The sequence below is a fragment of the Pantoea sp. SoEX genome (assembly GCF_009829945.1).
Taxonomy (GTDB): Bacteria; Pseudomonadota; Gammaproteobacteria; order Enterobacterales; family Enterobacteriaceae; genus Pantoea_C.
In genome coordinates, this window is sequence record NZ_SZZT01000005.1 from 1 (window position 1) to 57,671 (window position 57,671).

49 protein-coding genes, 1 tRNA gene, 1 other RNA gene and 1 pseudogene (1 of these 52 running past the window's edge) are annotated in these 57,671 nt (G+C 27.1%); 19 read left to right on the forward strand and 33 right to left on the reverse strand.

The window, feature by feature from the left end:
- Window positions 1-39: 39 nt before the first annotated feature.
- Window positions 40-501, reverse strand: a complete 462-nt coding sequence (gene rnhA, locus FD726_RS02935; RefSeq protein ID WP_159990104.1) for a ribonuclease HI — start codon at window positions 499-501, stop codon at window positions 40-42.
- A gap of 46 nt (window positions 502-547) precedes the next feature.
- Between rnhA and dnaQ the strand changes: the two genes are divergently transcribed.
- The 3 genes from dnaQ (at window position 548) to puuE (ending at window position 3,311) form a co-directional block, all read left to right on the forward strand.
- Entirely contained in the window at window positions 548-1,300 is a 753-nt protein-coding gene (gene dnaQ, locus FD726_RS02940) for a DNA polymerase III subunit epsilon (protein WP_159990105.1), read from the forward strand.
- A 321-nt stretch (window positions 1,301-1,621) separates the two neighbouring features.
- Window positions 1,622-2,356 carry an aspartate/glutamate racemase family protein gene (locus tag FD726_RS02945; protein ID WP_159990106.1) on the forward strand — a complete coding sequence of 245 codons (735 nt, stop codon included), beginning with the start codon at window positions 1,622-1,624 and terminating at the stop codon, window positions 2,354-2,356.
- A 31-nt stretch (window positions 2,357-2,387) separates the two neighbouring features.
- The gene (puuE, locus tag FD726_RS02950; protein WP_159990107.1) at window positions 2,388-3,311 is read left to right on the forward strand and encodes an allantoinase PuuE; all 924 of its coding nucleotides are present in this window, start codon (window positions 2,388-2,390) and stop codon (window positions 3,309-3,311) included.
- A 73-nt stretch (window positions 3,312-3,384) separates the two neighbouring features.
- On the opposite strand, the gene FD726_RS02955 is transcribed toward puuE, so the two are convergent.
- Genes FD726_RS02955 through FD726_RS02965 form a run of 3 tightly spaced genes read right to left on the reverse strand, consistent with a single transcriptional unit; the run spans window position 3,385 to window position 6,583 of the window.
- Window positions 3,385-4,782: an AtzE family amidohydrolase gene (locus tag FD726_RS02955; RefSeq protein ID WP_159990108.1), complete on the reverse strand. Its 1,398-nt coding sequence runs from the start codon at window positions 4,780-4,782 to the stop codon at window positions 3,385-3,387.
- On the reverse strand, window positions 4,779-4,964 hold the full coding sequence (hpxX, locus tag FD726_RS02960; RefSeq protein ID WP_159990109.1) for an oxalurate catabolism protein HpxX: 186 nt from the start codon (window positions 4,962-4,964) through the stop codon (window positions 4,779-4,781). Before hpxX ends, FD726_RS02955 begins: the two co-directional genes overlap by 4 nt.
- 14 nt (window positions 4,965-4,978) lie before the next feature.
- Complete coding sequence (locus FD726_RS02965; RefSeq protein WP_159990110.1) at window positions 4,979-6,583, reverse strand: gamma-glutamyltransferase family protein; 1,605 nt, start codon at window positions 6,581-6,583, stop codon at window positions 4,979-4,981.
- 255 nt (window positions 6,584-6,838) lie between these two features.
- On the opposite strand from FD726_RS02965, the gene FD726_RS02970 reads away from it, so the two are divergent.
- The 3 genes from FD726_RS02970 to ybaL all read left to right on the forward strand — a co-directional run bounded on the left by FD726_RS02970 (window position 6,839) and on the right by ybaL (window position 11,562).
- Window positions 6,839-8,083 carry a pyridoxal-phosphate-dependent aminotransferase family protein gene (locus FD726_RS02970; RefSeq protein ID WP_159990111.1) on the forward strand — a complete coding sequence of 415 codons (1,245 nt, stop codon included), beginning with the start codon at window positions 6,839-6,841 and terminating at the stop codon, window positions 8,081-8,083.
- Entirely contained in the window at window positions 8,070-9,344 is a 1,275-nt protein-coding gene (gene hpxK / locus FD726_RS02975; protein WP_159990160.1) for an allantoate amidohydrolase, read from the forward strand. The genes FD726_RS02970 and hpxK overlap by 14 nt, the downstream gene beginning before the upstream one ends.
- 550 nt (window positions 9,345-9,894) lie before the next feature.
- Window positions 9,895-11,562 carry a YbaL family putative K(+) efflux transporter gene (ybaL, locus tag FD726_RS02980; protein WP_159990112.1) on the forward strand — a complete coding sequence of 556 codons (1,668 nt, stop codon included), beginning with the start codon at window positions 9,895-9,897 and terminating at the stop codon, window positions 11,560-11,562.
- A gap of 37 nt (window positions 11,563-11,599) precedes the next feature.
- Here ybaL and hemH read toward each other — a convergent pair whose 3' ends face one another.
- From hemH to dnaX, 5 genes and pseudogenes are all read right to left on the reverse strand, one after another.
- The gene (gene hemH / locus FD726_RS02985; protein ID WP_159990113.1) at window positions 11,600-12,559 is read right to left on the reverse strand and encodes a ferrochelatase; all 960 of its coding nucleotides are present in this window, start codon (window positions 12,557-12,559) and stop codon (window positions 11,600-11,602) included.
- A gap of 67 nt (window positions 12,560-12,626) precedes the next feature.
- The gene (adk, locus tag FD726_RS02990; protein ID WP_159990161.1) at window positions 12,627-13,274 is read right to left on the reverse strand and encodes an adenylate kinase; all 648 of its coding nucleotides are present in this window, start codon (window positions 13,272-13,274) and stop codon (window positions 12,627-12,629) included.
- 60 nt (window positions 13,275-13,334) lie between these two features.
- Window positions 13,335-15,203: a molecular chaperone HtpG gene (gene htpG, locus FD726_RS02995; RefSeq protein ID WP_159990114.1), complete on the reverse strand. Its 1,869-nt coding sequence runs from the start codon at window positions 15,201-15,203 to the stop codon at window positions 13,335-13,337.
- A 274-nt stretch (window positions 15,204-15,477) separates the two neighbouring features.
- Window positions 15,478-15,807, reverse strand: coding sequence for a YbaB/EbfC family nucleoid-associated protein (locus FD726_RS03000; RefSeq protein ID WP_159990115.1), 330 nt, complete (start codon window positions 15,805-15,807; stop codon window positions 15,478-15,480).
- A gap of 193 nt (window positions 15,808-16,000) precedes the next feature.
- A pseudogene (gene dnaX, locus FD726_RS03005) lies at window positions 16,001-17,083 on the reverse strand (DNA polymerase III subunit gamma/tau); the annotation flags it as partial.
- A 424-nt stretch (window positions 17,084-17,507) separates the two neighbouring features.
- Between dnaX and FD726_RS03010 the strand changes: the two are divergent.
- Window positions 17,508-17,723 carry an HHA domain-containing protein gene (locus tag FD726_RS03010; protein ID WP_159990117.1) on the forward strand — a complete coding sequence of 72 codons (216 nt, stop codon included), beginning with the start codon at window positions 17,508-17,510 and terminating at the stop codon, window positions 17,721-17,723.
- Window positions 17,724-17,830: 107 nt separating this feature from the next.
- Here FD726_RS03010 and ffs read toward each other — a convergent pair.
- From ffs to FD726_RS03025, 3 genes are all read right to left on the reverse strand, one after another.
- An RNA gene (gene ffs, locus FD726_RS03015) (signal recognition particle sRNA small type) lies at window positions 17,831-17,927 on the reverse strand.
- 118 nt (window positions 17,928-18,045) lie between these two features.
- Window positions 18,046-19,803 (reverse strand): SmdB family multidrug efflux ABC transporter permease/ATP-binding protein, encoded by a 1,758-nt coding sequence (locus FD726_RS03020; RefSeq protein ID WP_159990118.1) that lies wholly within the window; start codon window positions 19,801-19,803, stop codon window positions 18,046-18,048.
- Window positions 19,804-19,814: 11 nt separating this feature from the next.
- On the reverse strand, window positions 19,815-21,572 hold the full coding sequence (locus tag FD726_RS03025) for a SmdA family multidrug ABC transporter permease/ATP-binding protein (RefSeq protein ID WP_159990119.1): 1,758 nt from the start codon (window positions 21,570-21,572) through the stop codon (window positions 19,815-19,817).
- A 315-nt stretch (window positions 21,573-21,887) separates the two neighbouring features.
- Between FD726_RS03025 and queC the strand changes: the two genes are divergently transcribed.
- Window positions 21,888-22,583, forward strand: coding sequence for a 7-cyano-7-deazaguanine synthase QueC (gene queC / locus FD726_RS03030; RefSeq protein ID WP_159990120.1), 696 nt, complete (start codon window positions 21,888-21,890; stop codon window positions 22,581-22,583).
- 46 nt (window positions 22,584-22,629) lie between these two features.
- On the opposite strand, the gene ppiD is transcribed toward queC, so the two are convergent.
- From ppiD to bolA, 7 genes are all read right to left on the reverse strand, one after another.
- Complete coding sequence (ppiD, locus tag FD726_RS03035) at window positions 22,630-24,483, reverse strand: peptidylprolyl isomerase (protein ID WP_159990121.1); 1,854 nt, start codon at window positions 24,481-24,483, stop codon at window positions 22,630-22,632.
- A gap of 113 nt (window positions 24,484-24,596) precedes the next feature.
- Window positions 24,597-24,869, reverse strand: a complete 273-nt coding sequence (locus FD726_RS03040) for an HU family DNA-binding protein (protein ID WP_159990122.1) — start codon at window positions 24,867-24,869, stop codon at window positions 24,597-24,599.
- A gap of 122 nt (window positions 24,870-24,991) precedes the next feature.
- A complete protein-coding gene (gene lon, locus FD726_RS03045; protein WP_159990123.1) occupies window positions 24,992-27,328 on the reverse strand; it encodes an endopeptidase La in 2,337 nt (778 codons plus the stop codon).
- A gap of 166 nt (window positions 27,329-27,494) precedes the next feature.
- Window positions 27,495-28,793 carry an ATP-dependent Clp protease ATP-binding subunit ClpX gene (gene clpX, locus FD726_RS03050; protein WP_159990124.1) on the reverse strand — a complete coding sequence of 433 codons (1,299 nt, stop codon included), beginning with the start codon at window positions 28,791-28,793 and terminating at the stop codon, window positions 27,495-27,497.
- A 150-nt stretch (window positions 28,794-28,943) separates the two neighbouring features.
- Window positions 28,944-29,540, reverse strand: a complete 597-nt coding sequence (clpP, locus tag FD726_RS03055; RefSeq protein ID WP_255454564.1) for an ATP-dependent Clp endopeptidase proteolytic subunit ClpP — start codon at window positions 29,538-29,540, stop codon at window positions 28,944-28,946.
- Between the two features lie 112 nt (window positions 29,541-29,652).
- Window positions 29,653-30,963, reverse strand: a complete 1,311-nt coding sequence (gene tig, locus FD726_RS03060; RefSeq protein ID WP_159990125.1) for a trigger factor — start codon at window positions 30,961-30,963, stop codon at window positions 29,653-29,655.
- Window positions 30,964-31,217: 254 nt separating this feature from the next.
- The gene (gene bolA / locus FD726_RS03065) at window positions 31,218-31,535 is read right to left on the reverse strand and encodes a transcriptional regulator BolA (RefSeq protein ID WP_204162676.1); all 318 of its coding nucleotides are present in this window, start codon (window positions 31,533-31,535) and stop codon (window positions 31,218-31,220) included.
- A 1,005-nt stretch (window positions 31,536-32,540) separates the two neighbouring features.
- On the opposite strand from bolA, the gene cyoA reads away from it, so the two are divergent.
- The 6 genes from cyoA to FD726_RS03095 all read left to right on the forward strand — a co-directional run bounded on the left by cyoA (window position 32,541) and on the right by FD726_RS03095 (window position 38,766).
- Complete coding sequence (cyoA, locus tag FD726_RS03070) at window positions 32,541-33,434, forward strand: ubiquinol oxidase subunit II (RefSeq protein ID WP_159990127.1); 894 nt, start codon at window positions 32,541-32,543, stop codon at window positions 33,432-33,434.
- A gap of 100 nt (window positions 33,435-33,534) precedes the next feature.
- Complete coding sequence (cyoB, locus tag FD726_RS03075; protein ID WP_159990163.1) at window positions 33,535-35,535, forward strand: cytochrome o ubiquinol oxidase subunit I; 2,001 nt, start codon at window positions 33,535-33,537, stop codon at window positions 35,533-35,535.
- Window positions 35,516-36,100, forward strand: coding sequence for a cytochrome o ubiquinol oxidase subunit III (gene cyoC, locus FD726_RS03080; RefSeq protein ID WP_159990128.1), 585 nt, complete (start codon window positions 35,516-35,518; stop codon window positions 36,098-36,100). Before cyoB ends, cyoC begins: the two co-directional genes overlap by 20 nt.
- Window positions 36,100-36,435, forward strand: coding sequence for a cytochrome o ubiquinol oxidase subunit IV (gene cyoD / locus FD726_RS03085; RefSeq protein ID WP_159990129.1), 336 nt, complete (start codon window positions 36,100-36,102; stop codon window positions 36,433-36,435). The genes cyoC and cyoD overlap by 1 nt, the downstream gene beginning before the upstream one ends.
- Before the next feature lie 40 nt (window positions 36,436-36,475).
- The gene (gene cyoE, locus FD726_RS03090) at window positions 36,476-37,321 is read left to right on the forward strand and encodes a heme o synthase (RefSeq protein WP_159990130.1); all 846 of its coding nucleotides are present in this window, start codon (window positions 36,476-36,478) and stop codon (window positions 37,319-37,321) included.
- 80 nt (window positions 37,322-37,401) lie between these two features.
- Entirely contained in the window at window positions 37,402-38,766 is a 1,365-nt protein-coding gene (locus FD726_RS03095) for an MFS transporter (protein WP_159990131.1), read from the forward strand.
- A gap of 38 nt (window positions 38,767-38,804) precedes the next feature.
- On the opposite strand, the gene thiI is transcribed toward FD726_RS03095, so the two are convergent.
- On the reverse strand, window positions 38,805-39,095 hold the full coding sequence (gene thiI, locus FD726_RS03100) for a thiazole biosynthesis protein (RefSeq protein ID WP_159990132.1): 291 nt from the start codon (window positions 39,093-39,095) through the stop codon (window positions 38,805-38,807).
- 180 nt (window positions 39,096-39,275) lie between these two features.
- On the opposite strand from thiI, the gene dxs reads away from it, so the two are divergent.
- A complete protein-coding gene (gene dxs, locus FD726_RS03105) occupies window positions 39,276-41,141 on the forward strand; it encodes a 1-deoxy-D-xylulose-5-phosphate synthase (RefSeq protein ID WP_159990133.1) in 1,866 nt (621 codons plus the stop codon).
- A 585-nt stretch (window positions 41,142-41,726) separates the two neighbouring features.
- On the opposite strand, the gene nusB is transcribed toward dxs, so the two are convergent.
- From nusB to brnQ, 9 genes are all read right to left on the reverse strand, one after another.
- Complete coding sequence (gene nusB, locus FD726_RS03110) at window positions 41,727-42,146, reverse strand: transcription antitermination factor NusB (protein ID WP_159990134.1); 420 nt, start codon at window positions 42,144-42,146, stop codon at window positions 41,727-41,729.
- A gap of 17 nt (window positions 42,147-42,163) precedes the next feature.
- Entirely contained in the window at window positions 42,164-42,637 is a 474-nt protein-coding gene (gene ribH, locus FD726_RS03115) for a 6,7-dimethyl-8-ribityllumazine synthase (protein ID WP_159990135.1), read from the reverse strand.
- 61 nt (window positions 42,638-42,698) lie between these two features.
- Window positions 42,699-43,805: a bifunctional diaminohydroxyphosphoribosylaminopyrimidine deaminase/5-amino-6-(5-phosphoribosylamino)uracil reductase RibD gene (ribD, locus tag FD726_RS03120; protein ID WP_159990136.1), complete on the reverse strand. Its 1,107-nt coding sequence runs from the start codon at window positions 43,803-43,805 to the stop codon at window positions 42,699-42,701.
- Window positions 43,806-44,113: 308 nt separating this feature from the next.
- The gene (gene secF / locus FD726_RS03125; RefSeq protein ID WP_159990137.1) at window positions 44,114-45,034 is read right to left on the reverse strand and encodes a protein translocase subunit SecF; all 921 of its coding nucleotides are present in this window, start codon (window positions 45,032-45,034) and stop codon (window positions 44,114-44,116) included.
- 11 nt (window positions 45,035-45,045) lie between these two features.
- On the reverse strand, window positions 45,046-46,899 hold the full coding sequence (gene secD / locus FD726_RS03130) for a protein translocase subunit SecD (RefSeq protein WP_159990138.1): 1,854 nt from the start codon (window positions 46,897-46,899) through the stop codon (window positions 45,046-45,048).
- A gap of 22 nt (window positions 46,900-46,921) precedes the next feature.
- Window positions 46,922-47,254 carry a preprotein translocase subunit YajC gene (yajC, locus tag FD726_RS03135; protein WP_159990139.1) on the reverse strand — a complete coding sequence of 111 codons (333 nt, stop codon included), beginning with the start codon at window positions 47,252-47,254 and terminating at the stop codon, window positions 46,922-46,924.
- Between the two features lie 54 nt (window positions 47,255-47,308).
- Window positions 47,309-48,418 (reverse strand): tRNA guanosine(34) transglycosylase Tgt, encoded by a 1,110-nt coding sequence (gene tgt / locus FD726_RS03140; protein WP_159990140.1) that lies wholly within the window; start codon window positions 48,416-48,418, stop codon window positions 47,309-47,311.
- 45 nt (window positions 48,419-48,463) lie between these two features.
- The gene (gene queA, locus FD726_RS03145; protein ID WP_159990141.1) at window positions 48,464-49,537 is read right to left on the reverse strand and encodes a tRNA preQ1(34) S-adenosylmethionine ribosyltransferase-isomerase QueA; all 1,074 of its coding nucleotides are present in this window, start codon (window positions 49,535-49,537) and stop codon (window positions 48,464-48,466) included.
- Window positions 49,538-49,640: 103 nt separating this feature from the next.
- Window positions 49,641-50,942: a branched-chain amino acid transport system II carrier protein gene (gene brnQ / locus FD726_RS03150; RefSeq protein ID WP_159990142.1), complete on the reverse strand. Its 1,302-nt coding sequence runs from the start codon at window positions 50,940-50,942 to the stop codon at window positions 49,641-49,643.
- A 359-nt stretch (window positions 50,943-51,301) separates the two neighbouring features.
- On the opposite strand from brnQ, the gene proC reads away from it, so the two are divergent.
- Complete coding sequence (gene proC, locus FD726_RS03155) at window positions 51,302-52,114, forward strand: pyrroline-5-carboxylate reductase (RefSeq protein WP_159990143.1); 813 nt, start codon at window positions 51,302-51,304, stop codon at window positions 52,112-52,114.
- Window positions 52,115-52,197: 83 nt separating this feature from the next.
- Here proC and purK read toward each other — a convergent pair whose 3' ends face one another.
- Both purK and purE read right to left on the reverse strand, forming a co-directional pair.
- Window positions 52,198-53,265: a 5-(carboxyamino)imidazole ribonucleotide synthase gene (gene purK / locus FD726_RS03160; RefSeq protein ID WP_159990144.1), complete on the reverse strand. Its 1,068-nt coding sequence runs from the start codon at window positions 53,263-53,265 to the stop codon at window positions 52,198-52,200.
- Entirely contained in the window at window positions 53,265-53,759 is a 495-nt protein-coding gene (gene purE / locus FD726_RS03165) for a 5-(carboxyamino)imidazole ribonucleotide mutase (RefSeq protein ID WP_159990145.1), read from the reverse strand. Before purE ends, purK begins: the two co-directional genes overlap by 1 nt.
- Before the next feature lie 484 nt (window positions 53,760-54,243).
- On the opposite strand from purE, the gene cysS reads away from it, so the two are divergent.
- Window positions 54,244-55,641, forward strand: coding sequence for a cysteine--tRNA ligase (gene cysS / locus FD726_RS03170; protein WP_159990146.1), 1,398 nt, complete (start codon window positions 54,244-54,246; stop codon window positions 55,639-55,641).
- A gap of 40 nt (window positions 55,642-55,681) precedes the next feature.
- Here the strand turns inward: cysS and folD are convergent, their stop codons facing one another.
- Window positions 55,682-56,536, reverse strand: a complete 855-nt coding sequence (gene folD / locus FD726_RS03175) for a bifunctional methylenetetrahydrofolate dehydrogenase/methenyltetrahydrofolate cyclohydrolase FolD (RefSeq protein ID WP_159990147.1) — start codon at window positions 56,534-56,536, stop codon at window positions 55,682-55,684.
- Window positions 56,537-56,717: 181 nt separating this feature from the next.
- Between folD and FD726_RS03180 the strand changes: the two genes are divergently transcribed.
- A tRNA-Arg gene (locus FD726_RS03180) sits at window positions 56,718-56,791 on the forward strand.
- A 277-nt stretch (window positions 56,792-57,068) separates the two neighbouring features.
- Window positions 57,069-57,563 (forward strand): pantetheine-phosphate adenylyltransferase, encoded by a 495-nt coding sequence (gene coaD, locus FD726_RS03185; protein ID WP_159990148.1) that lies wholly within the window; start codon window positions 57,069-57,071, stop codon window positions 57,561-57,563.
- Here coaD and mutM read toward each other — a convergent pair.
- Window positions 57,558-57,671, reverse strand: partial view of a bifunctional DNA-formamidopyrimidine glycosylase/DNA-(apurinic or apyrimidinic site) lyase gene (gene mutM / locus FD726_RS03190; protein ID WP_159990149.1) — the 3' portion only. The gene runs 696 nt beyond the window's last position; 114 of the gene's 810 nt are visible here — the last part of the coding sequence; the start codon falls outside the window, past its right edge; the stop codon is at window positions 57,558-57,560. The two genes, coaD and mutM, sit on opposite strands and share 6 nt — an antisense overlap.

A 57,671-nucleotide genomic window follows, 5' to 3' on the forward strand; every position in this document is an offset into this window, starting at 1 on the left:
TAAAAATGTTTATAGTAAACATTTTTAATATTTATTTTATTAATTTTTATATCCTTTATCATGAAAAATAGGATTTTTTGCTGTTATTCGTGCTAGTATATCACAGCGATTATTTTCTGGATGATTTGAATGACTTTTTATCCATTCCCATTTTATTTTATGATAGTTGATGGCTGAATCAAGACGTTGCCAAAGATCAATATTTTTAACTTTAGTTTTATTAGATGTTTTCCAATTATGTTTTTTCCATTTATGTATCCAGCTGGTAATTCCACAACGTACATACTGACTATCTGTACTTAATAATATATCATAGGGTTTTTTTAAAATTTCTAATGAAATAATAGTTGCCATAAGTTCCATGCGATTATTTGTAGTAAGATAATATCCGGCACTATATATTTTTTCATGTATACCATATTTTAAAATAAAGGCGTATCCTCCTGGACCAGGATTCTTAATACAAGAACCATCAGTAAATATTTTTATTATTTTACACATTTTTATATACTCTAACTAAATTACCTAAAATGGAATTAATTTCGTAATGAATAAAGATAATAATCGTCAAATATTTTTGGATACTGAGACTACCGGTATTAATAATACTGGAATTTATTATGAAGGTCATAGGATAATAGAAATAGGTGCCGTTGAAATAATTAATCGTCGTCCAACAGGTAATGATTTTCATAAATATTTAAATCCAAATAGATCAGTCAGTTATGAATCCTTTAAAATTCACGGTATTGCTAATGATTTTCTAATTAATAAACCAAACTTTAGTGAAATAGCCAAAGAATTTCTTGATTATATTCGAGATGCTGAATTAATAATCCATAATGCTTCTTTTGATGTTGGTTTTATAAATTATGAACTAAGCAGACTAAAAATAGGCATAAAAAATATTGAAAATATTTGTCGTGTTACAGATAGTCTTGCAATGTCACGTAAAATGTTTCCTGGAAAAAAAAACAGTCTTGATGCTTTATGTTCTCGTTATAACATAGATAAGGAGAAACGTAAATTACATAGTGCAATTATAGATGCCAATATTTTATCTAAAGTATTTCTATTGATGACTAGTGGTCAAATCTCTTTGTCTTTTATGCAAAATAGAAATAATAAGAAAAATTATATTAAAAATTTTAAACGTATAGATAATATTACACCTTTAAGAGTTATAATGGCTGATAAAAAAGAAATATTAGCACATGAAACAAATCTGAATTTAGTAAAACAAAAAAAAGGTTTTTGCATGTGGATAGATAAATTCATGACAGAAATAATAAAAAAATAAATAATGATTTTATTTTATTAAATACCTTAATTAAGGTCATTATATTGAGTAAGATTATATTTTAATATAAAGTATTATTTAATATTTTATAAAAGTTTTTATGTATATATTAATAATTAATTTAAATCCAATGTAATCAATAAGAATTTCTACTATCTTAATCTAATCTAGACAATCATAACTTAAAAAATATTTTCATATATAGTTTTACTTTCAAATATATCAATAATATTTAAATCAAACTCATATAATCTTATTTTTTTCATTAGATAAATCACTCTAATTAATTTAGTAATTTTTAAATTCAGGAGCGTAAAAATCATGAAATTTATTCAAGTAATAAATCCAAATACTACTACATCAATTAATAATATAATTAATCGATCAATTCAGAGAGTTAAATCAGATCATACTAATATTTCAATAACTTCTCCAGCTAAAGGAGGCATATCAGCAATAGAAGGAAATTTTGATGGAACTATTGCTGCTATGGGTATATTAGAACAAATAAAAATTGGAAAATCTCAAGGTGCTGTTGGGCATATCATAGCTTGTTTTGGTGATCCAGGTTTACTTGCCGCGCGTGAAATAAGTATAGCACCTGTAATTGGAATGGCTGAAGCAGCCATGCATATTGCTACTTTATTGTCAACTAAATTTTCTATAATAACTACATTACCTCGCGCTTCATTTATTATACGACAATTAGTACAACAATATGGAATGACAAATTATTGTGCTTCTATAAGAAATATTAATTGTTCAGTTTTAGAATTAGCAAATAATAAAAAAATATTAAAAGAAAATATATTTCAATGTTGTCTGGAATCTAAAAATAAAGATGGTATTGGAGCTATTATATTAGGTTGTGCTGCTATGTCTGATTTAGCACCTTTATTAACTCAAGAACTTAAGCTTCCAGTTATAGACGGTATTAGTGCTGCAGTTACCTTAGTTGAATTGCTGATTAAATTAGGATTAAGTACTAGTAAACATGGCGATTTCAGTTTTCCTTCAAAACAGGAGATTTCTGGCATATTTCAATACCTAAATTAAATTATATAATATTAATGGTGATAAATTTAAAATGAATATTATTAAAAATTATCCTCGTGATTTAATTGGATATGGTTCTAATCCGCCTCATGCTAATTGGCCTAAAAATGCTTATATAGCAATACAATTTGTTTTAAATTATGAAGAAGGAGCAGAAAGTCATATACTTAATGGTGACAAATATTCCGAAAAATTCCTTTCTGATCTTATTGATACTGATGTTTATCCAAATCGTCATATGTCTATTGATTCTCTTTATGAATATGGTTCTCGTGTTGGATTTTGGCGTATTCATAATGAATTTCAAAAAAGAAAATTACCGCTTACAATTTTTGGAGTATCTATAGCACTAGCTAAAAATCCTGAAATAGTTAAAGCTATAAAACAAGCTAATTATGATGTAGTTAATCATGGATTGCGTTGGATTAACTATCAAACTATAGATATTGAAACAGAACGCAATCATATGCAAAAATCTATATCACTATATTACGATTTGTTTGGTAAATTTCCTACTGGTTGGTATACTGGAAGAGATAGTCCGAATACACGTAATATACTTATAGAACAAGGTGGATTTACATATGATAGTGATTATTATGGAGATGATTTACCTTTTTGGATATACATGAAATCCAGTAATAGTATTTTAAAGAAACATCTGATCATTCCATATACCCTTGAATGCAACGATATGCGTTTTGCATTGCCTCAAGGATTTAATACGGCAGAACATTTCTTTATTTATCTTAGAGATACATTTGATATTCTTTATGAAGAAGGCAAAATTTCCCCAAAAATGATGTCAATAGGCATGCATTGTAGACTATTAGGACGACCAGGGAAATTTTGTGCGTTAAAAAAATTTCTTGATTATATACAAGAATATAATAACATATGGATTTGTACTCGCCAACAAATTGCCGATCATTGGGTAAATAAACATCCTGATTAATACAGTTGATTTTGTTATTATAGTCAATTATTATTTTGGTTATATTTAGGTAGTCAATCATATAAAATATATTTTATGTATCCAGTATACTGATTTGAGGCATGGTTAATCCTTTTTTTTCTAAAATATATGCAGCATGTAACGTAATGTCTTCTCTAAATGGAGCAGCAATAAGCTGAATACCTATTGGTAATCCATTTTTTGTTCTAAATGGTACAGTACAAACAGGTAATCCTAGAAAAGAAATTGGTTGTGTTAACATTCCAAGACTAGATTTAGCTGGTAAATCGTTACTATTAACAGAAATTTTTTGTTGACCTATAGTAATTGCACTACACGGTGTTGCAGGAGCTATTAATATATCAAATTTTTTAAAAAGAGGTAATACTTGTTTTTGAAAATGACGACGAAACCGTTGTGCTTGTATATACCAATTACCAGGCATTATAGCTCCAGCTAATAAACGCTCTCTTGAATTACATTCAAATTTCTCTGGTATTTGACGCAGTGCAGGTAAATATTGATTCCCACTCTCTCCTGCTGTTATTATAAATGCAGCAGAACGAGCTAATTCAGCTTCTGGAATTACAATTTCATCATTTGCCTGCAGAGCTTTTCCTGCAATATTTATTACATTTTTAGCTTCTTCATTACACCAATGTGAAAAAAAACCTCCAAGTAAAGCACATCTTAATGCATTAACTTCACTATTCAAATGTAGTAAAGTTTTAGTTACAGGAAAATCTGCTTGAAATGGATCTGTAAAATCTCTTCCTTGTATATAATCATATACTAATGATAAATCTTCTACTCTACGTGCAAATAAACCAATATGATCAAGACTATGTGAAAAAGTATGTATTCCACTACGAGATAATCTACCAAATGTTGGTTTTAAACCGAAAATACCACATAATGAAGCTGGTACCCTAACTGAACCATTTGTATCGGTACCTAGCGAAAAATGAATTAAACCAGCTGCTACTGCTGCTGCTGAACCACCAGAAGAACCACCAGCTATTCTTGTTAAATCATGGGGATTATGTGTAGTACCATAATAACTATTTTCAGTAGTAAATCCATATGCGTAGGCATCCATATTTAGCATTCCCGAAAGAATAGCTCCTAATTGAGATAATTTAGATATAACCCAAGCATCATTTTTAGCTATAGGACGTCCAATAAATATGCTAGATCCTGATATTGTAGTAAATCCACTAACGTCAAACAAGTTCTTAACAGCATAAGGAATTCCTGATAGAGGTGTTAATTGTTCGCCTCTATGTTTTTTTTTATCTATTATACTTGCTTCTTTCAACATACGTTCTACAGTAACTTCAGTCCAAGCATTTAATTTAGGGTTATACTTTTTAATCATATCGATAGTTTTATTTGCAATCTCTTTTACACTTATATCACCCTTTTTAATTGCTTGATTTAAATTTAAAATTGACATATCACTTAGCTTCATGCTTTATAAACTCCTGCTATAGATAAACGTTCTTCTAATGGAAATGCCATCAAAGGTGTAGCAATATCAGAAAGATATTTTATTTGTATTGCCAATTCTAAACGACTTGCTTGATTTAAATTTAAATTCATTACTTTTTCTATTTGCATTATATAATTTTGCCAATTAATTTCATTATTCATTATTAATCCTATTATTAAAATCCGTTTGCACTTCCATTACAACGAGGATCACTAGCCCCTTCTATCATACCATTGCCATGACGTACTATAGCACCAGCATGACCTACTTCTTCACTAAATTCAGGCAATATTTCTACTTTATGTCCAATACAATATAATTTTTTTATAATCTCTAATTCAAATCTTTTTTCAAGTTTTAAAGAATCAGAAGATTCTCCCCAAGTTCTTCCAAATATCCACCTTGGCATAGTTATTGATTTTTGAAGAGGTATTTTTTGAATAGCATACCTTGTAAAAATGGCTGCTTGAATTTGTGGTTGTCCATCACCACCCATAGAACCATAAACCATAATTCGATTATCTGTTAATCTAGCAGCAGCTGGATTTAATGTATTAAATGGTTTTTTACCAGGAGATAACGATAAAATATGTTTTGGATTTAGACTGAAAGCAACACCACGATTATGCCAAACGATACCAGTATTTGGAATTACCACTCCGCTGCCAAATTCATAATAGATACTCTGAATAAATGATACAGCTAAACCGTTTTTATCTATAGCACCCATCCATACAGTATCGCTAGGACCATATCCTAAATTTTTTAAAGTTAAAGCTTTTTTATCATTTATTTGATTAGCTAATCGTATAAAATTTTCTTTATTAAGTAAATCTTGTAAGTTTGTAGAAATATATTGGGAATCTGTAATATATTTATTTCGTAATAAAAAAGATTGTTTTGTAGCTTCTACTATGCGATGTATAGTCTGTACCTTATCTGCATTAGCCATATCTAACTGATCAATGATACCTAAAATCAATAAAGATGCCATTCCTTGTGTTGGTTGTGTTGTATTCCAAATATCTCCTAAACTATGAGTAATATGTAATGGTTTATATCTGTAAGCTTTATGTTTTTGGAGATCTTGAATAGTAATAGGTATTTTAATTAATGACATTTGTCTTGCTAAATAATTGGCAAAATTGCCTCTATAAAAAGTTTCTATACCTTCTTCAGCTAATTGTTTTAATGTTTTTGCCAATTCTTTTTGCACAAATATACTACCTAATGCTGGTATCTTTCCTTTAGTTAAAAAAGTAGAAGCAAAACCTGGTTGATCCTTTAATTCTGCTATTTTGGTTTTAGTGGCTTCATACTGAGATTGAGAAACTGGCACTCCATTCATAGCATACATAATTGCATCTTCCAATAGACGCTTTAGTGACATTGATGAGGGCTTGCCATCTACTTTTAATTCTTCAGAAATACATAAAGCTTCTTGCCAACCACTTAATGTGCCAGCTACAGTTAAAGCAGCTTTTGAACCACGATGTGGAATTACCAATTCATTTTTATAAAAATCAAAATTAGCCAGAGAACCTGCAGCGCCACTAGCATCAATAGCTATGGGATTTCTTCCATTAGGTGGAACAATTAACCAAAAACCATCACCTCCTAATCCGTTCATGTGAGGGTAAACAACTGCTATAGTTGCAGCAGCTGCAACTATAGCTTCAATTGCATTGCCGCCCTCTTTCAATATCGATAATGCTGTTTCACTTGCTAGGTGGTGCGGTGTTACCACCATACCTGATAATGCCATATTACTATAGATCATTATTTTTTATTTGATAAAATGATTAATATACTTACTTTAAACTAAAAAACGTTTTATTTGAAGATAATATCTAGTAATAATCATGGATTATTTTATATAAATTTGTTATTTACTAAAACAAATTTATTCTTAATAATTCATTTGTTAAAGATAATATTATGCTTTAACTTATTAGATATTTAGATATATTGATAGTTTTTATTTTTTAAATAATTAATGCTTATTGATAATAAATATTTCATAGGAACTAATAATATGGATATTAGTAAATATCAGCAAATTAATCCACCACATCGTTTATTGATGGGACCTGGACCTATAAATGCAGATCCACGTGTTCTACGTGCTATGTCAGCTCAATTGATAGGTCAATATGATCCTGATATGACCAATTATATGAATGAAGTTATGATACTTTATCGTAATTTATTTAAGACTAAAAATCGCTGGACTTTATTAATAAATGGAACTTCAAGAGCAGGTATTGAATCTATTCTATTATCAATAATTCATCCTGGAGATATAGTATTGGTATTAGTCTTTGGGAGATTTGGCTATTTATTATGCGAAATTGCCCGTAGGTGTCGTGCAGTAGTTAATACTATAATAGTTCCTTGGGGTGAAATAGTTGAACCAGATAAAGTAGAAGATGCCATAAAAAAAATCAAACCAAAGTTACTGCTCACTGTGCATGGAGATACATCTACTACTATGCTTCAACCACTAGAAGACATTGGTAATATATGTACAAAATATGATGTTCTATTTTATACTGATGCTACTGCATCATTAGGGGGTAATAAATTAGAAACTGATATATGGAAGTTAGATATTGTTTCAGCAGGAATGCAAAAATGTCTTGGAGGACCTTCAGGCACTTCACCTATTACTATAAGTTCTAAAACAGAAAAAATAATTAGAAATCGTAGTTGTGTAGAAGAAGGAATAAGAACTGAAGAACATAAAAACGGTTGTAACGAAATGATATACTCTAATTATTTTGATCTTGGGATGATCATTGACTATTGGGGTCCACAACGTCTAAATCACCATACTGAAGCTACTACAGCTTTATATGGAGCTCGAGAGTGTGCACGCATTATTTTACAAGAAGGATTAGATAAAAGTATTTTACGTCATCAAATTCATGGTGAAGCTATGTTACAAGGAATCAAAGGAATGGGATTAGAAATTTTTGGTAACGTTAATTATAAAATGAATAATATTTTAGGAGTTATAATTCCTCGTAATATTAATGGCAATCAAGTAAGAAAATTAATGTTGGAAGATTTTGGAATTGAAATAGGTACGTCTTTTGGTCCATTAGAAGGAAAAATTTGGCGTATTGGTACTATGGGATATAATGCTCGCAAAGATTGTGTTATGCAAACATTATCAGCATTAGAAATGGTATTAAATCATCTTGGTTATAAAACTATACAAGGAGTTGCATTACAGACTGTTTGGAACTATTATGAGAAAATAAATTATGTTAGATAGTAATGAGGCAAAGATTTCTGCTAAGCGCATTATATCGCGATGTAATGAATTAGCGAAAATAACTTGCATGGAAGCGGAAATAACACGTCTTTATTTATCTAAAGAACATCTAATTGTTAATAAATTAGTTGGACAATGGATGCAAGAAGCTGGTATGTTGGTATGGCAAGATGAAGTGGGAAATATTTGTGGTCGTTATAACTCAACATTTATTAAGACACCAGCAGTAATTTTAGGATCACATTTAGATACAGTAAAGAATGCAGGTCGTTATGACGGGATACTAGGTGTTTTAAGTAGTATTGAGGTAGTATATTGGTTAAATAAAAAAAATATTAGATTAAAATTAGCAATTGAAGTTATCGGATTTGGAGATGAAGAAGGTACTAGATTTGGTATAACACTTCTTGGTAGTCGCGCTATAACTGGTACTTGGAAAAAAAAGTGGTTGTTTTATACTGATGTTGAAGAAATTTCTATTAGTCAAGCTATGATAAATTTTGGTCTTAATAGTAACAATATACATAATGCATCTAGGAATGTAGAAGATATTGTTGCATACGTTGAACTGCATATAGAACAGGGACCTTGTTTAGAAAAAGAAAATTTACCTCTCGGTGTAGTAACTAACATACATGGAGCACGTCGTTTCAAATGTAAATTTGTAGGAGAATCTGGTCATGCTGGTACAGTTCCTATGATGTATCGTAGAGATGCTCTTATTGCTTTTTCTGAATGGATTACATATATGGAATATATTACTATTAAAACACATTCTCAATTAGTAGCTACTGTCGGGATTATTAATTGTAGCCCCGGTGCAATAAATGTTATTCCTGGAATGATAAATTTTTCACTTGATATTAGAGGTCCTAAAGATGTTCTATTAGAATCATTATCATATGTTTTATTTAAACAAGCTAAAAGAATAGCTAATAATCGCCATTTAAATTTTGAATATGAAGAATATTATCGTACTTCTGAAACCATATGTGATACCACATTACAAAATATCTTATGTACTTCAATTGAAAAGGTACAAGGAAAAAGTATTTTATTACCTAGTGGGGCTGGACATGACGCAGTTGCAATAGCTGAACGTTGGCCGGTAGCTATGTTATTTATAAGAAACTACAGAGGTATTAGTCATAATCCAGAAGAATCAGTTAACATAAATGATATAGTATTAGCTTTACAAGCATATTCTGATGCAGTTTTTAGAATTGTTGAAGAAAAATCTAAATATTACAACTCACATTAAAACCAATTATTTTATATAATGTATTTTTTATTAAACAATTATATTTAATTATAAAATTTTAATGAATTTGAAATATTATATAAATAGCTGTAAAATTGATTTAAATATTTGTTAAACTAATTTTTTATTAAAAATAAATAATATCATGTATCATAGTAAAATATAAGATATTATTTTATATAATTATTATTAAAAATAATTTTTATATTATTTTGTTTATTATAAATAAATAAATTATATTGAATAATATTAAACTTTAAGACTATCAATATATTATTATAAGTTTAAGTTATTTATTAATATATTTATTCCTTTAATTTAAATATTCCATTTATAAAAAAAAGAAAATGAGTTATATTGATTCTGTCCTATAAAAATTTTAAATTAAATATTATTTAAATACATCATATAATAACAATCTTTAGTAATAAAAGTTGTTCAATTATTAAAAATAATTAAAAATGTAACATTTTATATTTTAACTGTTGTTTTATATATTTAATACATTAAACAATTTTTTTCACAAAGATAAACTCATGAGGAAATAATCATGCATCATCCTACTCCATTAATTAATACCATAGTCGGTGCATTTATTTTATCTTTTATCTTTGGGATGCTAGCTAATAGATTAAGAATTTCTCCTCTGGTAGGTTATCTGGCTGCTGGAGTATTAGCTGGACCTTTTACGCCAGGATTTGTTGCAGATATCAATTTAATACCTGAACTAGCAGAATTAGGTGTCATTTTACTTATGTTCGGGATTGGATTGCATTTTTCTTTAGTAGATCTGCTGTCAGTAAAAAATATAGCTATTCCTGGAGCTATTGCTCAAATTACCATGGCAACTATATTGGGTATGATTTTATCTTGGGCAATAGGTTGGTCATGGATAACTGGTTTAGTGTTTGGACTTTCTCTATCAACAGCAAGTACAGTGGTTCTAATGCGAGCATTAGAAGAAAGGAAATTGATAAACAGCCATAGGTGTCAAATAGCTATAGGGTGGTTAATTGTAGAAGATATAGTGATGGTTCTTACATTGGTATTATTACCAACTATAGCAGGAATATTAGAAAAAGGTAATACAAGTTTTGGTACATTGATGTTGGATTTTTCACTGACAATTAGTAAAGTAATTACTTTTATGGCACTAATGATGATAGTAGGACGTCGAGTTATACCTTGGATTCTTGCTAAAAGTGCTGCAACTGGTTCACGTGAATTGTTTACCTTAGCTGTTTTAGCTCTGGCATTAGGTATTGCTTTTGGTGCAGTAAAATTTTTTAAAATTTCTTTTGCTTTAGGAGCTTTTTTTGCTGGAATGGCGTTAAATGAATCTGAATTAAGTCACAGGGCTGCTCATGATACTTTACCTTTGAGAGATGCTTTTGCTGTATTATTTTTTGTTTCTGTGGGTATGCTATTTGATCCAATGATTTTAATTAAACAACCTTTAGCAGTTTTGGGTTCTTTAATTATTATTGTAGTTGGAAAATCATTAGTAGCATGGACTTTAGTTATGTTATTAGGTCACTCTCGTCAAACTGCTTTAACAATTTCAGTCAGTTTAGCACAAATCGGAGAATTTGCATTTATTCTTACTGGATTAGGTATTTCACTAGGATTATTAAGTAATGAAGTAAGGAGTTTAGTATTAGCTACAGCAATTCTTTCAATAATAATTAATCCAATGCTTTTTACTTTAGTAGAAAGTTATTTAGCAACTCAAAATGAAGAAGAAATAAATCCTAAAGAAATTAATGAAGAAGAAATACAAATACCTGTTAATATATGTAATCATGCTGTTATCATAGGTTACGGTCGTGTTGGTAGTATAGTAGGAAAAAAACTACATGATGTCGGTATCCCACTAGTAGTAATTGAAAATTCTAGGCCAATGGTTGAATCGCTACGTAAAAAAAACATTAATGCTGTTCTTGGAAATGCTACTTCTGAACATATCATAAATCTAACAAATTTAAATTGTGCAAGATGGTTATTACTTACTATTCCAAATGGATACGAATCAGGTGAAGTTGTTACCATAGTAAGAAAAAAATATCAAAATATCGAAATTATTGCACGAGCACATTACGATGATGAAGTAAATTATATTATGGAAAGAGGAGCTAATCAAGTAATCATGGGAGAACGAGAAATTGCAAATAGTATGTTACAAAAACTCAAAAATGAAATAGAAAAAATAAAGGTATAACTATATTAATTCATAATGTACTATTGAATAAAAATGCTCATAAAAATCTATTTACTAGTTGGCACATCATATCAATATGTGTTTTTTCTGCATTTAACGCAGGAATGTATTCAAATTTTTCTCCTCCTGCATTTATGAAATAATTTCTATAACGGTTATCTAATTCTTCTAAAGTTTCTAAACAGTCACATGCAAAACCAGGACCGATTACTTGAACATGTTTTATCCCTTTAGAAGGAAGCAACTTTATTATTTCATCAGTATATGGAGTTAACCAAGGTTCATATCCAAAACGTGACTGAAAAGATATTTTAAATTGACTGTCATTTAATGAAAATTCTTTAGCTAATATTTTAGTAGTATCTAAACAACGTTGAAAATAATCATCACCTTCATTTACTAAACGTTTTGGAATGCCATGATAAGAAATTAACAATAGATCTGGTTTGCCATGTTCTTTAAAAGATTGGTTAATACAAATTTTCAGTGCATTAATATAAGCTGGATGATCAGCATAATCTCTAATAAAATAAATATCTGGCAAAGATTTATAATTTTTAAAAACTTTATATAGGCTATCCCAAACTGATGCCACAGTTGCCGAAGAAAATTGAGGATATAAAGGTAATACAACTAATCTATTTATTCCTTGTTTTATTAATTGATCTATAGAATATTTTATACTAGGATTTCCATAACTCATGCCAATTTCTACTGGTAATTGCAATGCAGAAGCTAGCGCGTCTCGTTGATGTTGACTATATATCAGTAATGGTGATCCCTTTTTTGTCCATATAGAAGAATACATTTTGGATAAATATATTGATCTAAATGGTAAAATAATACCATTTAGAATCGGCCACCAAATCCAGGTGGGAATGTTAATAACGCGTTTATCACTTAAAAACTGTCTTAAATAACGCCTAATAGCTTTTCTTGTTGGAGCATCTGGAGTACCTAAATTTACAAGTAATATACCTGGATTACTTTTTCTCATTAAAAATGATTTCCTAAAAAAAGAAAAATTTACTTAATGATATACTAAATTATTTAAATAAAAAGTACTATTCTTCGATAATTTTAATCAATTGTGAACTTACTTCATATACTTTTTGAGTTGCATCGATTTTATAGTAGCTAATATTACCTAATTTTAATTCTTTCATGTAGTATTTTATTAAAGGAGTTGTTGCCTTATAATATTCATTAAGTCTATCTATGATCACCTCTTTTCTATCATCATTACGTATATTAAGCTCTTCTCCTGTTATATCGTCTTTATTATATAATTTCGGAGGATTAAATAATATATGATAAACACGTCCTGATTGTATATGAACTCTACGACCTGTTATTCGATTAATTATTATTTTATTAGGTACAATAAATTCTAATACCTTATCTATTTTAATTCCAACTGTTTTCATAGCTTCAGCTTGTGTAAGCGTTCTAGGAAAACCATCTAGTAAAAAACCTTTTTTACAGTCTTTACAATTTATACGATTTTTTACTAAATTAATAACTATATCATCAGTAATTAATTGTCCTTTATCCATAAGAATCTTTGTAGATTTACCAATTTTTGTATCTTCTTTTACTAATTTACGTAACATATCACCTGTAGATATTTGAGGAATACCGTATTTTTTTGCAATGAATTGAGCCTGAGTACCCTTACCTGTACCCGGAGCTCCTAGTAAAATAAGACGCATTGCAATCATTTCCTTACTATAATTAAATATGATTAAAGTCAGTAGCACAATATAATTTTTTCATGAAGAAATAAATAATTTATTCATTCTAATAATAAACTTATTTGGATCTTCTAAAGTACCACATTCTGCTAAAAGAGACTGTTCTAACAGTAGTTCGATCCAATCCTTAAAATTATCTTCATTGTCAATATCTGTTATACGTTTTACTAAAGGGTGATTTGGATTGATTTCAAAAATATATTTAACTTCAGGTAATTCCCTGCCAGCTGCTGATAGTAATTTTGCCATTTGTGTTGTCATTTCATTAGAATCAGTAGTAACAACTGCAGGTGTATTAGTAAGACGATGAGTTAATCTAACTTCTTTTACTCTACTGAGTAATAAATTTTGTATACGTTTTATAAATGGTTCTAACTGTTTTTCAATTTCTTTATGTTCTTTAATTTCTTTATCTAGTAATTTATTTACTGAATCATCTACTTTACTAACAGATTGGAAAGATATACCATTAAATTCATTTAAATAGTTCATCATCCATTCATCTATACGATCTGAAAGCAATAATACTTCTATATTTTTTTTGTGAAATAGTTCCAAATGTGGACTACTTTTAGCTGATATATAACTATCAGCAGTGATAAAATAAATCTTTTTTTGACCTTCTGCCATTCGATTAATATAGTCGTTTAATGATATTGTTTGTTCGCTTGTATTATTTTTTGTTGAAGTAAACCTTAATAAATTTGCAATATTTTTAATATTATTATTATCTTCAGCTGGACCTTCTTTTAAAACTAGTCCGAATTCTTTCCAAAAAATTTTATATTTTTCAGCATTATTTTTTGATAATATTTCCAACATTTGAAGAACACGCTTAGTTATAGCTAAACAAAAATTCTTTATTATTTTACTATCTTGTAAAACTTCTCTTGAGACATTAATAGGTAAATCATTTGAATCAATTAATCCACGAACAAAACGTAAATAATTGGGTATAAACTGCTTAGCATTATCTAAAATGAAAACACGTTTGACATATAATTTAATTCCTCCTTTATGCTCCCTGTTCCACATATCAAATTGTGCATGTGAAGGAATATACAATAGAGTAGTATATTCTTGTTTACCTTCTACTTTATTATGACTCCATATTAATGGTTCTTTAAAGTCTTTTGTAATATGTTTATAAAATTCATTATATTCCTCATCAGTAATTTCAGATTTATTACGTGTCCATAATGATGTAGCTTGATTTATTCTTTCCCATTTAGTAGTGTTATCTTTTTCATCTTTAACTTCAATTTCTACTGGTAGTGAAATATGATCAGAATACTTACTAATAATATTTCTTATATTCCATATATCAAGAAAGTCATTTTCTCCCTTACGTAAATGCAAGGTTATATCTGTGCCTTTATCTAATTTTTTAATATCTGCAATTGTGTAATTTCCCTCACCAGTAGATTCCCAAAATACTCCTTCTTCTATTGGTTTACCTGCTAATCTAGTATGTAAAGATACTTTTTCTGATACAATAAATGCAGAATAAAAACCTACTCCGAATTGACCAATAAGTTCATCTTTATAATTTTTAGAATTAATTGCTTCAATAAATGATTTAGTCCCGGATTTTGCAATAGTACCAATATTATCAATAACTTCTTCTCGGGACATTCCAATCCCATTATCACTGATTTTGATTGTTCTATTCTCTTTGTTAACAGATATTCTAACACGTAATTTTTCATCATTTTCATATAATTGTGGATTAGATAAAGAAAGAAAACGCAATTTATCTGCTGCATCAGATGAATTAGAGATGAGCTCTCTTAAAAAAATTTCCTTATTTGAATAAAGCGAATGAATCATTAAATGTAAAAGTTGCTTAACTTCAGATTGAAAATTACGAGTTTCTTTTCCTTGCATATTAATTAGTACCTCAATCAGATTAATTTTAAATAAAATATAAAAAATGTAATATTTACTGTTAAACAATAATTTAAAGGTAATTAATAAATATAGGCTATTTATTTTTTATAAATTTGTTTAATTATTGGATTAACATTGTTTAAATACCTTTAATATAAATTATATTTTAACGATATCTATCAATAATATATTATTGAATATCATTTAAAATAATGTTTAAAATAAAAAATAATTCAAAAGTTGCTGATAATTGTTCCATATAATTTTTGTTTTAAAAAGGTATTTTTAATCCTAATGGTATTTGCATATCTGAAGATAGAGAAGCCATTTTTTCTTTTTGAATAACTTCTATACGACGAGCGGCATCATTGAATGCTGCAGCAACTAAATCTTCTAACATATCTTTATCATCTTCTAATAAAGTTGAAGAAATTTCAACACGTCGACAATTGTGTGCACCATTAATAGTAATCTTTACTAATCCAGCACCAGATTCGCCGGTTACTTCTAGAGATGCTATTTCTTCTTGAACCTTAGACATCTTATCTTGCATTTGTTGGGCTTGTTTCATGATATTGCCTAATCCGCCTTTACCAAACATAATTTTCTCTCATCCAAAGTTACAATTATTTTTCAAAAAATACAGGTTGATTTAAATAAATCATAATAATATTTCGTAATATAAACAATGTATTATAACTAATTAAATTATTATTTAGTAATTATAAAAATATATTTACATATTATAATCTAAATAAAATTTTTATTTTATAATTCATCTAATTTTGATGAGTAAATGCTAGTGCACGCAATAGTGTAATATCTATTCCCATCCTATAATTAGGAGCTAATGGTAGATCTTTTCTACCCATTAAAATTATTTGATAATAAAGTTGTAAATCATTAGGAGATAATATTTCTGCTAATTTATTCAATCTAATAGTTTGATCGTTTTCTTCTGTATTCACTAATAGTTTAGGTAGTAATTGAATTATTAATATATGATGTAAAAAACGTAATATGTCTATTAAAAGTATTTCCCAATCTATATATCCCATTAATTCTAATTTATTTAATAATTTAATTAATTTCTCCCCATCTCCTTTTACTAAAGTTTCAATTAAACATAAAGGATATTCACTGTCAGAAATGCCTATCATAGTGTTTACCCCAGCATTAGTAATGTTACCATTACATAATGCAATAGCTTGATCAGTCAGACTTAAAGCATCTCTCATACTACCATCAGCTGATCTTGATAAAATTTCTAATGAACCAGGTTCACTAAAAATTTTTTCTTTGCTTAAAATATAACTTATTTTTTCATATATTTGATTAACTTTAATTTTTTTAAGATAAAATTTCATACATCGTGATAAAACAGTTGCAGGTATTTTATTCAGCTCAGTAGTAGCAAATAAAAATTTTATATGAGAAGGTGGTTCTTCTAAAGTTTTTAATAAAGCGTTAAAACTATGACGTGATAACATATGTATTTCATCTATTAAATAAATTTTAAATCTACCATTCATTGGTGCATATTGTATGTTATCAAGTAGATCACGCATTTCTTCCACTTTAGTACGAGAAGCAGCATCTATTTCAACTAAATCAACAAATTTACCTTGGTTAATTGCTAAACAATTGTTACATAAATTACATGGAATAGATGATATTCCAACTTCACAACTAAAACACTTAGCTAAAATACGAGCAATAGTAGTTTTACCCACACCTCTTATACCTGAAAAAATATAAGAGTGATGTATTCTACCTAAAGAAAAGCTATTTATTAATGCTTCAAGAACATGTTCTTGTCCTACTACATCAGAAAAATTTTTTGGGCGCCACTTTGTAGCTAGTATTTTATAGGTCATAGAAAAATATTTTATATTTATAGATTATATAGTAATATTAACAGTTAGAAATAATAAAATTATTTCTTATATTATAAAGATAGCTAATAAAAAATAAATTATTAATAAAAAGGTTATCAATAAATTTAACAGCAAAATATATAATATTTACTATACTTTGTTGTATAGAGTATAATATCACTTTATTTATTAATAATTCACCTTTCATGTAACACGGGAAAAACTTTCAAAGTCGTTTAACATAAATAACATATGATAACATAATTTTTAATAAAAAATCATTTTACTTTATTTAAGATGATAGTCAAGATAGTAAAATTACTAAATTAATATTTATTTTTTAGAAAATATTAATAAGAATAGTTTATTAGCTCATTTGAAACATTTCTTTATGTATGTGGTAAATATTTAAAATGGTTTATTTATGAACAAATCCATGACAAAAATAGATTATTTAATGAGATTAAGACGCTGCCGTTCAATTGATACACTTGAAAGAATAATAGAAAAAAATAAATATGAGTTATCAGATGATGAATTAGCAGCATTCTACTCAGCAGCGGATCACCGATTGGCAGAACTAACCATGAATAAATTATATGATAAAGTTCCTAGTTGTGTGTGGAGGTTTGTACGTTAATTTTAATTTAATATTTTGACATTGTTGTCTTACACGTTACAAAATATGTTAAGCAATGAATGATATAATTTTACAAAGATAAATTACTAACAGTGGCACTATGGTGCCCCTGTTAGTCACATTCCAGCACATGAATCATTCGTTATAGCTGCTTCTTTCCAGATCTGACAAAGTTAACGAATTAACATTGCAGAATAACCAACAAGTTCACCATTACTTCTAAAGTATACATTGACCAGTTATCTTATAATAAGATTAAATCAAAAATATTGCAAGTTTTAGTCTGAAAATATTTTTATAAATTTTGCTTATTGTATATTTTCTATTGATTAATAGAATTTTTCTTGGCTTGTTGAAATTGATACATTTGCGAGTAATATCCTTTATTTGATATCAATTTTTTATGATTGCCTTCTTCAATTATTTTACCTTGATATAGAACTAATATATTATCAGCTTTTACTATAGTAGAAAATCTATGAGCTATTACTATTAATGTAGTATTATGACGTAATTCATTTAAAATTTTCTGAATTGCTTGCTCGGTACCAGAATCGATATTTGCAGTAGCTTCATCTAAAATAATAATTTTAGGTAATTCTACTAATACTCTTGCTAAAGAAAGTAATTGTTTTTGTCCCGATGATAAATTGCTGCCCTGTTCACCCAATTTTGTATGAATACCATGCGACATGGAATTAACTAAACTTATTAATTGTACTTGTTCTAATACTTGCCAAATTATTCGTTCTTTAATTTTCCTACCTAAACTTATATTTACTAATAAAGAATCTGCTAAAATTACTGGTTCTTGTTGAACCATAGCTATTCCATTCCTGAGTACACTATGTGTCAATTGATTAATAGGACGATTGTCAAAATAAATGTTCCCACTAGTAATAGGATAGTAACCCATTAGAAGATTTGCAAGAGTACTTTTTCCACTACCAGTGTATCCTACAATGCCAACAAAATTACAAGAAGGAATATTTACATTAATATCAATTAAAATATTACGTTTTTTATCGTAAGAAAAATTTAATTTATCTAATATAATACTTCCTGAAGTTAATGGAAGATTATCTATTCCATATTTTTGTTTGTTAGAATCCATTAATTCAAAAATACGTTCTCCAGAAACAATCGCTTGCTGTATAACTGGTTGTTGAGCAGCAAATTGAACTAATGGTTCATTTAATCTACTTAAATATGTTATAAATGCGTAAAGCACACCTATTTTAAAAATATTGTTTATATATAAATTAAATAATATTAATAATCCACATAATATTAAAGTAGACAATAAATTTAGTAATGGTCTAAGTAAACAGCCGTCTAAACGCAGTGTTTGCATTCTAGCTAAATAATGTAATCTACTAATTTTTTTAATTTTTTTGCGGAAACGTTCTTGTTGCCTAAATTGTTGTATTACATTCATACCATTTATTGCTTCGTTAAAACTATTATTTATATCAGCTAGATAATTTTTTACCTGTCTAGTAATTGGTGTACTATAATGTTGGTATATTATTATTATTATTAATACCATTGGAAATAAAAGCATTGCTAATAATGCCATTCTCCAATCTAATATTAACATTGCAACTACCATTGTAACAATTAAAATTGTACTTCTTAAAACTGTCGCAAATACTGTAACATATAAATCTTTAATAACTTCAGTATCATTAGTTATCCGTGATATTATTTGGCCTATGGGTTTTTTGTCATAAAGACCAATTGGTTGATATAAAGCAACTTCCATTAAATCTGTTCGCAGTTTTTGAATTACATTAATAGAAACTATATTAAAGAAAAAAACTTGCCAATAATGTAAAAAAGCAGCTAATAGTTGCAAAACTATAACAACACCTATCAGACATTTAAATAATGTTCCTGGTATTTGGTGTTTTGATACTAAATGATCTATGAAATAAGTAATTAATAAAGGACCACTAACTTCAATAATCACAGCAACCCATAGCATACCTATAGCAAATAATAAATATCTTTTCCAAGGCTTACCATAATGTAATAAACGATTCAAAACTAGCCACCAATTTTGTTGTGATTTATTCATTCAGCACCTCTTTAATATTTTTTTATATATAGCGCTGTTTCTAACTGTTGATAGCGATACATATCTTGATACCAACCAGGTTTTTTTATTAGTTTATTATGTTTGCCACGGTTTAATATTTTACCATCATTTAAAACTAGAATTTCATCTGCTTCATTAAGAGATGATAAATGGTTTGTAATCATAATTAATGTATGATTGTTAATCCAATTTCTTAAATTGTTTAAAATTTGATTTTCAGTAGCACTATCAATTGCCGATAAAGCATCATCTAAAATTAAAATTTCAGAATCTATTAGTAAAGCTCTAGCTAGAGTGATACGCTGTCTTTGTCCTCCTGATAACATTGTACCTCTTTCTCCGACTTCTGTTTGGTAACCTTTTGTTAAAAGCAATATATCATTATGTACACAAGCCATTTTTGAAACATATTCTATTTCTTTTTGATCAGCATCTGGTTTTCCTAAAGTGATATTATTTATTACCGTATCAGAAAAAAGAAAAGGAATTTGATTAACTACTGCTAATCTACTACGCCAATTATCTAAACTTAAATTTTTTAATGATATACCGTGATAAAGTATTTCACCTTTTTCAATATCGAAATATCTTTGAATTAAACTAATTAAAGTACTTTTGCCGCTTCCAGTTGGACCACATATACCCAATATTTTCCCTGGTTCTAGATGGAAATTTATATTTTCTAGAACTAAATCTGAGCTATTAGGATAATAAAATTTATTTATTGAAACCTTTAAATTTCCTGGATGATAAGGTAAAATGTAATCATTACTGTTATCATTTTTTACAGAACATTTTTCTAATAGCACTTTATTAATTCTATTCCATGAAGCATTTCCCCGTTCCACAATATTAAAAGTCCAAGCTAATGCTAACATTGGCCAAATCATCAAACCAAGATACATTATAAATCTAGTTAGTTGTCCTAAAGTCATTTGATTATGCCATACTAACCAACTTCCAAAACCTACTGCTAATATATTTGATATTCCTATAGAAATATAAATTGTAGGATCAAATTTTGCATCAACTTTAGTAACACCAATATTTTTCTTGCTATTATCCTGTGCTATTTTTATAAACTGACTTAATTGAGTTTGTTCTATACCGAATGCTTTGATCATACGAATGCTAGTAATACTTTCCTGTATATAATTATTAAGAATAGAAAAAGATGATTGAGCTGTTTTGACACTATGATGCAACTTTTCACCATAATAACGTATAAAATAAGCCATAAGTGGCATAGGAACAAGTGATATCAAAGTTAATTGCCAATCTATTTGTACACTCATAGTTATCAGCACTATTGAACTCATGACTATAGAATCCACTAATGTTAATACTCCTTCACCTGCTGCAAACACCACACAATCTACATCATGTGTAACTCTAGCTACAAGATCTCCAGTACGATAACTTAAGTAAAAAGCTTTTTGTTGTATACTTAACTGTTGATAAAAATTATCTCTTAGTTCAATTGCTAATTTATAAGATGCACCAAATAATAAAATACGCCATGCATACCTCAAAATATAAATTATAATTGCAGTAATTAATATAACAATTACCCACATACATATATCTTTATTAGTCATATTGTTATAGGTAACTCCATCTATTAAAATTCCTACTACATACGGAGGTAATAATTGCATAATAGCAATAATAACTAATATAGTAATTGCACCCAAATATCTTTTCCATTCACGGAAAAAATACCAACTTAATTTAATAAATAATCGCACAAAATTATTCTCGTTTTTTTATATACTTAAAATAGGATAACAAATTAATTTATATATTTTAAATATATTAATTAGATAAAATTAACTAATAAAACATAAGATATATTTCAATAAATTTAAGAAGATTATAAATCTATAAGGTAGGTATTTTATAAAATTAAGAACATTCTAGTAATATAATTTTTTATTAAAAAAATATAAATTTTTGTTATTTTATTATAAAATTAGTAATTCTTATTATGAATACTTGATTAAGATCACTACATATTTTAATATAAAAAATCTTAATACTATTACTATATTAGGATTTTCATTATGAAACGAGCTGTTATTGTATTTAGTGGGGGACAAGATTCCACCACTTGTCTTATACAAGCATTACATAAATATGATGAAATTCATTGTATAACATTCAATTATCAGCAACGTCATCGAGAAGAAATCAACATTGCTTCTCAATTAGCTTCTGAATTAAAAGTACATACACATAAAATAATAGATATCAGTATGCTAAATGAATTAGCTATCAGTAGTTTGACACGCAGTAATATACCAGTTACAAATCATAAATATAATACCGATGATCTTCCTAATACATTTGTACCAGGAAGAAATATTCTTTTTTTAACTTTATCTTCAATATATGCTTATAAAATTAAAGCTAAAATTATAATTTCTGGAATTTGTGAAACAGATTTTTCTGGTTATCCCGATTGTCGAGAAGAATTTATAAAATCATTTAATAGATCTGTAAATCTAGGAATGAATAGTAATATTATTTTTAAAACTCCACTAATGAAATTGACCAAAGCTGAAATATGGGCTTTAGCTGATTATTGGGATTGTTTTTTATTAATAAAAGAGAAGACTTTAACATGTTATAATGGAATAATTGGAGATGGTTGTGGCTACTGTTATTCATGTTACTTGCGCTCTAAAGGACTTAGTACATATCTTAAAAATAGAAAAAGTACATTAAAAAAAATAAAATTAAAAAATAATTTTAAATAGTTTATAATTACGACAATCAACCAATATCTATAAAGTAAATAAATTATTATATTATTTTATGCCTATATTTTATTGATGAACTTTTAGACAAATTATCTAATAACATTTTTAGTATCATTTGAGAATTATTCTTTATCATTATACTAAATAATGCATTTAACCTATCTTTTGGCATATGATACGGAATTACCTTGTTTAACATAACTATTACTAAATTACCTTGAAGATCTTCGGTTACGCCCCAAGAAAATTCACCTTTTTTATATGGACCTTGAAGGCTAAATGCCATTTGATTTATAGGATTTTGAATATCATCACTACGGCTAATTATTGTATTTTTACTCAACAATATTCCTATAGAAGCTAAAGCTTTTTGTTTATCTTTAGCTTTCATTATTTTATCAGCTTGTAACTTAGCTTGCTGACGTGCTTTATCCATCTTAAGCATGTTTATTATCTGTGATTGAACTTTTTTTATAGGTTTTATAGTTTCTTTTTTATGATTATCCATATGAACAACTATTGAATGAATATCATCTAGTTTAATCACATCGGAATTATTACCTACACTTAGTTTACCACTATATAAAGTTTCTTTTATAACATTAAAATCAAGGTCTTTAGGTATATTATTAATATTAAACCAACCAGTTTTAATTTTTTTAACACCAGATACTATTTCAGCATCTTTAAGAGAATTATTATTGTGCAGTACAGCTGAACTAACTTTTTGATTAAGTTCACTAAAAAGATTTGTGATATTTTTTTTACGTATTTTCTTAATAATAATATTATGAACTTCTGATAACGATTTAATTCTGCCAGGCATAATATCTTCTAAATATACAATTATAAAACCTTTAGATGTACTTATTATATCGGATATTTGTCCTTTTTTCTTAAGTCTAGAATTTTTTATTTCGTTTGGTATATTTGTAATATCTATCCATCCTATATCTCCTCCTTTGCTAGAAGAAATTGGATCTATAGACATATTTCGAGCTAATTTAGAAAAAGATATTCCTTTGTTTAATTGATCTAAAACTTTTTTAGCATCTGTCTTAGTTTTAGTCTGAATGATTCTATAACGATTTAGAGGTTTAATATAATATTCACTTTTATGATTTTGATACCATTTATTAATATCGGATTCACTAATAGATTGTTTTATTTTATTAGCGTTAAGTTTTATATAGCTAATACGAAATTTTTCTGGTATTAAAAAATTATTTTTGTATTGTTGATAATATTGACTTATTTCATCATCATTTGTAGTTTGTTTTTTAGCTAATGAATGTATATTTATAATTGCTTTACGGATAGATCTTTTCTGAGAAATTAAATCAGCCAATTTATTAATTTCATTAGGTAATACAAAATCGCTATTTACTATAGTAGTAATTAGATGTTGCACGGAAAGTTCTTTACGTAATAATGTTACATATTGATTAGCAGTTAGTCCTATTTTATTTAGAACATTATTATACTGTTTATTATCAAATACCCCTTTAACTTGAAAATAATTTTGATTAAAAATCACTTCTTTAAGCTGATTATCACTGATACTTAAATTTAAATTATTAACATAACTACGCAACAATGATTTATCAATTAAATAAACTAAAGATTGTTGACGCAATTGACGCATATAAATTTCATTTTGTAACATTTTTTGAAAATTATTACCTAAAGACTGTTGTTGATGTTCAATAGCATCACTTAATGCTTGGTCTAATTCAGCATTGGTGATTTTCTCTCCGTTAACTTGAACTAAATAATCTCGTTTGTTGTTACCGACTATATATGTACCAATGCTAGTTAAAATAAACAATAAAATAGTTACACTCAAAATAACTTTAATAAGAAATGAATTAAATAATGTACGAAAACTACTAATCATATTATAATAAAACTCAATAAAATACAGGGTTAGAAATTTGCCATTAATAATATAAAAATACTATTTTGGTTTATAAAAATCAACAAAATAAAACTTTATTTATACTACTAACATTAATTAATAGAGTTTTTTAACGTTTTACCTGCACGAAAACCTGGTATTTTTCCAGCTGGTATATTTATTTCTTGACCAGTTTGAGGATTTCTACCTACACGAGCAGCACGATTTCGTACAGAAAAAGTACCAAAACCTACTATTACAACATCATCTCCTCTCTTTAGCGCAGATGAAATAGAACCAGTAAATGCATTTAAGACACGACCAACCACTGCTTTAGGAATAGAAGAATCTAAAGCAATTTGATTAATTAATTGTGATTTATTCACCTTTAAAAGCTCCTCTTTAATATAAATAAAACAATATTATTAAAAATAAATACTCAACAGCAAAATTTATATTTATTGAAGCACATAATAACAATATTTTTTTAAGATATTATCTAATTCAATTATATGCTATAAAGCTGATTTTCTAAAGCTAGTTTCAGTACTTCTTCGATTCGTTTTACCGGATAAATATTTAAGTTGGAAATTATATTTTTAGGTATTTCTTGCAAATCACGTTTATTTTCATCTGGAATTAGTACTGTTTTAATATAACCCCGATGTGCAGCTAATAGCTTTTCTTTCAAACCTCCAATAGGTAATACTTGACCACGTAAAGTAATTTCTCCAGTCATTGCTAAATTAGAGCGAACTGGATTACAGGTTAAACAAGATACTAATGCAGTACACATAGCAATTCCAGCACTAGGACCATCTTTCGGTGTAGCACCTTCTGGAACATGAACATGAATATCACTCTTTTCATAAAAATCAGAATTGATACCTAATTTTTCAGCACGAGCCCGTACTACAGTTAGTGCTGCTTGAATAGACTCTTGCATAACTTCTCCTAAAGAACCAGTATAGGTAAGTTTCCCTTTACCAGGAATACATGCTGTTTCTATTGTAAGCAAATCTCCTCCTACCTCAGTCCAAGCTAATCCAGTAACTTGACCAATCCTATTTTTATTATCAACTTTACCGTAATCGAATCGACGTACTCCTAAAAAATCATCAAGATTTTCTATACTAATTGAAACATTATTCTTTTTTTTATCAATTAATAATAATTTCACAGTTTTACGACATAATTTAGAAATTTCACGTTCTAAATTACGTACACCAGCTTCACGAGTATAATATCTAATAATTCCTAAAAAAGCATCATCTGTAATAGTTATTTCTCTTAATTTAAGTGCATTACAGCTAATTTGTTTTGGTAAAAGATACTTTTTTGCTATATTTAATTTTTCATCTTCTGTATAACCGGAAAGACGAATTACTTCCATACGATCTAATAGAGGTGAGGGAATATTCATTGAATTAGAAGTAGCTATAAACATTACTTCAGAAAGATCATAATCTACTTCTAAATAATGATCGTTAAAAGAAACATTTTGTTCTGGATCAAGAACTTCTAGTAAAGCAGAAGATGGATCGCCACGCATATCAGATGACATTTTATCAATTTCATCTAATAAAAAAAGTGGGTTTTTTACTTTTATTTTAGCCATCTTTTGTATTATTTTTCCTGGCATAGAACCGATATAAGTACGTCTATGTCCCCTAATCTCTGCTTCATCACGTACTCCGCCAAGCGCCATTCTAATGTATTTTCGACCAGTAGCTCTAGCAATAGATTGCCCTAAAGATGTTTTCCCTACTCCTGGAGGTCCTACTAAACACAATATAGGTCCTTTAATCTTATTAATTCTGCTCTGTACTGCAAGGTATTCTAAAATTCTTTCTTTAACACGCTCTAAACCGTAATGATCTATATCCAATATTTGCTGAGCTTCACATAAGTCCTTCTTTACCTTACTTCTCTTGTACCAAGGAACTTGAATCATCCAATCAATAAAGCTACGTACTACTGTTGCTTCTGCAGACATTGGGGACATCATTTTTAATTTTTGTAATTCAGATTCAGTTTTATCTCTTGCTTCTGTTGTCATTTTTGAAATTTTAATTTTTTTCTTTATAATTTCATATTCATCTGGTGATTCATCCATTTCACCTAATTCTTTTTGAATTGCTTTCATTTGTTCATTTAAGTAATATTCTCTCTGACTTTTTTCCATCTGTTTCTTAACTCTATTTCTAATTCTTTTTTCTACTTGCATTAAATCTATTTCAGATTCCATCATAGCCATAAGGTATTCTAACCGTTCATTTACATCTGACATTTCAAGAACTGACTGTTTATCTCCTAATTTTAATGGAATATGTGCAGCTACAGTATCTGCTAGACGCGCTGCATCTTCTATATTATTTAAAGAAGTCAAAACTTCAGGTGGAATTTTTTTGTTTAGTTTTATATAACCTTCAAATTGATTAATTGCTGTACGGATTAGTACTGCTTGCTCTCTATCTTCAATTTTAGGTGAAATTAAATACTCCGCTTCGGCAACAAAATGATCACCTTTATCAGCTAATGTTTTTATATAAGCACGTTGTAAACCTTCAACTAAAACTTTAACTGTTCCATCAGGCAATTTCAACATTTGTAATACTGATGATACAGTTCCTACTGAAAAGAGATCATTAATTCCAGGCTCATCTGTTGATGCTTCTTTTTGTGCTACTAACATAATAGTTTTGTCCTGATCCATTGCAGCTTCTAAGCATCTAATTGATTTTTCCCTTCCAACAAATAGTGGAATTACCATATGTGGGTATACTACAACATCCCGCAAAGGTAATACGGGTATTTCAATACATTTAGAACGCTCAGGATTCATGCATCTCTCTCTTAATTCTAAATCTGTGTTGGATAGAACTAAATTTTAGTTTATATAAATTTTTGTTTAAAAATTACAGATATTAATCATATGGGGATGATTGTCACACATTCAATATTAATATAATTAACAAAAAAACTATTAATTATAGTTTAATTTTACGAATTTAAATCAATGCTGTATTTTTTTCTTTATTAGATTCTTGACAATCAGAATTAACGTAAACTAAAGTTGGTTTAGATTTTCCTTCAATTACTAATTCATCAATTAATACTTTACCTATTCCTTTCATTGAAGGTAAGCTATACATAGTATCTAATAATATATCTTCAATGATAGAACGTAAACCACGAGCCCCTGTTTTATGTATTATAGCTTTTTTAGCTATAGCACTTAATGCATTATTGTGGAATTTAAGTTCAACCCCTTCTAATTGAAATAAAGTCTGATATTGTTTAGTTAGAGCATTTTTGGGTTTATGTAAAATTTCAATTAAAGTTTCTTCATTGAGTTCATTTAAAATTGTAATTACAGGCAAACGACCTATAAATTCAGGAATTAATCCAAACTTAATTAAATCTTCTGGTTGACATTGAGATAATAATTTACTTTCAGTAAAATTGTTAGATTTATTATTGATATCAGCAATAAAACCTATTTCTGAACCTATTTTGATACGTTGAGCAATAAATTTATCTAATCCAGCAAACGCACCTCCACAAATAAAAAGAATTTTTGAAGTGTCAATATACAAAAGTTCTTGTTGTGGATGTTTACGTCCCCCTTGAGGAGGTACAGCAGCCAATGTACCTTCAATTAATTTAAGAAGAGCTTGTTGAACTCCTTCTCCTGAAACATCTCTAGTTATAGATGGATTATCAGACTTGCGAGAAATTTTATCAATTTCATCAATATATATAATACCGTTTTGTGCCTTCTTTATATCATAATTACATTGTTGCAATAATTTGTGTATAATATTTTCTACATCTTCTCCTACATAACCAGCTTCAGTTAATGTAGTTGCATCTGCTATAGTAAAAGGCACATTTAGAAGTTTAGCTAAAGTTTCTGCTAATAAGGTTTTTCCGCTCCCTGTTGGTCCTATAAGTAGTATATTGCTTTTCCCTAATTCAATATTATTATGCTTAATATTATTATGTAAACGCTTATAATGATTATACACTGCTACAGCTAATACCTTTTTAGCTAATTCTTGACCTATTACATAATCATCAAGATAGCAACGGATATCATGTGGAGTAGGAATTTTACGTAATTCCTGTTCCTGTGAAACAACTTCCTTGCTACTATCTTCGTAAATAATATCTCTGCACATAAAAACGCATTCGTCACATATATAGACTGATGGTCCAGCAATTAATTTACGTACTTCTTGCTGATTTTTATCACAAAAAGAACAGCAAAGTAATTTATTTAAATTATCTTCATTTTTATCTATCATCATTCAACCCCTTCTTTTATTTTTATATACTCTAGAAACCAGGTGAATGTATTTAACTAATTGGTTAAATTGATTTAATCTTTTTTTCTCCATTAAGATGTTTGTAATGAAGGGTATAATTAAAAACAATTATAACAAAAATAATTTTTATTAACGAGATGTTAAAATTGAATCTATAATTCCATATTTTAATGCTTCTTTTGCCGATAAGAAATAATCACGTTCAGTATCATTTTCTATTTGTTCTAAAGATTTCCCAGTATGTTTAGCCAACAATTCATTCATGCATTGTTTTACTTTTAGAATTTCTCGTGCATGAATTTCAATATCTGTTGCTTGTCCTTGATATCCTCCAAGAGGTTGATGTATCATTACTCGTGAGTGAGGTAAACAAAAACGTTTTCCTTTAGTTCCTGCTGCTAATAAAAATGCACCCATTGAACACGCTTGACCAATACAAATAGTGCTAACATCTGGTTTAACAAATTTCATGGTATCATATATAGACATTCCAGATGTAATGATTCCTCCTGGAGAATTAATATATATATTTATATCTTTTTCCGGATTTTCCGATTCTAAAAATAATATTTGAGCAACAATTAAGTTAGACATATAGTCTTCAACTTGTCCAGTTAGAAATATTACTCTTTCTTTTAACAAGCGAGAATATATATCGTAAGAACGTTCACCATGAGTGTTACGTTCAATTACCATTGGTATTAGAGTATTTTTTTGGCTGAAAATTTCATAACTATTGTTGCTATGTAATAACACTGTTATCTCCTAACATAAAACATGAGATTAATCTTATATTAATTTTTATGAATTAATTAAAAGTATATGAATTTATAAATCATTAAATGATTGCTTGATTCATTAGAATATTAAAATCAATTTTCTTTTCTATTACTTTGGCTTCTTTTAGTATTATATCAATAGCTTTTTTTTCTATTATCATATTTTTAATATTATCTATAATATTATCATTTTTTTTATAAAAATTGACAACTTCTTTTGAATCTTTGTAACTATGTGATAATTCTTCTATTACTTCATGAATACTTTTTTCATCAGCTTGAATATTATGTTGAGAACATATGTTTTGTAAAATTAACTTTATAGCAGCATTTTTTTTTGCTTTATCTATTACTACATTTTCTGTGATTTTTTGAAAATTTTCTAATTTTTTTTGATTAGTTAAAGATTTAGGTGAATGATTTTTGTTTATATCTTTTATTTCATAATTAATTAATGATATCGGAATATCAATTAATTTTAAATTTAAGATTTCTTTAATTATTTGATTTTTTATTTCCTTATACATGGCTATTTTAAAATCTAATTCCATATTTTTGCGTATTTTATTCCTAAAACTAGATATTAATCCATCCTTTATACCTAAAGATTTAATTAAATCTTTATTTAATTCAGGAACAGTAGGTCTTTCAACTTTTTTAAGTTTTATATTAAAATGTACTCTTTGTCCTTTTAATACTTTTAAATGATAATCTTCTGGAAAACTACAATCAATAATAAAATTATCTCCTTTTTTATAACCAATAATCTTTTCTTCGAAACAGGATAACATGTGTCCTTTACCCAATGGCAGAACAAAACCAAGTGTTGTTCCGTTTTTTATTTCTTTTCCTCTAATATAACTAGTAAAATCGATAGTAACACGATCATTTTTTTCTACTGATGAATTTATTTCCACCCACTTTATACATTTTCTCTTAATATTTTCTATAGTTGAATCTATATCCGATTCTGTTATAGTGACTATTGGTTTTTCAATGCTAATATTTTTTAATATTTTCAAATCAATTATTGGATAAGCATTAAATTCAACTACATATTCAAAATCTTTATTTTCAGTAAATATTCCTGGAATATATTTTGGTGAACCAATTATATTTATTTTTTGTTTTGCAATTAAATCAATAAAGTTATTTGTCATGAAATTATTTAAAATATCTAGAGTAACAGAATTTTTATATCTTTGTGATACTATTTGTATTGGTACTTTACCTTTTCTAAATCCATTAATACTGATTTTCTTACATATATTAGTTAGTTCTTTTTCTATAGCTTTATTAATTTTTTCAGAATCTATAGTACAAGTCATTTTATGAATTAAATTCTGATTAACATTTGCTAACAATTGCATATTATATCTCCAACTTATTTTTATTTACCTCAAAACATCATGTTTATAAAATCTATATAAATGGAAAATATAGGTTTGTGTATATTACAAGAAAAGATTCATAGAAAATTATTTATAATATACTTTCATAATAATTTATTATATAAAATATTTTAGCTAAATTATTATAGATAAATCATTAAGAAAATATAATTAATTCAAAATAAATGAATAAAATAATAAAACGGCCCTCAGGCCGTTTAAATTTAAAAAACCTAAGCAATTTGAGTTTTTTTACTATTACAATAAGGCGAATTAGGAACAGTATGTTGTAATACTGACCATTCTTTTAGAGTATATGAATGTAATGCAAGAGCATGTATCCTTGATAACTCAGTAGTGAGCTCACTATAAATAGCACGATGACGTATCAAAAAACGCTGTCCCTTAAAGTGATCGCTAACAATAATTACCTTAAAATGACTTTCCGAACCAGCAGGAACATTGTGTCTATAACTTTCATCGTTTACTTCTAGATGAAGTGGTTTGAAGGCTAAGCGAAGTTTTTCTTCTATTTGTTCGCGAATCATTATTTTGCTCCTTAAATAGAAAGCTTTATATCGCATATAATTAAATATTAGTATCTTTAACTTTTTTACCAAATACAATATAAAAACATATTTTTTATTATTTCATCAATTAGTTAATATTAATAATTTCGTAAAACAAGATAGTTATAACCCTTCAATAATATTTTTTTAAATTTCATAACTAAACTGATACTAAAAAATTTATTAAGGATAATATTATATTTTTTAACACCTTAAATAAGTTATGTAATTAAAAAATTATAAATTTTACTGTTAGATTAGTATTAATCAATATGTGATACTAATTATTAAGATATTAAGTTAAAAGTGCAGGAAATCGAAATTTTATACATTATAGCTAGTTTTATGAAAAACATATTAAATATTATTTTGTATATATACCATAATTGACATAAAAATATAACACAAAATAATTCATTATCTTACATTTACTATTATAAATTTTTTAAACTAATAAATATCAATTTGTTCTATAAAAATGATTAATTTTATCTATATCAAGTACTTATAGTACATAATAAACCAAAATTTATTAATTAATTTTGGTCTTTATTTGAATTTTATACTTATTCAAATTAGAATTTAACATGGATATGTCTAGCTTATTTTAAATATATATGTTTAAATCTTTTAAAAGACTTATAGCTTTGTAAGCTAATCAAAATTAAAAAATTATATTATAATGTTTATAATGAGTAATACTTTAATTGAATTTTTAGTAATGTAAATAAATTTATATTATAGTTAAAATAATTATTCGGTAAATAAATTAAAAAAGTTATTATGTAACTGTTAAAATTAATCAATCGAGTAATAGGTTATATGATTAACATCAATAATATCAAGTATTATTAATTATTTTTTATTTTCAATTTAAATAACTAAACATTTTCTAATTCTGTTAATATTTCTATAATGTTAAATTGTTTAACTAATTTATAAGATAAATAATATGTAGATACAAATAATTTTCAATGAGGTAATTAAATGATATCTAAAAAATACAACAGTAAAATAAAGAAAATTTTATTATTTATCTCTTGTGCTACATTACTTAGTGGATGCGAAAGTGCTTTATTAAATCCAAAGGGTCAAATTGCATTACAGCAGCGCTCATTAATATTAACTGCTTTTTGTTTGATGTTAATCGTTGTTATTCCAGCTATTGTTATGACAATATTATTTGCATGGAAATATCGTGAATCTAATGTAAACGCAAAATATAGTCCTAATTGGTCACATTCTAATAAGATAGAAGCTATAGTGTGGACAATTCCAATAATAATTGTTATTTTCCTTAGTATATTAAGTTGGAAATCAACTCATGAACTAGAACCTAGAAAACCAATTGCATCTAATGTTAGACCTATAGAAATAGATGTTGTTGCTTTAGATTGGAAATGGCTTTTTATTTATCCAAAACAAGGTTTTGCCACTATTAATCAAATAGCATTTCCAGTAAATACTCCTATTTTGTTTAAGATCACTTCTAATTCTGTTATGAATTCTTTTTTTATACCACAGCTTGGTAGTCAGATTTACGCTATGGCCGGTATGGAAACCCAACTTAACTTAATAGCCAATTATCCTGGAATTTACAATGGAATTTCTTCTAATTTTAGTGGGCAAGGATTTTCTGATATGAAATTTAAAGCCATTGTAACTGAAAATAATCAGGGCTTTGAAAAATGGACAGATAATATTAAAAAATCTAACATCGTAATACGAGATATGAATGATTTTGAAAATATTGCTATACCTAGTAAGAATGATCCAGTGAAGTACTTTTCTAAGGTAGATCCCACTCTATTCTTAAAGATAATTGAAAAATTTAAAATGAATCATAATATGGTTCATAATATGAATTATGAAAATGGATAAAATATTATTATTTTATCTATCCAGTTATGTCTGAAAATAGGTGCAATATAAATTTTTGTTTAGGCAACAATACTAGGAGGAAAAATATAATAATATGCATATGTTAGGAAGATTAACATTAGATTCAATACCTTATCATGAACCAATTATTATGGGTGCGGTTTCTGGTATTATAATAGTTGGTTTGTTCATAGTTATAGTTCTTACTTATTTTAAAAAGTGGAAATATTTATGGTCAGAATGGTTAACATCTTTAGACCATAAAAAAATAGGAATCATGTATATTCTTGTTGCATTTATAATGCTATTACGTGGTTTCGCTGATGCGATAATGATGCGTGCCCAACAAGTTTTAGCATCAGCCGGTGAAGCAGGTGTTTTACCGGAACATCACTACAATCAAATATTCACTGCTCATGGCGTAATTATGATATTTTTTGTAGCAATGCCTTTAGTTATTGGTTTAATTAATATTATTATTCCATTACAAATTGGAGCACGAGATGTTGCATTTCCATTTTTAAATAGCTTAAGTTTTTGGTTTACTATAATTGGTGTAATATTAGTAAATTTATCTTTAGGTATAGGTGAATTTGCACAAACAGGTTGGTTAGCTTATCCCCCTCTTGCTGGAAGCGATGTCAGTCCGGGAGTAGGAGTTGATTATTGGATATGGAGTATTCAGTTAGCAGGAATTGGTAGTACTTTAACAGGAATTAATTTCTTTGTAACTATTTTAAAAATGCGAGCTCCAGGTATGGATTTATTCAAAATGCCAGTTTTTGTATGGACTGCTTTATGCACTAACGTTTTGATTATAATATCATTTCCTGTACTTACTGCTACATTATTTCTATTAACACTTGACAGATATTTAGGATTTCATTTTTTTACAAATGAAATGGGTGGTAATATGATGATGTACATTAATTTAATTTGGATATGGGGACATCCAGAAGTATACATATTAGTTTTGCCGGTATTTGGAGTATTTGCAGAAATAACTGCAACTTTTTCTAGAAAACGCTTATTTGGTTACAATTCTTTAGTATGGGCTACTATAGCTATTACTATTTTATCATTTATTGTTTGGTTACATCATTTTTTTACTATGGGAGCAGGTGCAAACGTTAATGCTTTTTTCGGTATTATGACTATGGTAATAGCAGTTCCAACAGGAGTAAAAATCTTTAATTGGATATTTACTATGTACGAAGGGCGCATTAGAATGCATTCCGCCATGTTATGGACTATAGGTTTTTTAATCACTTTTTCTATAGGTGGTATGAGTGGTGTTTTATTAGCTATGCCAGGTGCTGATTTTGTATTACATAATAGTTTATTTTTGGTAGCACATTTTCATAATGTGATTATTGGTGGTGTAGTTTTTGGTTGTATGGCTGGAATAACTTATTGGTTTCCAAAAATATTTGGTTTTACACTAAATGAAACATGGGGAAAGCTTTCATTCTTTTTTTGGATCATTGGATTTTTTATTGCGTTCATGCCATTATATGCGCTAGGATTTATGGGAATGACACGACGTATTAGTCAAAATATAGATCCTCAGTTTCATTCTTTATTAGTTATAGCATCATGTGGCGTATGTATAATAGCGATGGGAATAATATGTCAATTAATAATGTTTTATGTTTCTATACGTGATCGTAAAAAAAATATAGATTTAACAGGAGATCCATGGAACGGAAGAACATTAGAATGGTCTGTTTCTTCACCGCCACCTTTTTATAATTTTGCTTTCATTCCTCATGTAGAGGATTTAGATGCATTTTGGGATATGAAAGAAAAAGGTAAAGCTTATAAAAAGTTTAAAAAATATGAAAAAATTCATATGCCAAGAAATAGCAGTGCTGCGATTATTATTTCTGCTTTTGGTACAGTATTAGGATTCGCATTAGTATGGTATATTTGGTGGTTAGCTATAATATCTTTTTGTGGTATGATTGCTACTTGGATTTTAAAAAGTTTTGATTACGATACAAATTATTATGTTTCAGTTGATGAAATTGAAACAATTGAAAAACAGCATTTTGATAAGATTAGCGAAACAGGTTTAAACAATGGTCAGCAAATCTCTTAAACATAATCAACATATAGAATCTAATAAAATATTTGGTTTTTGGATTTACTTGATGAGTGACTGTATAATATTTGCAACTCTCTTCGCAACTTATGCAGTCATGGTTAACAATACAGCAGATGGACCTACAGGGAAAGATATATTTGAATTACCATTCGTACTAATAGAAACTTTTTTATTGCTGCTAAGTTCTATTACTTGCGGGATGAGTGTGATATCAATAAATAAAAACAAATCAAATATTGTTATATGGTTAGTTATTACTTTTTTATTAGGCTTATCATTTATAGGTATGGAATTTTATGAATTCTATCATTTAATTGAACAAGGCTATGGTCCGACTACAAGTGGATTTTTATCTAGTTTTTTTACTATAGTGGGAACTCATGGAATTCATGTAATTTGTGGTTTGGTTTGGATGTTAGTACTTATTATTCAGTTACTTAAATTTGGAAAGAAAATAAATAATATTACTCGTCTTATGTGCTTAAGTCTTTTTTGGCACTTTCTAGATGTAATATGGATATGTTTGTTTACTATTGTTTATTTAATGGGGGTTATGTAATGAATCATGTTTTTAATGAAAATGAAGATTATACATTACCTGGCAGTGTAAAATCATATGTTATTGGTTTTATTCTATCTATTATTTTAACTAGTATTCCTTTTTGGATAGTAATATTTCAAAGCACATCTCGCTGTATGATGCTTAGTGTAATAGTAAGTTGTGCAATTATTCAGGTTTTAGTTCATTTATTTTGTTTCCTACACTTAGATAGTAAATCTGAAGATGGATGGAATATGATATCACTAATTTTTTCTGCAATAATTATTTTAATTATAGTTGCAGGTTCTATTTGGATTATGTCTAATTTAAATCATAATATGATGGTTAGATAAAACATAATAAAGTTATTAAGTAATAATTTACAATTTAATAATGCTTAAACAATATTTACAATTAGTAAAACCAAAAATAATTTTTGGTAACTTGATTTCTGTCGCTGGTGGTTTTTTGCTTGCCTCAAAAGGCAATATTAACTACAAATTATTAATTATTTCTTTGCTTGGGGTTTCTTTAGTAATTGCCTCAAGTTGTATTTTAAATAATGTTATAGATTGCGATATAGATCAAAAAATGGATAGAACAAAAAACAGAATATTAGCTAAGAATGTTATATCGATAAAAAAAGTTGTTTTTTATTCTTTTATGTTGGGTATTAAGGGATTATTTTTATTATATTTTTATGTAAATTTTATATCAACTTTATTAGCGATGTTAGGAGCGGGTATTTATGTAGTCGTATATAGCTTGTACATGAAACGCAGATCTATTCATAGTACATTAATTGGTAGTATTGCAGGAGCAACTCCCCCTATTATTGGTTACTGTGCAGTAACCAATAAATTTGATATTTGTGCACTAATTTTAACTTTAATTTTTAGTTTGTGGCAGGTACCTCACTCTTATTCTATTGCAATATTATTTTTAAAAGATTATAAACTAGTAAATATTCCTGTATTACCTGCAATAAAAGGTATAACTACAACGAAACACCATATTATTTTTTATATTGTACTGTTTATTTTTTCTATTTTTATGTTAACCATTAGTGGATATGCTAGTTACAGGTGTTTATTTGTTTCATCATTAGTAAGTTTAATATGGTTTATTATAGCTTTATCAGGTTATAAAACAGATAATAATGAAGTTTGGGCTCGTCAACTATTTATTTTTTCTATTTTTACTATTACTGTAATAAGTATAATGATATCTATAGATTAAATTGAATTTATCAATATAATATGATTTGATATGTAAAATATTATTATATTAATTTTAATAATTTGATATGGTTTAACACAATGAAAGATAGAAAGCTAAATACTACAGAACTGCGTACTAGCGTAGGACTAGGAATGGTTTTTTCATTGCGCATGTTAGGAATGTTTATGGTTTTACCCGTATTAACTACTTATGGGATGTTATTGCAAAATGCAAATAAAACTCTTATTGGTATAGCTATAGGTATTTACGGATTAACACAAGCAATATTCCAGATTCCATTTGGTTTAATGTCTGATCGTATAGGAAGAAAACCAGTTATTTTGTTTGGTTTATTTTTGCTACTGTTAGGTAGCTTAATTGCTGCTAATAGTAATTCCATATGGTATTTAATTATTGGTCGGGCTTGTCAAGGATCAGGTGCAATTTCTGCTGCAATAATGGCACTATTATCCGATTTAACTCGTGAACAAAACTTGAGTAAAGTAACTGCTTATATTGGTATCAATTTTGGTATTACATTTGCTATTGCAATAATAATGAGTCCTATAGTTACGCATGCTTTTGGATTACATTCTTTATTCTGGATTATATCTATTTTTTCATTGATTTGTATTTTTATTGTGATATATCTAGTTCCACCAGAAATAAATCATAAGGTTAATCGAGAAATTGATATAATAAAAGGTAGTTTTTTTAAAATATTATTAAATTACAAATTAATTAAATTAAATTTTAGTATTTTTTGTTTACATACATTATTAATGTGTGTTCTTATTGTTTTACCACATCAATTTGAAATAGCTGGAATACCAGTATCAAAACATTGGAAAATTTATTTAACAACTATGTTAATTGCATTTGCTCTTGTAATACCTAGTATGATTTATGCTGAAATTAATCGTTTAGTAAAGCAGATGTTTTTAATTGGTATTATAATTATAATAACATCAGAAATTTTATTACAAAATTTTCTCAATAATCTTTGGATGTTAATTATTGGGATACAACTTTTTCTTTTTGCTTTTAGTTTAATGGAAGCTATTATACCTTCTTTAGTAAGTAAAGAATCACCATTAGGGTATAAGGGTACTGCTATGGGCTTCTATTCTACTAGCCAATTTTTAGGTGTCGCTTTTGGTAGCAGTATGGGTGGTTGGATATTAGGACATTTTGATGCTAAAACTGTATTTTTATATTGTATATTAATTGCTATTTTTTGGTTAATAATTAGCTTTAATATATCAGAACCACCATATATCACTAATACACGTATAACATTAAGCGATAAAGCATTAACTATTGCGGATTTAGAAACAAAAATAAAAGAACAACCAGGTATTTCAGAAACACTAATAGTACATGAAGAAAAAAGTTTATATATTAAGATTGATAATACAATTACTGATAGAAGTAAGGTAGAAAAATTTCTTAATAATTTATAATTATTTATATTTAATTCTAGAATAAATATTATGATTTTTCATTCATAAATTTTTACGTTATTAAATCCGTGTTTAAGTAAATACAGTAATTGTAAACGACTCATTAAACCGTTATCACAATAAAGTAACCAAATTTTATTTTTGTCTAATTTTTTGAAATGTGTTTTTAGTTTATAAAAAGGAATTGATATAATTTTAATATTATTATTCAATTTCAATGGTTTTTTTTCTTGTTCATCGATAGAACGTATATCAATGATACATTTATTTTTATTTACACATAAAATGTTTTTTTCTTTCACTATCTTTTCCTTTTTATAGTTTATCAACTAATAATTTTTTTAAAAAAATGAAAATTATTTAAATAATAAAAACAATAACATTATTCTATTATGTTATTTTTTTAACATATACTTATTTTATAAGAATATTTGTATAATTTTTATATTTATTTAAATATATATAAAATCTACAGTTTAAATTAATTATTTGTATGAAATGAGCATTACATGAATTGTAATTATACTGAATATCCACTGTTATCATTAACAACAACAGTTCAGGAACTACGTGCTTTACCAGTAGAAATGTTGTCATCATTATGTTATGAACTACGTCAATACTTACTAAAAAGCGTAAGTCACTCTAGTGGTCATCTTGCTTCTGGTTTAGGAGTTGTTGAGTTAACAGTTGCATTACACTACGTATATAACACTCCTCTTGATTACTTAATATGGGATGTTGGTCATCAAGCGTATCCACATAAAATTTTAACCGGTAGACAGCATCTTATTAGCTCTATTAGACAGAAAAATGGTTTGCATTCTTTTCCTTGTAGAGATGAAAGTGAATACGATGTTTTAACTGTGGGACATTCTTCTACATCTATTAGCGCAGGCATAGGTATAGCGATAACTGAAAAATATAAAAATAATGGACGTCATATTGTTTGTATTATTGGTGATGGTGCAATTACCGCAGGAATGGCTTTTGAAGCAATGAATCATGCTGGTGATATAAAACCAAATATACTTGTCATTCTAAATGATAATGAAATGTCTATTTCTAAAAATGTAGGTGCTATTAATAATAGGCTAGCACGAATTCTTTCTGGAAAAACGTATTCTGTCTTTCGTGAAAGTGGCAAAAAAGCTCTTGATAAACTACCCCCTATTAAAACACTATTTAGGCGTACCGAGGAATACTTAAAAAGTATAACAACAGCAGGAGTACTTTTTGAGGAAATGGGATTTAATTATATAGGACCTATCGATGGGCATGATGTACTAAATTTAGTTAACACCTTAAAAAATATGCGTAAATTAAAAGGTCCACAGTTTTTACATATAGTTACAAAAAAAGGCAAAGGATATGATCCAGCTGAAAAAGATCCTGTTAAATGGCATGCTGTTCCTAAATTTGATCCTATAAGTGGTACTTTACCTAAACATACAGAATCTTTACCAAGCTATTCTAAAATTTTTGGTAATTGGCTATGTGAAATGGCATCTCAAGATCCCAAACTTATAGCAATAACACCAGCTATGAGTGAAGGTTCAGGTATGGTAAATTTTTCACGTAAATATCCAAAACAATATTTTGATGTTGCAATTGCTGAACAACATGCAGTAACATTAGCTTCAGGGATAGCTATTGGTGGTTATCATCCTGTTGTAGCTATTTATTCTACTTTCCTGCAACGTGCTTACGATCAGGTGATCCATGATGTAGCTATTCAAAAATTACCTGTATTGTTTGCAATTGATAGAGGAGGTATAGTCGGTGCAGATGGACCTACTCATCAAGGAGCTTTCGATATTGCTTTTTTGAGGTGTATCCCTAATATGATAATAATGACACCAAGTGATGAGGATGAATGTCGTCATATGCTATATACTGGTTATAAATATAAAAAGGGTCCAACTGCCGTACGTTATCCTCGTGGTTCTGGTACTGGAATTGCATTGACTTCTTTAGCAATAATTCCTTTAGGTAAAGGTGTTGTTAAAAGACAAGGAAAAAAATTAGCCATACTTAATTTTGGAACCCTTTTAGTAGAAGCTTTGCATGTTGCAGAAAAATTAAATACAACTTTAGTAGATATGAGATTTGTTAAACCGTTAGATGAAGAATTAATTTGTAAACTAGTAAAAAATCATGAAGATTTTGTTACTTTAGAAGAAGGCTGTATTAAAGGAGGTGCTGGTAGTGGTGTAAATGAATTTATAATGAAAAAAAGGTTAAAGATATCAGTTTTAAATATTGGATTGCCAGATAAATTCATTCCTCAAGGTAGTCAAAAAGAAATTCGTAAAGACTATAAATTAGATTTTTATGGCATAAAACAACAAATTGATGAATGGTTAAAAAGATAAATATTAATATTTTACCTAAAATGGTTAAAACCTTTAAAAGGAAATTTCAAAGGTTTACCATTTTTAAACAATGTAAATCCCCTTGACTTATGCATTATTCTGCCTGTAGTAATAAGGAGGGTATATTCAAATTGCTTAAAGCTATATTTAATTTATTAAAATTTGCTTCTGAAATAATTTAGCTTAATGCATAATATAATATTTCATTATACTCAAAATTTTTTGCTAAATTAGTAGATATAGGAAGATTATTTATGTTTATATAATCGACAAAATTACTTTTTTTAATATGTGATGTGACTAGGGTTTGATGATATTAATAAATCTAGGTGGGGCAATATCAATTGCTGAATATGCAACATAATGTTTGTCATTGCAAAATAAGAGATACGGAATGCTAATGACTTTTAGCTAAGGATATTTTATTTTTATAAAATTTTATAACAATTTTAAACCTGATGCGCTATCACCTAATAAAATACCAATAACATAAATTATTTAATTTTTGCTCCAGAACGTTTTAAAAAGTAACATTTTATACAAAATCATATAAATTACAGATAAAACTTAATTGATAAATTACCATTACTTATTATTTGATCTAAATTGTAAAGTTGCTTTATCTAGTACTCCATTAATAAATTTATGACTATCCTGTGCTCCAAATATTTTAGCTAATTCAATACCTTCATTAATTGCAACCTTATATGGCATATCACTACATTTACTAATTTCATAGAGAGCGATGCGCAAAATAGCTTTTTCAATATTACCTAAATTATTTATTTTACGAGATAAATATGGTTTCATAAGTTGATCTAAATAAATATTATTCTGTGTTACTCCAAATAATAATTTATGAAAATAATTAATATCAACATTAACAATATTTTGTTCTGTTAAAAAATATAATTCTACTTCAGATATGTCATTTTTAGATAGTTCCCAAGAATAAAGTGCTTGAACAGCACATTCTCGTGCCCGACGACGACTAGTAAGGCTCATAAATAATCCTTTTTTAATCAATTAATTTTAATAGCTTTTATTACATTAATCATTTCAAGTGCAACAATTGCTGCTTCAGATCCTTTGTTACCCGCTTTAGTTCCAGAGCGTTCAATAGCTTGCTCGATATTTTCAGTTGTTAGTAATCCAAAAGAAATAGGTATATTATTACTTATTGCAATTCTAGCAATACCTGAGCTAGTCTCATTAGCTATATGTTCAAAATGCGAAGTATTACCACGAATAATTGTGCCTAAAGCAACTATTGCATCATATCTATTCGTTTTAATTAATGTATCTGCAGCTAATGGTAATTCAAAAGCTCCTGGCACCCATACAACAGTTATATTATCATGATTTACTTGTCCTATACGTGTTAAAGATGAGATTGCTCCTTCTAAAAGATTATGATTAATGAAGTTATTAAAACGTGATATAACTATAGCAATAGTTGCTTCTGGAGAAGCAATATTAGCTTCAATTACTTTCATGTTTATCCTTAGTTAAAAATATGTATATACACAATTATAATATTCATTATTTCTATATTTATTATTTTTTTGGCATTAAAGTTAATCTTATATCATTACCTATTCTTTTTATATCAGTATATGTGAATGTAGGAGCATCTTTTAAATTATTTAACCCAGGTAATGTACAAAAACTAATACTATTATGTCCTAATATTTTTGGAGCAATATAAATAATTAATTCATCAATAAGATTAGCCTTAATTAATGCACCTGAAAATATTCCACCAGCTTCTACTAATACATTATTAATTTCATGTTTACCTAATAATAAAAGTATTTGGGATAACATACTTTTTTTTTGACACAATGGTAATATCATCTGAACTACATTAGAAGGCCAAATATTTTGATCGTGTTTATGTCTTATTAACCATATTTGGCCAGCTTGACTAATCAATTTATGTTTAGGAGTAACTCGATTATTTCTATCTATAATTACTCTTACAGGTTGACATAATAATTTTTTATTAGGTAAAAAGTTGATTTGTTTTTGTATCTTAGACCAACGCACTGTAAGAAAGGGATTATCAGACAATACTGTAGAACTAGTACTAATAATAGCTGAACTTTTTGCTCTATAAATCTGTACATCATTACGTGAATCTTCTGAAGTAATCCATTTGCTATTTTTATCAATCATGGCAATTCTACCATCTAACGATATACCCAATTTTAACTGTAACCATGGATATCCAGTACACATTCTTTTAAAAAAACCTCTATTTATCTCTTTACTTTCTTCCATCATCAAACCATGATTAACTTTAATACCAGCTTGTTGGAGCAAATTAAAACCTTTTCCTGATACAATTGGATTTGGATCTTGTACAGCACATACTACTCTATTAATACCTGCTTTAATTAAAGCATAACAGCAAGGAGGTGTTAAACCATGATGACTACATGGTTCTAGAGTGACGTATACAGTAGAATTTTTTGCTTGACTACCTGCTATTTTTAATGCTTGTATCTCAGCATGATCTTCCCCTGTTTTTTTATGCCATCCTTCTCCAACAATGTTACCATTATTGACTATTACACATCCTACATTAGGATTAGGAGCAGTAGTAAAACACCCACGTTTTGCTAGCTGTAAAGCACGTGCCATATATACTTCATCTATCAAAATTTACTCCCATAACTTCTTATTATTGATTTTTTAAATCATTGTAGACATTATTGTAGATAAAAAGAAAAATTCTATAAAATTAATATTAAATTATTGTTTTTATTTTTCAGACATTGTGTATGTCATATCAGACGTAATAAAAATACTATTATCATATATCATAAATAGAAACAAAATTGGTAAAATATTTTTATATATTACAAAAATATTTATACATCCTACTAGATATACTTTATACATTTATTTAAAAATAATTTATAACAACTAATAAATACAATTAAGTCAATATCATTAAAGATTAATTTTTATTTGTAATTAAATATCTTGTTATTTATAATATTTGTCATTAATTTTAAAGATAAAGAAATATAAATTGATGACATAGTACCTACAATAATTCCTATTACCATAGTTAATGAAAACCCTTTTAATAATGATCCACCAAATGTTAATAGAATTAAAACCATCATTAAAGTAACTAAAGATGTCATGAGTGTACGGTTTATTACTTGAGTTAAAGAAATATTAATAATATCATAATAAGAAAAGGATTGGATTTTTTTCATGTTTTCACGGATACGATCAGAAATAACTATCTTATCATTAAGTGAATAACCAATTATAGACATTAATGATGCGATAATTGTTAAATCTATCTCTATGTGCAATAAGGATAACAGCCCACATGTGATAATTAAATCGCTCAATAAAGCAACCACTATACCAAATGCTATATTCCATTCAAATCTAAATCCAATATAAAAGAAAACAGCTAATATTGCATAAAAAAGTGCTATTATGCCATTCATTGTTAATTCAGGACCTATGCTTGGTCCTACAAAATTAATGCGGTTAATTGTTATTTTCTGTTTCATGTTTTTTTTAATTGATTCAATTAACTTATCGTTAATATTGTCTGAATTGGAAGAGTTAATTTTTATCAATACACTTTTGTTATCACCAATATTTTGTATTATAGGTGAATTAAAACCAGATTTTATTAATTGGCTACGTAATAAATTAACATTAATTAATTTATCAAAACTAGCTTCAATTACCGTACCTCCGGTAAAATCAATACTCCAATTGAAATTGAAGACATAAATAATTACAGTAGATAACAAAATTAAAAATGCTAATACCGAAAATGCTAATTTATTCCATCGCATGAAATCTATTGGTTTATATCCTTCATGAAATTTATTAATATTACTAATATTTAGCACTTACTATAATCCTATATATACAATTTCTTAATATTTTTATTACTATAGATCAAATTGACTATTGTTCTAGTACCTATAATTGCAGTAAACATTGACGTTATTATACCAATAATAGTCATTATAGCAAATCCTTTAATAGAACTAGTGCCAAAAACATATAGAATTAAGGCTTTAATTAAAGTTGTTATGTTTGAATCTATTATGCTTGATAAGGCTTTTTGGTAACCTTTACTAATAGCTTTATTAATAGAAAATCCATTATGAAGTTCCTCTTTAATACGTTCATTTATCAAAATATTAGCATCTACAGATACTGCTAAACTTAATACTATACCTGCAATGCCTGACATTGTAAGTGTTATACCTGGTAAAATTGATGTAACACCAGTAATAATTATTAAATTTATCAATAGAGCAATAATTGAGATCAATCCGAATATTTTATAGAATAATATCATAAAAATAGCACAAGCAACTAAACCATATAAGCATGATTTTAATCCTTGGATTATATTTTGTTGTCCCATAGTAGGACCTACAGTGTGCTCTTCTATAATACGAATTGGGGTAACTAGAGTGCCTGTACGTAATAACATAGAAAGTTGATGTGCTAAATTTAAATTTTTAATACCAGTTATACTAAAACTATTACCTACCGGAGCTTTAATATTAGCAATATTAATTATTTCTTCATTTTTTGTTAAAATAGCATGACCATTAGAATCTTTCTGACCGCTATCCTTGTATTCTATAAATAAAGTTGCAATATATTTTCCAATATTTTTTCTAGTAAACAGAGACATTATATCTCCACCATTACTATCTAATGTAATATTTACTACAGGATTTCCGTACTCATCAATACTGGAATTAGAGTAGGTGATATGATTTCCTGTTAAAATAGTATTTTTATATAATATAACTGGTTGACCATTAACCATGTATTTAATTTCAGTATCGGAAGGTAAAATATTTTTTGAGATTAATGCTGCATTTAAATTAATATTATTATTTACTAAACGAAATTCTAAAGTTGCTGTTGTTCCTATCATTTCTTTAGCACGCGCTATATCTTGAATACCAGGAATATTAACTATTATATGGTCAGATCCCTGACGTTGTACTGATGATTCAGATAAACCAATTTGGTTTATTCTATTACGTAATATATAAATATTTTGTTGAATTGCTTTTTCTCTTATTTCATTTATATAAAATGGAGCTATCTTTACCACAATACTATTGTTATGATTATTTTTTAATATTAAATTTTTATAAATAGATTTCAAATATATTAAAGCACTATCAACGTCATGATGACTTTTAAAATTTATTTCTAAATTAGAATGCTCATTCGTGTATATGTTATTATATGGAATATTAATTTTACGTAAATCATCCCTCATATTATTAAGATTTTGATTTTGAATTTTTTTTATTAGATTATGTATATCTAATTCAATTAAAAATTGAACTCCACCACGGAGATCAAATCCTAATTTCATTGGTTTAGCTGATATAAAATTTAACCATTTCGGTACTAATGGAACTAAATTGATTGCAGTAATATATTTTTTCCCAACTTTTTTTTCAATAATATCTTTTGCTATTAATTGCGTATCTATATTATTAAATAATAATGTAATAACTCCATTTTTTATTGATATAGATTTATGTTTTAATTTTCTTTCAATTACTAATTTCTTAATAACATCAAAAAAATGTTGATCTGCAAAATTACCATTTTTACCAGTAATTTGTATAGCTGGATTTTCCCCATATAAATTTGGAAGTGCATATAATAAACTTATAATTATAACTAAGGATAAAACAATATAATTCCACTTAGGATAACAATTTAACACGATAATTACTCTTAATAATAAATTATAGTTTTTTAATAGTGCCCTTTGGTAAAATAGATGATATAAAGTCACGTTTAATAATTACTTCAGTAGTTTCATTTAATGAAATAGTGATATATCCAAGTTTTGTTATTTTAGTCACTAAACCAACTAAACCACCATTAGTGATTACTTCATCACCTCTAGAAATAGAATCAATTAATGTTTTATGTTCATCTATACGTTTTTGTTGAGGACGCAAAATCATAAAGTAAACAATTATACTAAAAGTGACTAGCATAATTATTAAAGAATAATAATTTCTTTGAAAAGGTACTCCAGTTGTAGCAAATGCATCAGAAATTAAAAAATCCATAGAATATGCCTCGCTCAAAAATTATTGATCTATACTACATATCAATTTATTTAATTAACTTACTTTTTCTAATCTTTGGTAAAATTTACTTACAAATTTCTGTAATTTTTGTTTTTTAATAGCTTGCCGTATGTCAGACATTAAAAGTTGATAATAATGTAAATTATGTATAGTATTTAATCTTGCTCCTAGCATTTCACCACATTTATCTAAATGGTGTAAATAAGATCTACTATAATGGCAACAAGTATAACAATTACATTCTGGATCTATTGGAGCAACATCTTTTTTATATTTAGCATTACGTATTTTAATTACTCCATTTTTAGTAAATAGATAACCATTACGTGCATTACGAGTAGGCATAACACAATCGAACATGTCTACACCACGAATGATACATTCTAAAATATTTTCAGGTTTTCCAACTCCCATTAAGTAACGTGGTTTATTAAAAGGAATTTGTTGACAAATATTATCTACTGTTTCATACATTTCATTTTTAGATTCACCTACAGATAATCCTCCTATAGCATATCCTGAAAAACCAATCTTTAATAAATTACTTAAAGAAATACTGCGTAAATCTTTGTAAATAGAACCTTGAATAATACCAAAAAGTAAATTTTTATTACCTAAACTATTAAATCTATTTTTACTTCTTTCAGCCCATCTTAAAGACATTTCCATAGAATTTTTGGCATCCTTCCAACTAGAAGGATATTTTATACATTCATCAAATATCATTACAATATCAGAATTGATATCAGTTTGAATTTCAATAGATTTTTCTGGACTTAAAAAAATATTACTACCATTAATTGGATTACGAAAATATACACCTTCTTCAGTTACTTTTCTAATATCTCTTAAACTAAATACTTGAAAACCACCAGAATCAGTTAGAATTGGGCCCTTCCAATTCATAAAATTATGTATACTACCATGTAATTTTATAATTTCTAAACCAGGACGTATATAAAGATGTAAAGCATTTGATAAAATAATCTGTGTTCCCGATAATGCAATTTCTTCAGATGTAATGCATTTTATAGAACCATAAGTAGCTACTGGCATAAAAGAAGGGGTTTCTATTATACCACGATTAAATATCATACGACCTAATCTAGCATTTCCATCTATTTTATTTACTTCAAATTTCATAAAAAATATAGCCTAATATTAACTATAAATAATCAAATCATTCTTTTAAGTAAACTGTTCCTCTGGAGCATGAGGATTTATAGTAATAAACATTGCATCACCGTAGCTAAGAAAATTATACTTTTTAGCAATAGCAATTTGATATGCATGCATAGTGTGTTTATAACCAGCAAAGGCTGATACTAACATAATTAAAGTTGATTTTGGTGTATGGAAATTGGTTATCAATGCATCTATAATTTGGTATTTATAACCAGGATAGATAAAAATTTTTGTATAGTCAAAAAATGGCGAAATTATTTTTTTTGAATCCATTTTAGCAGCACTTTCAAGAGAACGTACACATGTTGTACCTACTGCTATAACTTTATTACCACGATTTTTACATTTTATTACTGCATCTACTACTTCCTTGGATACTTCTACATATTCAGTATGCATACTATGTTCTTCAACTTTTTCAACTCGAATTGATTGGAAAGTTGCCGATCCTATATGCAATGTAATAAAAACTATATCTACTCCTTTTTCTTTTAATTTTTTTAGTAACAATGTGTCAAAATGTAGTCCAGCAGTTGGCGAAGCAATAGCTCCTAAACGAGTACCGTATACAGTTTGATATAAAGTATTATCGATATTGGTAACGGGACGTTTAATATAAGGTGGTATTGGTATATTTCCAATATCATTTATAATATCTATTACATTACGGTTATCTTGAAAAATTATTTTAAATAATTTATTGCAACTTATATTAGATATTATTGCTTTGATATTTCTGTTTTCTCCTAATAATAATTCAGTACCAAATTTTAGTGATTTTGATGAACTTATATTAGCTAATACACAATGATTATCTAAGATTCTTTCTATCAATATTTCAACTTTTCCTCCAGTGAAATTTTTATAAGCAAATATACGAGCTGGAATAACACGAGTATTATTTAAAACTAATAAATCTCCCTTATTAATTTTATTTAATATATCACTAAATATACCATGAGTTATGTATCCATTGGTTCCTTCAAGAAATAGCAACCTACAGTCACTGCGCTTTTCCATAGGAAAATAAGCAATTAACGATTTAGGTAATTCAAAATCAAAATCAGCAACTAACATGAAAATATTTTACTCGGAAATATTATTATATTAATTTTTTAAGAAAAGTTTTAATATATTTATTATCGATTATCAAATCATTAAATATCAATTAAATTAATATTTAACCTTTAATTTTATCTACTAAAGCAGACACAATTAAAACTGTTATTACCGGTAATAACCAAGAAACTTCATTGATTAATGGTATATGAATAAAAGAAATAACTTTATTTTTAAAATCATCATATTTTATAGCATCTAAAATACCAAAAATTAAGCTAATAGATATAGTGGGTATAAAAATTCTCTTATGTTTATACCACCAATGTTTGGTAAAACTTAATATAACTAACATTATACATGGCGGATAAATTACAGTTAGAATTGGAATAGAAAATTTTATCAGGATTTTTAATCCAAGATTAGATATTAACATTGAAACAATACTTAATATGCAAACTAATAACTTGTAGGATACTTGTAAATATTTTGAAAAAAATTCAGCCCATGCACAAGTCAAACCTACTGCTGTAACTATACATGCAATAAAAATCAATAAAGCTAAAAATAAACTACCCAAATCACCAAAAGTGTTTTGTACATAAATATTTAATATAGTTGCACCATCAACATTTTGATCTAATAATCCTCCAATATTAGAACCTAGTTTCATAAGACATAGGTAAATTATTATTAAACCAATACTAGAAATTAAACCAGCCATTGTAGTATAACGTATCAGTAACTTTTTATCGCTTATTCCACGAGATTTAATTGCATTTATAATAACAACACCGAATACTAATGCACCTAGTGTATCCATAGTTAAATAACCGTTAAGAAAGCCGCCACAAAATGCTGATTTTTGAAAATCTTTAGCTGCTAATGTTATGATATTACTTTCTACTGGCCATATTATTACTGAAATACTAAGAACAATTAATGCTCCAATTTTTATTGGAGCAAGAAAATAACCTATTACATCAAGTAATTTCCCTGGATATAAGGAAAGTAAAAGAACACAAGTAAAATAAATTAAACTATATAACAATAAAGGCACAAAATTATTGGTATCAGTGATAATAGGTGCTATACCTACTTCAAAAGAAATTGTTGCGGTGCGTGGTATAGCAAATAAAGGACCAATTAATAAATAACAAATTATTGCTAATATTAAACCAGCAATTTTACCTATTGGCTTACTAAGTACTTCAATTCCTCCATTCACTCTTGATAAGGCCATTATAGTGCAAATTGGTAATCCAACAGATGTAATTAAAAAACCAAAAGCAGCTATCCATAGATATTCACCTGATTGAATACCTACCATAGGTGGAAACACTATATTTCCTGCACCTACAAACAGAGCAAAAGTCATAAAACCTAATGCGATAATATCTTTGAAGGATAAACTATATGTCATAATATTTTTTATTATAAAAGTTGTTCCGTAAAATGATTTTACTTTTAAATTAACTGTAGATTGTTAATAGGTATAATCTATATTTTAACCTAAATAATTAGTTAAATTAAATCTTATGTTATTAAATAATATTACATTATATAATGTAATTCATTGTATCATTATATAATGTAATATTAACCTTTAAATATATTATAATATATAAATTTACTAATCTGTAACATTGTAATTCGGTAATTATAAAAGATCAAATATAATTTTTACTATATAAATTTATCGATAAATATTTAAATTTTTATTGTTAAGTGTTATTCTATTTTTTTAGTAAAATGTTTTAAATAACGGCAGGAGATAGTAAATTGGAAAAGGATATAGGTTTTATTGGAGTAGGTAATATGGCAACATCTATTATTGCAGGTTTAATAAAAAAATCATGCATTTCAAGCCGTAAAATATGGATTTACGACCATAAATTAACTACTAATAAATCAATTAGTACTAAATATAATATTAATGTTGCTAATAGTAGTGAAGTTTTAACTCAGAAAGTTGACATTTTATTTCTTACATTAAAATCTAGTATTTTATTAAAATTATTAAAAAACATCTCAAATCATATAAAAAAAGATACAATAATAGTATCTGTAGCAGCTGGTATTTCTATTAGTCAAATAGAAAAAATTGTAGGCTATGATAAAAAAATTATTAGAGCAATGCCTAATATTAATTCAAGTGTTTGCGAAGGAATGACCTCACTAACACCAAATAAAGCGTTAAATCAATTAGATATTGATTTAATTTTCAAGATATTCAAAATGTTTAGTAAAACTACTTTAATAGATGAAGATTTAATACATACAGTAATAGGTATCAGTAGTTCTGCACCTGCCTATGTTTTTATGTTTATAGAAGCTATGGCTGATGCAGCTGTACTAAATGGAATGACATATTTACAAGCATATCAATTTGCTGCTCAAGCAGTAAAAGGTTCTGCTGAAGTTTTATTAGAAACTAAAAAACATCCAGCAGAATTAAAAAATATGGTATGTTCACCAGGAGGTACAACTATAGAAGCAATAAAGATATTAGAACAAAAAAATTTTAGATCAGCTGTTATAGAAGCTATACAGCAGTGTATATTAAAATCTCATAAACTAGGTAAAGGTTATTAATATAGTTTATTAAAATACATAATTTTTACTTAAAATACTATGTAAAAATCAACTGTTATTATATTTTTTACAAAGACGGTTTTTTATAAATTTGAAATTGCCCATTTAATCGCTTTGTAATATTCTTTTGGAAATTCTGAAATTAAAGAACTAAGAACTAATTTTAAACGACATTTATCAAAATCTGTTATATTTAAATGACCTACTTTTCTTCCGTTTATTACTTGTTTATTGTACCAATGTAAATGTAATGTAGGATGCTTAAGCCATTCAAAATTTATTAAAATTCCTAATAGGTTTATCATCACTGAATAACCAAATATTATAGGTTTTGGTAAAGATAAGTTTAATACAGAGCGCAAATGTAATTCAAATTGACTTATAGAAGCGCCATTTTGTGTCCAGTGACCACTGTTATGAACTCTTGGAGCTAATTCATTAATTAATAATCCTTTGGGAGTAATAAAACACTCCATTGTCATTACTCCAATATAGTTAAGATATTCCATGATTGTGCTAAGCATATTTTCTGCTTGTTTTTGATATTTTTCAGCAACTTTTGGAAATGTACTGCTAATACGTAAAATACCTTGAATATGTAAATTATTAGTAAGGGGATAAAATACGGTTTTTCCATCCTTATTACGTGCTCCGATAAGTGATACTTCACCTAGAAAACATATATTTTTCTCAACAATACATGTACCATAACATGAATTAGGTAGTGTTTCAATTAGCTGAGGATTTATATAGTATTGACCATGACCATTATATCCTCCTAAACGACTCTTAATCACGACTGATTCACCAAGCATATCAAATATATTTATCCAATCTTCTGAATTGGATAAATAATGCCAGGGAACAGTATTTATTTTAAGAAGATCTAGCATTTTTTTTTGTTTTAAGCGATCAACAATCCGATGAAAAGAATTTCTATTTACAAACGAAATATGATTTCTTAATATTTCTGTTAAAGAAGTTTTTGGCCAATGTTCTATTTCAGAGATAATTATACTATCTGATAGAGGTATATTTTCAAAATCATTACTGTTACAATTGACTAAAAAAATATCAATACCTAATAATTCTCCAGCTTGACGTAACATATGACCAAGTTGTCCATTGCCTATAACAACGATAGATTGCATTAATTTTTCCTTGGATCTGGATTGTTTAGTACCATATTAGTTTGTGCTTTACGCCATTTACTAAGACGTAATGCTAAATTGTTATCGTTAATTGCAATTATTTGTACAGCCAATAAAGCAGCATTTATTGCTCCTGTTTTACCTATAGCTAATGTAGCAACTGGTATTCCAGATGGCATTTGTAAAATAGAATAAAGACTGTCTATTCCATTTAGATAACTAGTAGGTATAGGTACTCCTAATACTGGCAGTATAGTTTTAGATGCTAACATTCCTGGTAGATGTGCTGCACCACCAGCACCTGCAATAATAACTTTGTAATTACTATCTATAGATTTTTCGGCAAAATGAAATAATTTATTTGGCGTTCTATGCGCTGAAATTACTTCAACATGACATTGAACTTTTAGTTCTTCTAAAGTTTCTGAAGCAAATTTCATAACATACCAATCGCTCTTAGAACCCATAATAATAGCAATCTTAACTACATTCATATTTAGATACTCTTAACATAAAAAGTTATCAAAAAATCAATTATTACATAATACCTTTCTTTATTTAAACTAATTATTACAAATTGTTTTGAAGTATACTAGACTAATTTATTTCATTAATTATTTTTTATAATTAAAATTTAAAATGTATGTAATAATAAATAGTTTATCTAAAATATAACAAACAAATACCAAAAATTAATATAACCATATTATGGTTTATTGATAATTTTTTATAAAAAGTAATATGAAATAATTGCCTGCAAGAAAATTGAAAATCAATCATCAATTACTTAAATATTTTTATGAATAATAATAAAAATTGTAAATATAATTTTTATTAATTATTATGTCTTGATATATAAAATTATAATTAAAAATTAAGTTAGATATTTTATTAAAATTATAATGAAATGAAAAAATAAAAAATCAACAATTTAATAATGATAGTTATTTAAATAAATATTAATAATGGAAGCTTTAGATGTTAAAAATTTATAATAGTATAAGTCGTAAAAAAGAAACATTTAAACCTATCTATAAAGATAAAATTAGCATGTATGTTTGTGGAGTTACAGTATATGATACATGTCATATAGGACATGCAAGAACCTTTGTAATTTTTGACGTTATTTCACGATACTTAAGATATATAGGTTATAATCTAAAATATGTACGTAATATAACTGATATAGATGATAAAATCATAAAACGGTCTAAAGAAAAAAATCAAAACATAAAATATTTTACAGATTGCATAATTAAAAACATGCATGAGGATTTTTGTTCTATAAATATCTTACCACCAAATAGCGAACCAAGAGCTACTGATCATATAGTAGAAATTATCCAATTAATAAAAATACTAATTGAAAATGATTATGCTTATATTGCTGATAACGGAGATGTTATTTTTGAAGTTAAAAAATGTCCTAATTATGGTATTTTATCACACCAAAATTTAAAAAATTTACACGTTACTATAAGTGATGAAACATTAAAAATAAAACGCAATTCTTCAGATTTCGTTTTATGGAAAACATCAAAAAAACATGAACCTTACTGGAATTCTCCTTGGGGTAATGGTCGCCCAGGATGGCATATAGAATGTTCTGCAATGATTCATAAAGAAATCGGTTCATTTTTAGATATTCATGGTGGAGGATCAGATCTTATATTTCCTCATCATGAAAATGAATTTGCACAGTCAATATGTGCTCATAAAAATACTGTAATCAATTACTGGATGCATTCTGGTATGGTGATGATAGAAAAAAAGAAAATGTCAAAATCATTAGGGAATTTCTTAACTATAAAAGATTTGTTATCTAATAATGATCCAGAAAGTATAAGATACTTTTTACTTTCTTCTCACTACCGTAGTACACTAAATTATTCTAAAAGTAATATTTATAATGCAAATATAGCCTTAGAAAGATTATATACTTCTTTGCTTGATACTGATACCAATAATATTTTATCAGAAAAAAGTAGATTAGAGATAAATTTTGATGATAGATTTCGTAAAGCAATGAATGATGATTTTAATATACCAGAAGTTTATTCTGTAATATTTGATATGGCACATACAATTAATCGTTTTAAAAAGAAAGATAAAATACTTGCTAATACAATAGCATTTAAACTACGTAAAATAGGTGATATTTTAGGAATATTACAGCAAGATCCTAGCAAATTTTTACAAAAACATTACAAAATCAGTATTTCTATAAGAGATGAAATTAATAATTTAATACAAATTCGTAATAAAGCAAGAAAATTAAAAAACTGGTCAGATGCTGATATTGCACGTGATAAACTTAATGAACTAGGAATAATTGTTGAAGATGATTTAATCAAATCTACATGGAGATATAAATGAGATTATTAATTTTACATTAATAGTAGATAGTATTTAGATATTAGTCATGAAAGTTTTCACATGCTTGCAAAGTATTTTGGATTAGCATAGCAATAGTCATAGGCCCTACTCCTCCTGGAACAGGAGTAATAAAAGCAGCTCTTTTATAAGCAACATCAAAATCTACATCTCCAACTAAGGTACCATTTTTAAGACGATTAATTCCTACATCAATAACAATTGCTCCTGGTTGAATCCAATGGCCAGGAATAAACTTTGGTTTACCAACAGCTACAATTAGAAGATCTGCATTTTTTACGTGTTGATATAAATTTTTAGTAAACCGATGTGTAACTGTAGTAGTACATCCTACCAATAATAATTCCATACTCATAGGTCTGCCAACAATATTTGAAGCACCTATAATTACTGCGTTAAGTCCATAAGTATTAATATTATAATACTTCAGTAAAGTTACAATTCCATGGGGAGTACATGGACTTAGTTTAGGTATCCTTTGACATAAACTTCCAATATTATAAGGGTGAAAACCATCAACATCTTTGTCTGGTTTAATCCTATCAATGATTTTAAAATAATTAATATTTTTAGGTAATGGAAGCTGTACTAAAATACCATCAATTTTATTGTCTTCATTAAGATTATCAATTAATTTTAATAATTCATATTCACTAGTATTTTCTGGTAAATCGTATAGAAAAGATAACAAACCAACTTCTTTGCAAACTCGACGTTTATTAATTACATAAATTCTTGATGCTGGATTGTTTCCTATTAATATAATTGCTAAACTTGGTATGCGTTTTCCTTTTTCAAGACGTTTTTTGACTTTTTCAGCTATTTTAAATTGCAAATTTTGTGCTATTATTTTACCATTAATAATTTTAGCTATCATTAATAAATCCACTATTTTATACAAAATTTATTAGAGGAAAAATAATATTTTATATTATCATAATTAAATATTAATAATATAAAAAACAATAAAAAATTATACATTATTTAATATATTTTGATATTTATTAAAAATAAGTATTGATTTATTTTGATTAATGTACTTTACTGTATAAGGTTTTGCGCCCTTAGCTTAATTGGATAGAGCAACGGCCTTCTAAGCCGTAGGTTACAGGTTCAAATCCTGTAGGGCGCGTTTTCTAAAACATATTTTTTCAATATTTATGGTTAAATAATCATATTATTTTTTTAATAATTTATTTTCATTGATTGTATTAATAATAATCAAATAATTAACATAAAACATAAAATACCATATTTATTATCTTTTTATTTTTTTATAAAGATATATTCTATATGAATATAGATTATTTAATCTATCTCATAAATTTATTTATATATAATTATTGTTATCATTAAATTTAATTGTAAATTATAATAATGTTTACTAAATACTTATTATAAGAGGTTTTATGCAAATAAGAAAAGCTATATACCCTGGAACATTTGATCCAATTACATTAGGTCATTTAGATATTATAACACGTGCTTCAAAAATTTTTGATTTTATAATCATAGCTATTGCTAATAAATCTAGAAAAGCACTTTTGTTTACAACAGATGAAAGAATTTATTTAGCTAGGATAGCAACAAAACATTTACCTAATATCAAAATAATAGAGTTTAACAATTTAATATCTCATTTTGCAAAAAAACAGAAAGTAAACATTTTAATTAGAGGATTACGTACTGTTACTGATTTTGAATACGAAAAGAAATTAAGTCAAATGAATAAATACTTAGTCCCATTGCTTGAAAATATATTTTTTATTGCATCTAAGGATTATTCTTTTGTTTCTTCTTCACTAGTTAAGGAAGTTGCATATTATGGTGGTGATGTATCAAATTTGTTACCAATTTCAGTTAACGAAGCATTAATAACAAAACTTAAAATCAAACAACTATAGTTGACATTCTGGACACCAATAACTGCTTCTTGATGCATATTTACATTTTATTATTTTGGTTCCACATATTAAACAAGGTTCATTAGCTCGTCCATATACTTTTAATTG

Bases quoted from the DNA above. Each gene is read 5' to 3' on its own strand.
- rnhA (WP_159990104.1), bottom strand. From the start codon at position 501: ATGTGTAAAATAATAAAAATATTTACTGATGGTTCTTGTATTAAGAAT.
- dnaQ (WP_159990105.1), top strand. From the start codon at position 548: ATGAATAAAGATAATAATCGTCAAATATTTTTGGATACTGAGACTACC.
- FD726_RS02945 (WP_159990106.1), top strand. From the start codon at position 1,622: ATGAAATTTATTCAAGTAATAAATCCAAATACTACTACATCAATTAAT.
- puuE (WP_159990107.1), top strand. From the start codon at position 2,388: ATGAATATTATTAAAAATTATCCTCGTGATTTAATTGGATATGGTTCT.
- FD726_RS02955 (WP_159990108.1), bottom strand. From the start codon at position 4,782: ATGAAGCTAAGTGATATGTCAATTTTAAATTTAAATCAAGCAATTAAA.
- hpxX (WP_159990109.1), bottom strand. From the start codon at position 4,964: ATGAATAATGAAATTAATTGGCAAAATTATATAATGCAAATAGAAAAA.
- FD726_RS02965 (WP_159990110.1), bottom strand. From the start codon at position 6,583: ATGATCTATAGTAATATGGCATTATCAGGTATGGTGGTAACACCGCAC.
- FD726_RS02970 (WP_159990111.1), top strand. From the start codon at position 6,839: ATGGATATTAGTAAATATCAGCAAATTAATCCACCACATCGTTTATTG.
- ybaL (WP_159990112.1), top strand. From the start codon at position 9,895: ATGCATCATCCTACTCCATTAATTAATACCATAGTCGGTGCATTTATT.
- hemH (WP_159990113.1), bottom strand. From the start codon at position 12,559: ATGAGAAAAAGTAATCCAGGTATATTACTTGTAAATTTAGGTACTCCA.
- adk (WP_159990161.1), bottom strand. From the start codon at position 13,274: ATGCGTCTTATTTTACTAGGAGCTCCGGGTACAGGTAAGGGTACTCAG.
- htpG (WP_159990114.1), bottom strand. From the start codon at position 15,203: ATGCAAGGAAAAGAAACTCGTAATTTTCAATCTGAAGTTAAGCAACTT.
- FD726_RS03000 (WP_159990115.1), bottom strand. From the start codon at position 15,807: ATGTTTGGTAAAGGCGGATTAGGCAATATCATGAAACAAGCCCAACAA.
- FD726_RS03010 (WP_159990117.1), top strand. From the start codon at position 17,508: ATGAACAAATCCATGACAAAAATAGATTATTTAATGAGATTAAGACGC.
- FD726_RS03020 (WP_159990118.1), bottom strand. From the start codon at position 19,803: ATGAATAAATCACAACAAAATTGGTGGCTAGTTTTGAATCGTTTATTA.
- queC (WP_159990120.1), top strand. From the start codon at position 21,888: ATGAAACGAGCTGTTATTGTATTTAGTGGGGGACAAGATTCCACCACT.
- ppiD (WP_159990121.1), bottom strand. From the start codon at position 24,483: ATGATTAGTAGTTTTCGTACATTATTTAATTCATTTCTTATTAAAGTT.
- lon (WP_159990123.1), bottom strand. From the start codon at position 27,328: ATGAATCCTGAGCGTTCTAAATGTATTGAAATACCCGTATTACCTTTG.
- clpX (WP_159990124.1), bottom strand. From the start codon at position 28,793: ATGATAGATAAAAATGAAGATAATTTAAATAAATTACTTTGCTGTTCT.
- tig (WP_159990125.1), bottom strand. From the start codon at position 30,963: ATGCAATTGTTAGCAAATGTTAATCAGAATTTAATTCATAAAATGACT.
- cyoA (WP_159990127.1), top strand. From the start codon at position 32,541: ATGATATCTAAAAAATACAACAGTAAAATAAAGAAAATTTTATTATTT.
- cyoB (WP_159990163.1), top strand. From the start codon at position 33,535: ATGTTAGGAAGATTAACATTAGATTCAATACCTTATCATGAACCAATT.
- cyoC (WP_159990128.1), top strand. From the start codon at position 35,516: ATGGTCAGCAAATCTCTTAAACATAATCAACATATAGAATCTAATAAA.
- cyoD (WP_159990129.1), top strand. From the start codon at position 36,100: ATGAATCATGTTTTTAATGAAAATGAAGATTATACATTACCTGGCAGT.
- cyoE (WP_159990130.1), top strand. From the start codon at position 36,476: ATGCTTAAACAATATTTACAATTAGTAAAACCAAAAATAATTTTTGGT.
- FD726_RS03095 (WP_159990131.1), top strand. From the start codon at position 37,402: ATGAAAGATAGAAAGCTAAATACTACAGAACTGCGTACTAGCGTAGGA.
- dxs (WP_159990133.1), top strand. From the start codon at position 39,276: ATGAATTGTAATTATACTGAATATCCACTGTTATCATTAACAACAACA.
- nusB (WP_159990134.1), bottom strand. From the start codon at position 42,146: ATGAGCCTTACTAGTCGTCGTCGGGCACGAGAATGTGCTGTTCAAGCA.
- ribH (WP_159990135.1), bottom strand. From the start codon at position 42,637: ATGAAAGTAATTGAAGCTAATATTGCTTCTCCAGAAGCAACTATTGCT.
- yajC (WP_159990139.1), bottom strand. From the start codon at position 47,254: ATGGATTTTTTAATTTCTGATGCATTTGCTACAACTGGAGTACCTTTT.
- tgt (WP_159990140.1), bottom strand. From the start codon at position 48,418: ATGAAATTTGAAGTAAATAAAATAGATGGAAATGCTAGATTAGGTCGT.
- queA (WP_159990141.1), bottom strand. From the start codon at position 49,537: ATGTTAGTTGCTGATTTTGATTTTGAATTACCTAAATCGTTAATTGCT.
- brnQ (WP_159990142.1), bottom strand. From the start codon at position 50,942: ATGACATATAGTTTATCCTTCAAAGATATTATCGCATTAGGTTTTATG.
- purK (WP_159990144.1), bottom strand. From the start codon at position 53,265: ATGCAATCTATCGTTGTTATAGGCAATGGACAACTTGGTCATATGTTA.
- purE (WP_159990145.1), bottom strand. From the start codon at position 53,759: ATGAATGTAGTTAAGATTGCTATTATTATGGGTTCTAAGAGCGATTGG.
- cysS (WP_159990146.1), top strand. From the start codon at position 54,244: ATGTTAAAAATTTATAATAGTATAAGTCGTAAAAAAGAAACATTTAAA.
- folD (WP_159990147.1), bottom strand. From the start codon at position 56,536: ATGATAGCTAAAATTATTAATGGTAAAATAATAGCACAAAATTTGCAA.
- coaD (WP_159990148.1), top strand. From the start codon at position 57,069: ATGCAAATAAGAAAAGCTATATACCCTGGAACATTTGATCCAATTACA.